Below are 57,671 nucleotides of genomic sequence, written 5' to 3'. Positions count from 1 at the left end.
TTACCAGAAAACATCCTATTGTTTGCCGATCCCAAGCGATTAACACAGTTATTTCAGAATTTACTGGAAAATAGCTTACGTTATACCGCTGATTACGGAAAAGTGGTTATTTGCGGACATATAGAGCAGCAAAAATGGGTACTAAACTGGCAGGATAGCGCTCCCGGCTTGACTACTGAGCAATGCCAACGTATTTTTGAACGGTTCTATCGCTGCGAATCTTCCCGCAACCGTGCCAGCGGTGGTTCGGGTTTGGGTCTGGCGATCTGTTATAATATCATTGAAGCACACAATGGTCTTATTCAAGCAGAAATATCACCTTTAGGCGGCCTTAAAATTCACGTAGAATTACCTTTGACCCAATTTTCTGAACATAAGACGCTGAATATAAGACACTGAATATAAGAATAATGAGTCCACAATATACCGTTCTGATCGTGGAAGATGAGCCCAAACTGGGACAGTTACTTGTCGATTATCTGCAAACTGCAAATTATCAAACACAATGGTTGGTACGTGGTGATGAAGTGATTACTCATGTCCAGCAACACCAACCCGATATTATCCTGCTCGATCTTATGCTGCCTGGGCTTGATGGTTTGTCAGTCTGTAGGGAAATCCGCAAATTTTCTGATATTCCCATTATTATGATGACAGCCAAAACAGAGGAGATTGACCGCCTGTTAGGGCTGGAAATTGGTGCAGATGATTATGTTTGTAAGCCTTATAGCCCACGAGAAATAGTTGCCAGAGTGAAAACGATTTTACGCCGCTGTTATCGACCACAAGATATCATTAGCGAGCAAGGGACTCTGACAATTGATGAAAATCATTTTCAAGCTCGCTATCTTGAACGGGTTTTGGATCTGACACCGGTTGAATTCCGGCTACTTAAGATAATATCCAGCCAGCCTGGGCGGGTCTTTTCCCGTGATCAGCTACTGAATAATCTCTACAACGATCATCGTATTGTTAATGATCGCACTATCGACAGCCATATCAAAAACTTACGTAGAAAATTAGAACAATTAGATGAGGATAAATCTTTTATTCGCTCGATTTATGGCTTGGGATACCGCTGGGAAGCCGAAATTTGCCGTCTGATGTGACCCTAATTTTTGTTAAAAAATTCACCTGAATAAATTTCAAGCTAAACTTAAGCTGATAATTACCCAATCAGGAGAATTTCTTATGGCTACTGGGCATTATGATCTTAAGAAAACAAAGAACGGGCAATTTTATTTCAATCTGGTAGCAGCAAACGGTGACATTATTCTCAGCAGTGAAATGTACACCACCAAAGCGGCTGCTAATAAAGGGATCTACTCGGTACAAGTCAACTCCCCGGACAAAACTCGTCATGAAGTAAGAAAGAATAAATCTGGCAAAAGTTATTTTGTCTTAAAGGCAAGAAATCATCAGGTTATTGGTATCAGTGAATATTATGGCAATGAAACCGCGATGAAGAAAGGCATCCAGTCTGTCATGAAGATCGGAGCAACAGATAAAGTTCGGGATTTGACCAAACGTAATTAATTAACTGCGCCGTATTAGCGGCGCATTTCTGGCTCTTTTTCCATTTTTATTTCCCTCTCTTTTCCACAATAAATTTGTGTCATCAGCGGAATAAGCGCTAAAATCCTTCTCCTTTAACCTTACCCTTAGTAATGATAAACAGATAGGGTAAGGTCTGATTTGAACTCAGACTGAGAACGTTAATAATATGTTTACTCCAGAACTACTTTCTCCCGCCGGCTCCTTGAAAAACATGCGCTATGCCTTTGCCTATGGCGCGGATGCCATTTATGCCGGTCAGCCCCGTTACAGCCTTCGTGTTCGTAACAACGAATTCAATCATGAAACACTGGCTCAAGGAATTAAAGAAGCGCATGCTTTGGGCAAACGTTTTTATGTCGTAGTTAATATCGCACCGCATAATGCAAAACTAAAAACCTTTATTCGCGACTTAAAACCTGTGATTGAGATGGGACCCGATGCATTGATTATGTCCGATCCCGGCTTAATTATGATGGTACGTGAAACCTTTCCTGAGATGGATATCCACCTTTCCGTACAAGCGAATGCCGTTAACTGGGCAACAGTTAAGTTCTGGAAACAAATGGGATTAACACGAGTCATTCTCTCCCGTGAGCTTTCACTGGAAGAAATTGCCGAAATCCGTCAACAGGTCCCTGAAATGGAGCTTGAAGTTTTTGTTCATGGCGCACTCTGTATGGCCTATTCTGGACGTTGCCTGTTATCAGGCTATATCAACAAACGTGACCCTAATCAGGGCACCTGCACCAACGCCTGTCGCTGGGAATATAATGTGCAGGAAGGAAAAGAAGATGACGTCGGAAATATTGTCCATACTCATGAACCTATTCCGGTCAAAAATATTCCGGTTAAAAATGTGGAGCCAACGCTGGGAGAAGGTGACCCGACAGACAAAGTATTTATGATCGAAGAAGCCAAGCGTCCCGGTGAGTATATGAGTGCATTTGAAGATGAACATGGCACCTATATTATGAATTCTAAGGACTTACGCGCAATTGAGCATGTAGAACGACTGACTAAAATGGGCGTTCATTCATTGAAAATAGAAGGCCGCACAAAATCTTTCTACTATTGTGCCCGCACTGCTCAGGTATATCGCCGTGCCATTGATGATGCAGTGGCTGGCAAACCTTTCGATCCTACATTGATGAGCACACTGGAAGGTTTGGCACATCGAGGTTATACAGAAGGCTTTTTGCGCCGTCATACTCACGATGCTTACCAGACTTATGAATATGGTTATTCAGTATCAGATACACAGCAATTTGTTGGAGAATTTACCGGCAACCGGGTCAATGGCCTGGCAGAGGTGGCAGTAAAAAACAAATTCCTCGTTGGTGACAGCCTTGAGGTGATGACCCCTGCGGGCAATATCAACTTTATGCTGACATCAATGACAAACAAAAAAGGCCAGTCCATCGAAGTCGCGCCAGGGGATGGTCACATCGTTTACCTGCCTGTTCCGGTAGAAATTGAACTGAATTTTGCTCTGTTGATCCGCAATCTCAAAGGAAGTAATACCAGAGCACCGCATGTAAAAATGGATCCTTTACAATAATCTGGCATGGCTTTTAAAGAAATAGTTCTATTTTTTTAGAAACAGATCACATCAATACTATTTTATTTCTCGTACTATCAGTTCTGAAAAATGAAGAACTAAAAAAGTTTCATTGTAAGACTAGGAACCACCTCCTTGGCTAGCTCAATCTCCCTTGGGCTAGCCTTTTTCTTTTACAGGAAATGGATTAGATTCAAACAATTAACCACAATATCAAACATCAGGTAATCATTGATTAAATTAATAATTATTAGATTTCTTTTGCCAAAAATTGACGTATATTTAATAACAAAATTAATTGTAAATAAAAAAATTATCTCAGATAAATATTATTCAAATTTATGAAGAAATTTTTAGAGAAATTTATTCTCCATTAGCCGATCAAAAAACGCTTTTAAATATTTATTCACAACAAATTGCACCAACATTATTTCATTGCACATATCTGCATAACGGATATGGAATAGTGAAATTTTAATAAACATAGCATTAACTATAAAAAATAACTTCGACTGAAGCGATCCACTACAGCTTCCCTCTCTGCTTATCTTGTACTCAGTACAAATATAAACAACAATCAGTAGCGCCTTTTGCAAACTGGAGTTAAACATGACTGATATAGTGAAGTTGTTAGGAAAAGACGCAGAAAGTTTATTGCAACATCAATGCAATACCATTTCACGTGAAAATCTTTACCTCCCAGGCACAGATTTTGTCGATCGTGTAATGATTGAAAATAATCGGCCAAACTCTGTATTGCGTTCAATGCAAACTTTGTTTAATCACGGGCGTCTGGCTGGAACTGGCTATCTTTCAATTTTGCCGGTTGATCAAGGTGTTGAACACTCGGCAAGTGCTTCTTTTGCAACCAACCCACTCTATTTTGATCCTAAAAATATTGTTGAATTAGCAATCGAAGCAGGATGTAACTGTGTTGCCTCAACTTATGGTGTTCTGGCATCCGTCTCTCGCCGTTATGCCCATAAGATTCCGTTTCTAGTGAAACTCAATCACAACGAGACATTGACCTATCCAGCTCAATATGACCAAACCTTGTATGCCAGCGTTGAGCAAGCATTTAATATAGGGGCAGTTGCAGTTGGTGCTACGATTTATTACGGCTCTCCCGAATCACGCCGCCAGATAGCGGAAATTTCTGCCGCTTTCGAACGAGCGCATGAATTAGGTATGGTAACTGTGTTGTGGGCTTATTTACGCAATTCAGCTTTCAAAAAAGATGGCGTTGATTACCATACAAGTGCCGATTTAACTGGTCAGGCAAACCATCTAGCAGCGACTATCGGCGCAGATATTGTTAAGCAAAAAATGGCAGAAACCAATGGCGGATATACCGCAATCAGTTTCGGACACACAGATAAACGTGTCTATACTGATCTAACAACAGATCACCCTATCGACTTGGTTCGCTATCAACTCGCCAACTGCTATATGGGACGTGCAGGTTTGATCAATTCTGGCGGAGCTTCCGGGGTGAATGATCTGAGTGATTCTGTCCGTACCGCAGTCATCAACAAACGTGCCGGAGGTATGGGACTGATCCTAGGACGCAAAGCATTTAAGAAATCAATGAAAGAAGGCGTTTCATTGATCCATTCTGTTCAGGATGTGTATCTTGACAAAAGCGTCACCATCGCCTGATAGAATTTGCTTAATTTACTGTATTAAAAATGGGGATTTCATATCCCCATTTTTAATCGCAATACCACGATATTGTTGTGATAATTCCTACTACTATTTATTACCACATTTTATTACCAATTATTACCACATTTCCTACCACCATTGATGAAAATGATGTACAGGCCCTATGCCTTTCCCGACATCCAGCGTACCTGCCTGCATTAAAGCATTCTGCAAATAGGCCTTTGCCACGGGTATTGTACTCTGCCAATCGGCATAACGCGGCCGCAGCGCTGCAAGAGCAGCCGACAAAGTGCAACCCGTTCCATGTGTATGGCGTGTCTTAACTCTGGGAGCCGTAAAACGCCACTCTCCTTCAGACGTAAACAGCCAATCCGGGCTTTCTTTATTGTCCAAATGCCCTCCTTTCAATAAAACAGCCTGGCATCCCATCGATAACAATTCGCGTCCTTGTTGCAACATTTCATCTTCTGTTTTAGCAAGAGAGCATTTCAATAACGTTGCAGCTTCGGGCAAATTTGGTGTAATCAAAGAAACAATGGGCAATAATAATTCCATCATAGCTTTTACCGCTTCCTGCGATAGTAAAGGATCACCGCTTTTAGCCAGCATAACGGTATCTAACACGATATAAGGAACCGGATAACGGTGGAAAGCTTCTGAAACAACATGAACATTGGCAGAATTAGACAACATACCGATCTTAACACTATCTATTCTGACATCTGAAAGTACAGATTCAAGTTGGGCAGAAATAAAATTAGGTTCAATATTATAAACTGTCTGCACTCCTGTTGTATTTTGCGCAACGAGAGCTGTTATTACAGTTGTTCCATATACGCCAAGTGCAGAAAATGTTTTTAGATCAGCTTGAATGCCGGCACCACCGCTAGGATCGGTTCCTGCAATGGTCAATGAATTAATTCTCATGATGGTAGTTCCTACCACCAGCCCAAGAAAAGCGGGTATCAAACCAGAGATACCAAGACTTCCCTACGCTGGCATTATCCAGATCAGGTAATACGGGTACTTCTCAGTTCATTTAAGAACGCCCCGAGCCAAAGTAAAAATCACTCTATTAGTATCCCAATAGAGTGATATTTGCAATATGTTATCGTTAATTAATGGAAAAGATTAACGATAGATATATTCAGCCAGCCACCAATATACCAGCTAAAATAAATTTGTTACTACTTCTTACTATAAAGTCGTGACATTTGCAGCGGCTGGACCTTTAGGACCATCCTGAATTTCAAACTCAACTTGTTGGCCTTCGGACAATGTTTTAAATCCATCTTTCATAATTGCAGAAAAATGTACAAATACATCTTTGCTGCCATCAGCTGGAGTAATAAAACCAAAACCTTTAGACTCGTTGAACCACTTCACAGTACCAGTGATTTTTGCCATTTCAAAAATTTCCTTTGAATCACTTTATTCGCCGATTGGCATAAAAAGAAACAAACCAGTATTCGTTGCTGCTATTCATTAACAGAAACAGTACTTCGTTTACCCAGATGTTTTATCACATACTCTTTATATAATCGCAAGCCATTTTTTTCAGGTGCACGAGCTAACGCACATATTTTAAATTCTTAATATCTATTCTGATTTAATATTGCTCGAAAGCATTTATATTACATAACTATATGAATTGAAGGAGAAATAAAACATTAACTTAATGAAATCATTTTTACTTATTTAATATATAATTCTGTTTTCTACACCTATTAAGAGGTACTCTAGAGAGTTATAATTTCCAAAATAAATTGAAGAAGCAATAAAACGATAGCTAATTTTATGTTAATGTTTGAAAGTAAAATATGATTACTCCAAATTTGGCTAGTTTACGTTTTGTTTAGCCTTTATTAAATATTGTTCAATTAAAATACTCATACTGCAACTTTTAAACTCTGCTATTCTCACAATATGTCAGATGATTACATAATGTTTATAACACCGGAGTGACTGGACTTTAAATAACAAATCGTTCAGATATCAATCTACAAGTAAATATCATCATAAGATAACATTCATTTTATATGCAATTTTTCAGGGATGTTTTTTTAAACAATTTTCTTTTTCTGAAATAACACTTTACCATAACGCTCTAATAAAATTGATTTCATTATAAAATTCAGCCGAGCATAATACCCGGCTGGAAAAGTGTACGTATTTTCAGCAAGACAATTTATGTCTTAACCTTATTTGATTTGGAAGATAAATAACCTACCCATAATATCCCGATCCAAAACGGCATCAGAATAACTGATATACGTATATCAGGCATCATCAGAATAATAACAAGAATAAAAGCCAAGAAAATCAAACAGAGAAAATTACCAAATGGATACCAAAACGCCTGGAATTTTGTCTTAACACCTTCTGCATTTTTTGCAGTGCGAAATTTCAAATGTGATATACAGATCATAATCCAGTTAATCACCAGCGTTGTAACTACCAATGCCATCAAAAGCTCAAATGCTTTACCAGGCATAATATAATTAATCAATACGCCTATTGATGTAGCCAACGCCGACAATCCAATTGACAAAACGGGAACACTCCGTTTGTTCACTTTCGTCAAAATACTTGGTGCATTACCTTGTTTCGCCAGTCCATACAACATCCGGCTATTACAATAAACGCCACTGTTATAAACAGACAACGCCGCAGTCAATACAACAATATTTAGGACATTTGCGACCCAAAAACTATTCAGGTTATGAAAAATCATAACAAATGGACTGCCTCCCTCCACAACATCCTTCCACGGATAGAGAGAAAGTAAAATAAACAACGAACCGATATAAAACAGCAGAATACGATAAACAACCTGATTGGTTGCCTTTGGTATATTAACTTCGGGATTTTCAGCCTCTGCCGCAGTGACCCCAACAGTTTCCAAGCCACCAAATGAAAACATGATAACAGCCATTGCCATAATCAGGCCGACAACGCCATTTGGCATAAAACCGCCTTGCTGCCATAAGTTAGTTACACTGGCCTGTGGCCCTCCCGTGCCAGAAATAAGCAGATAAGAACCAAAAAGGATCATTCCGATGATAGCTGCAACTTTGATAATAGAGAACCAGAACTCAGCTTCCCCATATAACCTGACATTAATCAAGTTTACAGCATTAATCAGCACAAAGAATATCGCCGCAGAAACCCATGTTGGAATTTCAGGCCACCAATATTGAATATACATACCAACAGCGGTGAGTTCCGCCATCCCGACAAGTATAAACATTGCCCAGTAATTCCAACCGGATAGAAAACCGGCAAAATTGCCCCAATATTTATATGCAAAGTGGCTAAACGAACCCGCTACTGGCTCTTCAACAACCATTTCACCCAATTGACGCATTATCAAAAATGCAATAAACCCGCTAATGGCATACCCAAGAAGAACCGAAGGCCCGGCCATTTTTATCGTTTGAGCTATGCCCAAAAATAACCCTGTTCCTACTGAGCCACCGAGAGCAATAAGCTGGATATGCCTGTTCTTTAAACCACGCTTAAGCGTAGGTTGTTCTGTTTGTCCTGTCATCTAGTCCTCTTTATGATGCTTGGAACCGGTTTAAACTATTTTATTTGTCGTTGTGGACCTGAACAGGCCGAAGAAATCTTATATTTCCTCTATCATTGTGTAATCTGTGTGTGATCTGTCGTAGCCAAACTACCCTGGTGTGGTCGCTACCAAGACAGATTCTGATTTTAATCCAATACTTAGTTTACTAATTCAAATCAAGTGAATATTAAAGCATCATTCACGAAGAATGAATACCGAAAATGAATGTTAACATACATACTTGCAAGAGAATTATTGGGATGTATATCAAAAAAGCAAATATTGGATAATAGTGCAGCTTCCCAATTCAAATTGTCTATTAAGGCATAAAACTAAAATCTTGAAAAAAAGTTGTGTATACTTCCTCTCACCTTTAACCAATTTATAATTGTAATGCCACAGGATAATCACTTAGCACTTGTATGTGCACTAAGTAAATGGATAGAAAATCACCTTGGGCGAGTCATCCATCTTGAAGAACTTGCCGCTTATTCTGGCTATTCGCTTTGGCACATGCAGAAAATATTCAAGGAAGTTACCGGGATCTCGCTTGGTAAATATATACGCCAACGTCGATTAGCGGGTGCTGTGCACCTTCTTAAGAACAGCTCCCTACCCATTTTTGATATCGCCCTGGATTTTGGCTTCGGCTCTCAATCTCACTTTACTTATATGTTCCGTAAAGAATATGGCATTACACCTTACGACTTTCGTCAAAGTACGGATATAGAACTCGAAGTTAAACTTCCTCTGCATCTGACTTACAATTGCCAATCATGAAACACGCTATTTTGCGGCCAGATATTGATATCTGGCCGCAATCTCACCAGCCCTAATTTCTCTCAGTCGTAAGACAATATAGTACTACTACATTCATTATCATTTCATTTGTACTTTTCGATGGTCATGCTCCCAATGGTTAGATATTGTGATAAACTCCTTACTTTTTATTCTGGGTGAGATATGGCTAAAGTTGATGTGGTTTGTCGTTACTGTCATAAAACAGACGAGGTTAAAGGGCATGGAAAAGGGCGTACTGGGCACCCCCGCTATCACTGTTATGCTTGCCGTAAAACCTTCCAACTGAACTATACCTACCAAGCCTGCCACCCCGGCATGAAAGAACGAATTATTGATATGTCCATGAATAACGCTGGTGTCAGGGACACGGCTCGGGTTCTGAAAGTCGGTATTAACACGGTCATTCGCACATTAAAAAACTCACGCCAAGACAAGTAACTACGCTGCCGCTTTCGGGCAGTGAAATTCATATTGTCTGTGAAATAGACGAGCAGTGGTCATTTGTCGGTAATAAAAGAAATCAGCGCTGGCTCTGGTATGCGTGGGAGCCGAATAGGAAACGGGTAGTGGCACATGTGTTTGGGGATCGCAGCAGGAAGACGTTGAAAAAGCTGCTGGCACTCCTATCTCCTTTTACTATCCGGTTTTACTGTACAGATGATTATGCCGTTTACGATTACCTGCCTAAGAAAAAACACCTCACGGGAAAGAAATTTACCCAACGTATCGAGAGAACGAATCTTACGCTTCGTATCCGGATAAAGAGGTTGAATAGAAAGACAATAGGTTATTCCAAATCCGAAGAAATGCACGACAAAGTGATAGGTACGTTCATTGAGCGTGAATACTACATCTCATCACCGATCTAACCATTGGGAACATGACCCTTTTCGATTAATGCCAACGCTATCGCTTCAGTTTCTGCATCGGGATTACCCCGAATATCTGACGGTCGAAAATGCATCTGAAACACCTGAATTATCTTCCGAGTATCTTCATCCAGAAAACCTGTCTGGGGAATGGAGTAGCCGTAAGCAGATAAGGCTTTTTGTATTCCAATAACAGGAACCAGAGTATCTGGCAATCTGCTGGCTAAATATCTATTTACTGTAGCAAGATCAGGCCAAGCACCAATACCTTGCTCATAGAGCTCCCGCCATGGAAAAACAGGACCCGGATCTTCTTTCCGAAGTGGTGCGATATCAGAATGACCAACCACATTCACTGCCTCAATTTTATATCTGCGAATGATATCTTTTGCCAACCTGATCAAGGCATCAATTTGTGATGGGTGATATATGCACCACTCTTTTTTAATAAAATATTGCTTAAAACCACAATTAACAATTTCTATGCCAATAGAATAACTGTTTAAATTTTTATACCCTCTCCACTCACTCCTACCTGCATGCCAGGCTTTTTCTTTCTCAGAGGATAATTGAAAGATAATCGGCTCATTATTCTTATAATTAGGCTGAGATGGGATCAGATATTGAACACTGACATTACCATTCGTCAAAACTTGTAGAGAGTTCCGATCATTCAGTGCCGTATAGTGCAACACAAGAAATTTGACCGATTCAAGGTCCTGACTGGTCGAATATGAATAAGAATGGTCAATGAGATAATTATCTCTTTCTTCTAATGAAGTTTGATGACCACAACCAACCAATAGTGTAAGGAATACACCTATTAAAATTTCTCTCATCATATTAAGACAATAATAACCGAAAAAAATTGAATGATGTGCTACATAGAGTAGATGAAATTACAATAAAAATAAAAGCCGGATATCAATTGAATACAGAATATCCGGCTAATACATTTATTTTCTTAGTTTTATAAATTACTACTTCTAACGATATCTACTATCTTCGTTATTGTAAGCAACACTGATTAATGAATATCTGCCTTAACCTCAACTCGCTTCTGGTTATTCTGAACTGAGTCGTTATCCCATATACCTTCTTCAACTTGCTTTTGAATTTCTGGATACATATTAATATCGAAGGTTGGCAACTGACCCGCTTTCCTTTGCTTGTTATAATCCTTCGCCAATTTCATCGCAATACCTGATAACAAAAGAATAGCAACCAGGTTCACAATAGCCATACAAGCCATGGATATATTCGCCATATTCCAAACTAATGGTACATCTGCCATTGTACCAAACATCACCATACCTAATGCAGCCAGACGTAAAATGAACAGACCTGCGGTGTGGTTACGCTCCAGGAATATCATGTTACTTTCAGCATAAGCGTAGTTAGCAATAATCGATGTAAAAGCAAAAAAGAAAATAGCAATGGCAACGAAAGTTGTTCCCCAATGCCCAACTGCGGATGATAATGCGCGTTGAGTCAATTCAATCCCACTGATAGCCGTGACATTTTCATTAAGGATACCTGAAGAAAGGATAATGATTGCAGTAGCACTACAAATGGCGATCGTATCCATAAATACCCCTAACATCTGCACATATCCCTGAGAAGCAGGATGTGGAGGATATGGAGATGCAGAAGCCGCTGCATTTGGTGCAGAACCCATTCCCGCTTCATTCGAGAACAATCCCCTTTGAACCCCTTGCAGCATAGCTTGGGAAACACCATATCCCAATGTTCCTGCTATCGCTTCCTGAAGACCAAAGGCACTCTTAATAATTAATGCAAATACATCAGGAATACGTTCAATATTGTGGCCAACAACCCATAATGCCAATAATAAATAAGCCCCCGCCATAAATGGCACAACGAATTCAGCAACTCGTGCAATTGAACGCAATCCGCCGAAAATAATCATGCCACTAATGATGACTAAAACAATACCGACATACAAGGGTTTAATATCGAAGGCAAAGGAAGCCGCTTCCGCAATTGAATTTGCCTGAACGGCATTGAATACAAGACCAAACGCGATAATAAGGAAAACAGAAAACAATATTCCCATCCATCGCTGCTTCAACCCTTTCTCCATATAATAGGCCGGGCCACCACGATAATTTCCTTGATCGTCTTTCGTCTTGTACAACTGGGCAAGCGTGCTTTCCACAAAAGAAGTTGCCATACCAATAAATGCAACAACCCACATCCAAAAAATAGCCCCCGGTCCACCAGCGGTTATCGCAATTGCAACCCCAGCAAGATTACCTGTTCCTACACGTGCCGCAAGGCTGGTACATAAAGCCTGAAAAGATGAGATACCTGAACTGTCTGATTTATTACTATGTTTCAGAACTGAAAACATATGACCAAAATGACGAAGCTGTATGAAACCAGAACGTAGTGTGAAGTAAAGGCCAACCCCCAAAAGCAAGTATATTAATACGTAGTCCCAAAGAATGCTGTTAATGCTGTTAATCAGATCCATCAAGATATTTTCCCCTTAGTCGTTAGCAAACATTAGCTGACCATAAATGTAGTATCCATAGAGAATTTATTGTGCTTAATATTCTTTATAATTAACAAGTAACACAATTCTGTGCATGAAACACAGAGATACTAGCCAGTAAAACGGAAAGAATGTAACACAATATCTATTTCAATGGGTAACTTTTAATGAATTTTTTACATTTACTTTAGCAATTATGAACATTTACATTAAGTTACATAAGGTTCCCGTAGCCCGATTTTAAGCCTCTTAATCACAATTCCCGATTGATAAACCACCCATCTTGGTACTCTCAAAGATATTTAATGCACACATATTAATCAACAATTTATATGCAAAATAACAACAATCAACAAACAAAGGAGAAAGCTTTTTAAAACATAATGTAATACAAAGCTCCCATAATAATATGCTTTCATTGATGCCTGTTACTCCCCTCAGCCGTACAATTCACTGTTTATTCTTAACTCACTCCATACTTCCATTCTACCCGCGTAGCTATAAGTCATTCATTAAAAACACTAAAATAATTACAAAATTTAATATTGAAATCTCTTGAATTTGCGAAAACATATAGCAATATTTTTCTTCAAATGAGATTATTAAATTTTAATGCTGTGATAATTGGAAAAAGCCACCATTACATATTAAGATTTTCAATTGTTATTTTTACATTGGAAACAAAAACAACAAATTAGTAAGATATTAATATTCCACTATCTGGCCATCAGATAATCTGCTAGTGAGGTTATGATTGATGTTAGAAAGAAAAAGAAAAAATCCAGCGGACAATATTCTGCCAAAACGGGTATATAGAGGGAAGTCGAAATATGAGTATCATCCAGCAACAGGCGGTTCTATCTCTATTTGCTGCTTAAATTCACCATTATCTGTTATCTGGAAAGAATACAACAAAATTGTAGAAAAAATTGAAAAAAACAGTACATAGAGCTTGATATATGTCAAAATTAATAAGACGGGAGTTTCTACTCCCGTTAACTTTGTCTATTTTCAAATTAAAAACAAAAAAAGTATCGTATTCAAGCTATCATTTATAAAATAACTGTCTATCTTCACTCGAATAAATTTTATTAATTACAGTAAAACCCACCTATATTATGAAATATTTCTCGCCAGCTTATTCCAATAATCATATCTTTTAAAACCCAACAAAATATAAGAAAAAATAATAATTAAGATTAAACTCCATTCCTCCTGGTTCTATTTCCTCAGCATAATCTTCTTGATTTATCCCTTCTTCATCAACACCATCGACTTTTGAAATCCATGCTACGATATAAATTTCTATTCTCAACTTCTGCTATCAGCACATTGAAGCAAAACACGAATCAATGAGGTATTGACTATGCTTATAGATAAGAAAATAAAGTTTTCCGTGCTCTCAACTTTGCTCACTCTATTTTTATCACATACAACCTTTGCGAAAGATGGGGCATTGATTAATTTACCTGATAAAAAAATTGCGGTTATCTCAGCCGGTGACTTGGAAAGTGCATCAATTGGTAGTTATTCTATTGCCGTTTTCAAGGATCAGGAGTTAACAGATTTTAGTACTGGTGCAATTTTTTCCCGTAATGGTTCGCTGTTCGAAGATAATGGTAAACCAAGAGTCATGTTTGCAGACATTGATGGTGATGGAGCCAAAGAGCTAATTGTCGCCAAACTCACCGCAGGTTCAGGAAACTATCTTGAAGTTGATGCACTCAAAGTTACTGATAAAAATGTCAAATTACTCACCCGCATCAATACTGATAGCAAAAATGATCTCATTAAATTACTCCGCATCCATTGTAAAAAAGAACGATGTGCAGAGCAGAAACACTGATCATGCTCGAATCAATACGCACTGTCACCATAAAGATGCAAGGCAAACGATGGATAATGTACTATTGTTAATGTTATCGCTACTATCACGGTATAGCTGATAAAGGGGAATTTATGAAACGTTTTTTATTACCACTTTTTTTGATTCCATGCTCATTCTTCTCTTATGCCGCACAGGCAAATGTAGATAAGATCGCAGAAACTTATTGTGATTTGTTTGGTAAGGCTTCTGTTGAGGCATTCAAAACTAATGACTCACCAGATGTAATAGCCCAAAAAAGCCTTAATTTGCTACACAAAAGAGGATTAAACCTTAAAGAAATTCATTCCAATAAAGATGAATTCGTTGCATCAATCAAACAAACAGTTATTGGAGTCAGAAAGAATAAGCAAACGTTCCCAACGAGCCGCCACTTTGACGAATCGCTCGTTAAATCAGTCGAAAGCTGCAAGATCCAAACAAAACATGCCTTATCTCAGCATTCCCGCTAATAAGCTTTGGAGCGACGAATTTTCGTCGCTCTCTGAGTATTTACTTTTGGAATAACAATCGCGAGAAAAATTGTATTGAGGTTAGTTGATATTTATAAGTACGGCCTGCGAATCATATTCCCAGTATTATGAAAATTGCTACTAGCTTGTATGAATTTATTAAACAGTGAATTCAATAATAATTACATTTGTGAAAGCAAATTCTTAGTCAGTCCCATTCACTGTTTTGAAGAACAACCCTATAACCATCTATATCTTCAAAAGTTTTTCCAACTACATCCCAATAATTATTGTACGATGGAACCTCTTTAAAACCTGCATCTATCATACGTTGACAACATTGTTCCCAAACACTCTTTTCACTGAAATAAAAAACCAGCAGATTATCTTTTGTTGGGGCGCGCCCAACTGTAGTTCCATGGTGATGAGTAAATTCTAAATGATAATTATGTTTTTCGTGCCCAATTATAGAACCGTCAAAATCATTATGCCCCTGAAATTCACCTAATAATTTAAAGCCTAAACCATTAACATACATATCAGTAATAACTTTAAGATTATCAGTGGGCCTGGCAACTCTTAATACCGCTGATTTTGGGATCATTACATTCTCCTTATGACTTGATTTAAAATATTTATATATTTTATTTTCAACCTGATGATTATTTTTACTTTGAAAGTATATATAATTAAACCGCTCACCAATAAATTAAAATATATTTCCTACTTTTTTCGTTAATGAATGTGCACACTCTAAAAACTTAAGTTAACTTGAGGTCAAGTCATATTTCCATACATTTCATAATTAATTTTATTACTCACTGAAAGCCACGCCTACAGGATGTAGTTTTCAATGAATAATAAAAAACGGGAACTATTAAGCCCCCGTTATCTATTTTATTAAGTAATCAATTACATATGGGAGATAATTGCATCACCGAATTCGCTACATTTCAGCAGTTTAGCACCTTCCATCAGGCGTTCGAAATCATAAGTTACTGTCTTGGCGGCAATCGCACCTTCCATTCCTTTAACAATTAAGTCAGCAGCTTCGAACCATCCCATATGACGCAGCATCATCTCAGCAGAGAGGATGACTGAGCCTGGGTTTACTTTATCCTGGCCTGCATATTTAGGTGCTGTGCCATGTGTTGCTTCGAACAGAGCACACTCATCACCAATATTTGCACCAGGAGCAATACCAATACCACCTACTTGTGCCGCCAGCGCATCAGAAATGTAGTCACCATTCAAGTTCATACAAGCGATAACGTCATACTCAGCAGGACGCAACAGGATCTGTTGCAAGAATGCGTCTGCAATTACGTCCTTGATAATAATATCTTTACCGGCTTTAGGGTTCTTGATCTTCACCCACGGGCCACCATCCAGCAGCTCACCACCAAATTCAGTACGTGCTAATTCATAACCCCAATCCTTAAAGGCGCCTTCGGTAAATTTCATGATGTTGCCTTTATGAACCAAAGTCACTGATTCACGGTCATTATCAATTGCATATTCAATCGCAGAACGCACCAAACGTTTAGTGCCTTCTTCTGAGCATGGTTTCACACCAATACCACACTGCTGAGGGAAGCGGATTTTAGAAACACCCATTTCGTTCTGCAAGAATTTGATGACCTTATCAGCTTCCGCAGATCCTGCTTTCCATTCAATACCGGCATAAATATCTTCCGCGTTCTCACGGAAAATAACCATGTCAGTTAATTCAGGCTGTTTAACAGGGCTTGGTGTACCTTGATAGTAACGAACCGGACGCAGACAGACGTACAAATCTAACTGTTGACGCAATGCAACATTTAGAGAACGAATGCCGCCGCCAACCGGGGTTGTCAGAGGACCTTTGATTGCAACACGATATTCACGGATTAGATCCAGAGTTTCATCCGGTAACCAAACATCTTTACCGTAAACATGGGTAGATTTTTCTCCTGTATAGATTTCCATCCAGGAAATTTTGCGCTCACCGCGATACGCTTTCTGAACCGCAGCATCAACAACTTTCAGCATGACCGGCGTTACATCAACACCAATACCATCCCCTTCGATATAAGGGATTACCGGGTTATTCGGAACATTTAATTTACCTTTGGTATCAAAAGTAATTTTTTCACCTTCCGCCGGAACAACTACTTTGCTTTCCATTAACCTCTCCTTTCAAGTAAGCGCAATGCCTTGTTAATTTTTTGTAAGGGACGTGTCAATATTACTTGAATATTCTGCAAACGCCAATGGGCGCAGATTTCAGGTATAATATCCCCTTCATTTTGAGCAATAACTTATCATGACAAATTTCTCTATTAAAAAACGCAAACTTAATCGATTCAGTCAAAGAAAAAATAGCGCTCCCTCAAAAAGAATTACTGGTCCCCGTCGAGTGTTGATATTTAATAAACCTTATGATGTTCTTCCCCAATTCACAGACGAGACGGGCAGAACAACATTAAAAAATTTTATTCCTTTTAATGACGTTTATGCAGCGGGTCGTCTGGATCGTGATAGTGAAGGGTTGTTGGTTTTAACTAATGATGGAAAATTACAGGCTAAATTAACGCAGCCCAGAAAAAAAACGGCCAAAGTTTATTATGTTCAAGTAGAAGGAATACCCGATGAAGCCGCACTTAACAAGCTGCGCAACGGTATTATTCTAAAAGATGGTCCAACACTTCCTGCTGGAGCGGAATTAGTAGAGGAACCCGTCTGGCTTTGGCAACGCACACCACCAATTCGGGAAAGAAAAAGCATCCCAGTGAGCTGGCTGAAAATTACGCTTTTTGAAGGTCGTAATCGCCAGGTACGTAGAATGACAGCCCATATTGGTTTTCCAACATTACGTCTTATCCGCTTCAGTATGGGTTCATTACAGTTGGGGGATCTGTCCCCTGGAGAATGGAGGGAAATTGATTTTGTTTAGTCCACATATCACTGTTGCCTGCATAGTACATGCAAAAGATCAATTCTTAGTTGTTGAAGAGCTTATCAATGGTAAACCTTTCTGGAATCAGCCTGCCGGTCATCTTGAAGCTGATGAAACATTACTGGAAGCTGCTGAACGCGAATTATGGGAAGAAACCGGTATTCGTGCTAAACCACAGGCATTACTGAAATTACATCAATGGGTCGCTCCTGATGGAACACCTTTTATTCGTTTTTTGTTTCTGATTGAATTGGAAAAGACCGTGAATACGGCTCCCCAGGACAGTGATATTCATTGCTGTCATTGGCTCAGCGCAGAAGAAATCATCAATAGTTCACAACTACGCTCACCGCTGGTAGCTGAAAGTGTACGGAGTTATTTAAAAAATAAGGCTTATCCATTAACAATATTGGATAGCTATGGGCCACCTTTTGCCAAATAGTTTCTTATTCAATGGAAAGTAAATCACAAGGGCGTAAAGACGTTTGGTGCACCTTGCCTGCCAACGTGCTACAGTATTACGTTTATGTTTTTCCGCAGTGAGATATATCCATGTCAGATAACAGCCAGAAAAAAGTCATCGTCGGGATGTCCGGTGGTGTTGATTCATCCGTTTCCGCTTACTTACTGCAAAAGCAGGGTTATCAGGTAGCTGGCCTGTTTATGAAAAACTGGGAAGAAGATGACGATGAAGAATATTGCTCAGCCGCCGCTGACCTTAACGATGCTCAGGCAGTGTGTGACAAACTGGGCATTGATCTACACACCATCAATTTTGCAGCCGAGTATTGGGATAATGTATTTGAACATTTTCTTGCTGAATACAAAGCAGGCAGAACTCCAAACCCAGATATACTCTGCAATAAAGAAATTAAGTTCAAGGCATTCTTAGAATTTGCCGCAGAAGACTTAGGTGCTGATTACATTGCAACTGGTCATTACGTCCGGCGTCGGGATGTGGATGGTATCAGCCAATTACTTCGTGGCCTTGATGGCAATAAAGATCAAAGCTATTTCTTATATACCCTGAGTCACCAGCAGGTTGCAAAAAGTTTATTTCCAGTCGGGGAACTTGAGAAACCTGAAGTTCGCCGCATTGCCGAAGAGATAGGACTGGTCACAGCAAAGAAAAAAGATTCCACAGGTATCTGTTTTATTGGTGAGCGTAAGTTCCGTGAGTTTCTAGGACGTTATCTGCCAGCCCAACCCGGCCAAATTGTTACCGTTGATGGACAAACTATCGGGCAACATACTGGCCTGATGTACCATACACTCGGTCAGCGCAAAGGGTTGGGTATCGGAGGAACGAAAAATGGCAATGAAGATCCCTGGTATGTTGTTGATAAAGATGTTGAAAATAATACGCTGATTGTTGCTCAGGGGCATGAGCATCCCCGTCTGATGTCTGTCGGCTTAATTGCACAACAACTTCATTGGGTTGATCGCCAGCCATTGAAAACAGAAATCCGCTGCGTGGTAAAAACACGCTATCGTCAGCAGGATATCCCTTGTACCGTCATTCCCTTGAGTGAAGATAAAATTGAGGTTCATTTTGATAGCCCCGTTGTCGCTGTCACCCCCGGTCAATCAGTTGTATTTTATCAGGGAGAAATTTGTCTCGGCGGTGGTGTGATAGAACAACGTATACAGGAGTAATCGTGGCCAAAAATTATTACGACATTACATTAGCTCTGGCAGGTATCTGCCAGTCAGCTCGCCTAGTACAACAACTGGCCCACGAAGGGCAATGTGATGCCAGTGCTTTTGAAATAACACTCAACAGTATCCTGAACATGAGTCCGACTTCCACATTGGATGTCTTTGGCAATGAAACTCGCAATCTGCGCGTTGGCCTTGATGCTGTTATGGGGATGCTCAATGGCACAAACAGCGGTGTTTCCGCTGAGCTTACCCGCTACGTTTTAAGCATAATGGCACTGGAACGTCGCCTAAGCAAAAATTCATCAGCAACCAATGAACTGACTAAGCGTATCTCTCAGCTAGAACGCCAACAGGCGTACTTTGAGCCTATGTCTGAAGGTATGCTCAATGCTCTCGCTGGCATTTATGTCGATGTTATCAGCCCATTGGGGCCACGAATTCAGGTTATGGGTTCTCCTGATGTCTTGCGCAATACGTTAGTTCAGGCAAAAGTCCGTGCTGCATTACTAGCAGGTATTCGTAGCGCCGTATTATGGCAACAAGTAGGCGGTAGTCGTCTGCAATTTATGTTTTCACGTCAGCGCCTGATCCGACAGGCAAAAGACATTCTTGCTCGTTGTTAAATAAATCGTTAAATAAGATCCGGGAGTTTCTACTAATGGAATTATCCTCACTGACCGCTGTTTCTCCTATTGATGGCCGTTACGGCGATAAAGTTAGCGCACTGCGCGCTATTTTTAGTGAGTTCGGCTTACTGAAATTCCGCGTGCAGGTTGAAGTACGTTGGCTACAAAAACTGGCTGCCACAACAGAAATCGCAGAAGTCCCTGCTTTTGATGCAAACGCAAACGCTTACCTTGATGAAATCGTTGTAAATTTTAATGAACAGGACGCATTACGTATCAAGGAAATTGAACGTACCACTAACCATGATGTCAAAGCCGTTGAATACTTTCTAAAAGAAAAAGTAGCTCACATTCCTGCTTTACATCAGGTTGCTGAATTTATTCACTTTGCCTGCACCTCAGAAGATATCAATAATCTGTCATATGCATTGATGCTTAAAACTGCCCGTGAGGAAGTACTGCTACCACAATGGCGTCAGTTGATCGATACGATTAAACACATGGCTCATGATTACCGTGACTTACCTTTGTTATCACGTACACACGGGCAACCTGCGACACCTTCCACTGTTGGTAAAGAATTTGCGAATGTGGCTTACCGCATGGAACGTCAGTTCCGTCAACTCAGTCAAATTGAAATTCTGGGTAAAATCAACGGCGCTGTCGGCAACTATAATGCCCATCTGTCAGCCTATCCTGAGGTTAATTGGCTCCAGTTTAGTGAATCATTCGTGACTTCTCTGGGTATTCAGTGGAATCCATATACTACTCAGATTGAACCACATGATTACATTGCCGAACTATTTGATTGTATCGCGCGTTTCAATACTATCCTGATTGATTTCGATCGCGATATCTGGGGTTATATTGCCCTTAACCATTTCAAGCAAAAAACCGTCGCTGGCGAAATTGGCTCCTCCACCATGCCACACAAAGTCAATCCAATTGATTTTGAAAATTCTGAAGGAAACCTGGGGTTGGCAAATGCAGTATTTGGCCATCTTGCCAGCAAGCTTCCGGTTTCACGTTGGCAACGTGATCTGACTGATTCCACAGTATTACGTAATCTGGGAGTTGGTCTGGGATATACATTAATCGCGTATCAATCTACCATGAAAGGTCTGAGTAAGTTGGAAGTCAACGAGCAACACCTGTTGGATGAATTGGATCAGAATTGGGAAGTTTTGGCAGAACCAATTCAGACTGTTATGCGTCGTTATGGTATTGAGAAACCTTATGAAAAATTAAAAGAATTAACACGTGGTAAACGTGTTGATGCAGAGGGAATGAAAAGTTTTATTGATAACCTTGAACTTCCTGAAGAAGAAAAAATACGTCTTAAATCTATGACCCCTGCAAATTATATCGGCTATGCTGAATTACTGGTCAATAAATTAAAATAAAGCGCTTTTATTTATATAATTGTGAACGGGGAAATTCCCGTTCACGTATTGCAAAATAGTCAAATCTTATATGAAATATAAATAAGTTGTAAAGTTATAAGCTATTATTGAATCAACTTATTGTTTTTGACAATTCATTCATTAACATACCAACAATAGACTGATTAGTTACTATAGTTGGTTTAATCTTAACAGTATATCTATAATCTATTTAAATCCACTGATTAATTTGACTATCTGGCTATTTAAGATTTATTTGATAAATTTTACTGGTTAGCATAAGGAATCATTATGCGAATATTAATAGTTGAAGATAATGCGTTACTTCGCCATCACTTAAAAGTACAGCTCCGGGATATTGGCCATCAGGTTGATGCTGCCGAAGATACAAAAGAGGCAGATTATTACCTGAAAGAAAACCATCCTGATGTCGCAATCATTGATCTGGGATTACCAGGAGAAGATGGTTTGAGTTTAATTAAACGCTGGCGTAGCGATCATATTAATATCCCCATTCTCATTCTCACTGCCCGTGAAAGCTGGCAAGAAAAAGTGACTGTGTTGAACGCCGGAGCAGATGATTACGTTACCAAGCCTTTCCAGCTAGAGGAAATTAATGCACGTATACAAGCCCTGATGCGTCGTAATAGCGGATTAGCATCTCAAGTTGCCGAATTACCACCGTTTTTAATCGATCTCTCACGTAAGGAGTTTTCTGTTAATGGTAAAAAGATAAAATTGACCGCCTTCGAATATACGATTATTGAAACCTTGATGCGTAATAATGGTAAAGTTGTCAGTAAGGAACTATTGATGAGGCAGTTGTATCCTGACGCTGAATTACGTGAAAGTCATACAATTGATGTATTAATGGGGCGTTTAAGAAAAAAAATACTGAACGAATGGCCGGATGAGGTTATTGTTACTGTCCGTGGCCAAGGCTATCGTTTTGATGTGAAATAGCGTAATGTTTAAATTACCGGGAAAGCATGTCTCTCTGAGAACACGATTTCTCATGGCGACGACAGTTATTATTCTCGCATTGACTTTGCCATATGGGATTGTCGCCATTGTCGGGTATTTAATGCGTTTAGATAATGATACTTATGCTATACTCAGTAACCAGAGTAATTTATTTTATTCCCTTGCCAGATGGAAAGAAAATAAGCTGGATATTCTTTTACCTGTAAACTTCCACACAGATAATCGCTCATTAACCCTGATTTATGACGATAAAAATAAAATTCTCTGGCGTCAGCATTACGCACCAGAACTTGAAAAAAGAATCCCCTCTAGCTGGCTAAAAAAGAATGGCTTATATGAACTAGAGGCTTATTATGCAGATATAAATTCTAAACTATATTCTGAGTCAGACAATAAACACACAACAAATAACCATGCTGACACCAATAAGAAGAACAATATCAGCAAAAAAAACAAGAGTGGCAATAACAATAAGGTTATTACCAATAGTGATAACATAGATGAGAAAGAGCTATTAACTTATTCCGTTGCTATCAATATTTATCCGGCCACTGATACTCTCCCTGCAATGACCATTGCTGTTATCAATACCCTTCCACAGAATATACTACCGTCAGAAAAAATCTGGGAATGGTTTGGATATGTATTGATTGCCAATCTGATTTTAGTTGCTCCATTGATCTGGCTTGCGGCTGACTGGAGCTTACGTCCGATTAAGTCGTTAATCTTTCAAATAAGCTCTCTGGAAAAAGGTGAACGTGAAGAATTAGACGAAAACCCCCCATCCGAATTAAAAGGTTTGATTAAGAACTTGAATGCATTATTGGACAATGAGCGTCAGCGTTATACGAAGTATCGAACAACCTTATCTGATTTGACACATAGCCTGAAAACTCCCCTGGCGGTGCTGCAATCCACACTCCGTTCCCTTCGCTCAAGTGAACAGATGTCCATTGAACAAGCTGAGCCAATCATGCTTGAACAAATTGACCGGATTTCCCAACAAATTGGTTATTACTTACATCGAGCCAATATATACAACGATCATAACCTCATTCTAAAAAAAGTTTTTTCAGTTCCAACCTTACTCGATAGTCTTATCAATGCATTAACAAAAGTTTATCAACACAAAGGTGTCAACATCACTTTAGATATTTCCCCTGAACTGACTTGGTTAGGTGAAAAAAATGATTTTTTAGAAGTCATTGGGAATATTTTGGAGAATGCCTGTAAATATTGTCTGGAGTTTGTCGAAGTAACTGCTCTGACAGGTGAAAATTTCATTACCATTATTATCGATGATGATGGGCCAGGTGTTCCTCCCGATAAACGCAGTATCGTTTTCGAACGTGGACTAAGAGCAGATACATTACGTCCGGGACAAGGATTGGGGTTATCAATCGCCTCAGAAATTGTGGAACAATATGATGGTAATATCAGCATTAGCAATAGCCATTTGGCAGGTGCCAGAGTGAGTGTAACCTTCCGAAACCAACGGATAGCGAGCAATGCTTCCTGACAACCCTCATTAACAACTCATGTTTAATGGGAGCAGGCTCGAAATATTTCATCCCAATCTGATAACTCGATTGACTATCCGTTATAATAACCAAAAATTTTCTTGTCACTCAGGATATCACCATGAATTATCAGCTGAATCTGGACTGGCAGACGTTTTTGCAGAATCATTGGCAAAAACGACCACTGCTGATCAAACAGGGTTTCCAGCAATTTATCGACCCACTTTCGCCCGATGAACTGGCTGGATTGGCAATGGAAAACGAAATCGATAGCCGTTTAGTCAGCCAGAAAAACAGTCGCTGGGAAGTTTCTCATGGGCCATTTGAAAGCTATGACCATCTGAGCGATAAAAATTGGTCACTACTCGTACAAGCCGTTAATCATTGGCATCACCCCTCCTCTGCACTGATGAAACCATTCCGTGTACTTTCAGACTGGCGGATGGATGATTTGATGGTTTCTTTCTCTGTTCCGGGCGGCGGTGTCGGCCCTCATCTTGATCAATATGATGTATTTATCATCCAAGGGCAAGGTCGCAGACGCTGGCGTGTTGGCGACAAGATCCCGATGAAACAACATTGTCCACATCCCGATTTATTACAAGTTGAACCTTTTGAAGCCATTATTGATGAAGAAATGCTGCCAGGAGATATCCTTTATATTCCACCTGGTTATCCACACGAAGGTTATTCCATTGAAGATTCACTAAATTATTCTGTAGGCTTCCGCGCCCCGAATGCCCGTGAATTATTTAGTGGTTTTGCCGACTATATTCTGGCAAATGAGTTAGGAAGCCACCGTTATAGTGATCCTGAACTGACATTCCGTGATAACCCCGCGCTCATTCAGGAAAAAGAACTGACCACCTTGCGTGCCATGATGCAGGATTTACTGGATCAACCTGAAACATTCCAAAACTGGTTTGGCGAGTTTATCTCTCAGTCACGTCATGAACTGGATATTGCTCCACCAGAACCCCCCTATGAAAGTGACGAAATCTATGAATTACTCAAACAAGGTGAAAGCCTGACTCGTCTGAGCGGATTACGTGCTTTGCGTGTCGGTGATAAATGTTTCGTTAATGGCGAACAGATGGATACACCTCATTTGCAAGCGGCTGATGCGCTTTGCCAATATGATCGTGTCAATGCTGATATTCTGGGCGATGCCATTGATGATGTATGCTTTATCAGCTTGCTTACCGCTTTAGTTAATAGTGGTTATTGGTACTTTGATGATTAACCGATCAATGACTAAATCAAATTTTAAGTTTTATTAAAGCCGTATCGGTGAAAAAGCAGAACCAGTGAGTGCCCCAGTCACATCGCTAACAATGTGGCTGGGGAGCATGGCTGAATATCGCTAAAGATGTGTAACTGAGAAAAGATCAATCTATCTGCTGGAGTAGTGATTGAATATATTGAGTGACTATTTGGCTGGCATTACCATAGAGTTTTTCATCAAACATACTTTCAACCTGACTAGGCTCTAAATTCAGCTCAACAGTATGTGCACCGGATAACTTCGCTTCATGCACAAAACCTGCCGCGGGATAAACGTGACCGGAAGTACCAATAGCAATAAAAATATCTGCCTTAGCCAAAGCAGAATAAATCTGCTCCATTCCTAGTGGCATTTCCCCAAACCACACAACATGGGGACGCAGTAACGAGGGAAATTGACAGCAATGACAGCGATCTTCCATAGACAGTTTCGATGTCCACTCAATAACCTGCCCAGATTGACAGCAACGGACTTTCAGGAGTTCACCATGCATATGAATAATACGCTGGCTTCCCGCTCGTTCATGCAAGTTATCAATATTTTGCGTCACTAACAGAAAGTTATCACCCAGTTCTTGCTCAAGTTTTGCCAAAGCGTAATGTGCAGCATTGGGCTGGATTTCCGGCTGTTGTAGCTGCTCTCGACGTGCATTATAAAATTCCTGAACTAATTCAGGATCACGTTTAAACCCTTCAGGTGTAGCAATATCTTCAACACGGTGCTCTTCCCATAAACCATCAGAAGAGCGAAAAGTTCTGATCCCTGACTCAGCGGAAATACCCGCTCCAGTCAGTACCACCACATGGGGATTTTTTATTTTATTTGCCAAGCGAATATCCCTGTAAAAAATTTGCCTATGAAATCGCTGACGCCGCAGTCGCCTAATCTTACAGAATTTACTGAGCCGATGAATAACACGCATATGACCATCTCCTTAAACTACTCCTTTTTGAAGACCAGTGACTTTTTAAGATCAGTTTCTTTAGGAACATTTCCTCAGTATCTGTGAATTTTACTGCTGTTCCATCCGGGACATGTTCAAGCCATCTTTTCTGCTCAGTTAACTCCGTAAGATAACGCGCTTAGGTAATAGTTGATACTCTGGAATATTATTGACCACTCAAAATCCGCGCTGGATCAAGTTTACTGGCCCGACGAGCAGGATACCAACTGGCTAACAAGCTCAAGATAAGAGCTGTTGACAACACATAGACAATATCCATGGCATGTAACTCTGACGGCAAAAAATCAATAAAATAGATATCCCCGGAAAGGAATTGATGCCCGAACAATCTCTCCATCCCTTTAATGATAGCCGTCAAATTAAGCGATGTGAAAATTCCGACAATGACGCCAATGATACTACCAACCATACCAGTCAGTAATCCATACCATAAAAAGATCGCCCTGATATGACCATCTTTGGCACCCAATGTACGCAGGATAGCGATATCACTGCTTTTATCTTTGACAGCCATAATCAGCGTTGAAACGATATTAAAACAAGCCACCCCAATAACCAGGATCATAGCCAGATACATGATGCCACGTATCATCTGAATATCGTTATACATGTAACCGTAATCTTTGATCCATGTACTGATATAAACATATCTTCCTGTTGCTTTACCTGCATCCAAAACTCGCTGTTCTGCGGCAAAAACATTGTCAGCTTTGATAGCAATGCCGGTAATACCATCACCATAATCCAGATATTGTTGCGCATCAGATAATGGAACCAAAGCTAAACGATGATCCAATAAGCCACTCAACTGAAAAATTCCGGCAACCTGTAAACGGAGCCGTTTAGGTTGTAATAATTTCAGACTCGGATCGCTATTAGGTATCATGACTGTTAACCAATCACCTTTCTTCACATTTAGTGAACTTGCTACTCCTTGCCCTAAAATCACCTGATGTTTTCCCGCCTGAAATGTTTGCCAAGATCCGTTGCTAACAAATTGAGGCAAAGCACTGACATCGGGCTCAGTGGAAGGTTCTACTCCACGTACTTGAACAGCATGGAGTTTATCACCTCGCTCCATCAACCCGGTAAATTCGATGTAAGGTGATGCTCCTACAATACCCGGTGTTCGTTTTACTTGTTCAAGTGCTTGTTCCCAATGCTGAAAAGGTTGTTCCACTGCAAAAATTTGCCCATGTGGTACAACAGAAAGTACCCGGTTTTTCAATTCACGTTCAAAACCATTCATAGCACTCAATCCGATAATCAACACCGCAACACCGAGCATAATTCCCATTGTCGAAATAATTGAGATGAGAGAAACCATCCCCGCATAACGACGACCCCGGCTGAAACGTAATGCAGTGAACAATGCAAGAGGCAGATTTGCCATTACATTTCCCCCATTAGGGTTAATTCATCCTGTAAATATCCGTCGCGCATTTCTACCTGACGAGCCAATCGGTCAGCCAATTTCAGATCATGAGTTACTACCAAAAATGCCGTACCTTGCCGTTGATTCAGTTCTTTCAAAAGCTCAAAGATACTGTCAGCATTACGTTGATCAAGGTTGCCTGTCGGTTCATCTGCCAGCACTAATGAGGGTTCATTGACTAATGCACGGGCAATGGCAACTCTTTGACGTTCTCCTCCTGATAATTCAGAAGGCCGGTGGTGTGCCCGATTGTCCAATCCCACTGCCGCCAACATGTCCAATGCCTTTTGTTGAGCCTGACGTTTTTTACCTCCGATAAGTAATGGCATAGCGACATTTTCTAGTGCATTGAAATCAGGTAGCAGATGATGAAACTGGTAAATAAAACCAATTTCACTGTTCCGTAATTGCGCTCGTCTGGAAGCAGACATCTTATTAAGAGATTTTCCCTTGAAAATAACTTCACCAGCGGTCGGTGAATCCAATCCACCAAGTAAGTGCAACAGAGTACTTTTGCCAGAACCAGAGCTCCCGACAATTGCCATCATTTCTCCCTGTTGCATAGAAAAAGTGACGTTTTTTAATACCTCGGTAGAAACCTGCCCTTCCTGATATTTTTTGCACAAATGATGACATAACAATAAAGGTTGGTTACTCATAACGTAAAGCCTCAGCAGGTTGGATGGCAGCCGCGCGCCAGGAAGGGTATAAAGTTGATAGCAACGAGATAAACATGGCAATAATGGCTATTATTACCACTTGAACAGGTTCAATGGCGACAGGTAACTGCACACCTTCAGTCATCAGGCCGATAACGGGCATTAAATTATTTAACTGACTGGAAAGCAGTATTCCCAATCCCGTTCCCAGTAAAGCACCCATGATACCCGCTCCTGCTCCCTGGATCATAAAAATAGTCATTATCTGACGACGGGTCAGCCCTTGTGTCTGCAAAATAGCAATCTCTCCTTGTTTTTCCATCACCAATAAAGAGAGGGAAGTAATAATATTGAAAGCAGCAACTGCAATGATCAGGCTAAGCAATAATCCCATCATATTTTTTTCCATTCGCACAGCCTGAAAAAACTCGCCTTTACGTTCACGCCAATCTTTCCAGATTAAATCTTTTGGCAGTGGTTGCTGACTCAGTTCATCTACTTTTAATGGCTCATTGAGGTACAAACGCCAGCCCGTAATATTATTAACGGGATAACGTAAAAGACGAGCTGCATCTTGCTGATTAACCAACATTTCTGTGTCATCAACTTCACTGTTAGCAAAGAATGTTCCAGCCACCGTAAATAAACGCTGACTGGGTATCCTCCCCATTGGAGTTAGTTGACTGGCACTCGGCACAATAACACGAATTTGATCTCCCCGTTTTACTCCCAATCTTGCCGCCAATTTTTCCCCTAAGATCACGGAATAACGACCAGGCTGTAATTGGCTAGGGTCAACATTGACCGTATATTTTGCCAATGGAGTATATTCACCTGGCATAATGCCCAACATCACTCCGACACCCACATTACGGGCACTTTGCAGCACAACATCCCCCTGAACAATCGGCTCGATACGGGTAACCCCTTTTAATCCTGAAAGTTGGCTATCAGGGTATTCAACAGGATTAATTGAACCTTTTTCTGAAGTAATGATTGCCTGAGGCATAAAACCCAAAATACTGGCTTCCAATGAACGCTCAAAACCGTTCATCACTGATAACACAGTAATTAATGCAGCCACTCCCAATGTGATGCCAATGGCTGATAACCAAGAAACAAAGCGGCCAAACTTATCGACCGCTCGTCCGCGCATATAGCGCAATCCGATAAATAATGAGACAGATTGAAACATGGAGTCCGCCATATCAAATAAATCTGTTTAAAAATAATAGATTAATAAATAAGATCATATTTCGCCTCTATTTTTTGAACATTTTACGTACAAGCCTAACATCCCTATAATTCATTTATTGCATATTATCACTGTTTGATTGAGGATTGCTTATCACCTCTCCAAGTTGGAGATAAAAATGGTCAAATTTTAACTTATAAATTAATTTCTTCATTTTGAGACATTATTGATGACCGGGCATACAAATTATTTATAAATATATGAACATTATCACTCTTAGGAATTCAAACCAAGGAATACTGGACAAGTATCTAAATCATTTACATTCATAAGGGGACAACCACTTCATAATAAATAGACCTCATTTCGGTTTCACTCCCTTATAAAAAACTTTAATCTATTTATAACCCTTAGAAATTTTCTGCCCTTCTTTATTTATATTGACTGCATTCGGAAATTAACTAATCGATGAATGATTTCAAAAATATATATTTATATTTTCAATAAAAGTTAAGCATTAAACCTAAAACTTTTACCAAACATTCTCTTAAAAAATCAACATACAAAACGACTATGTTTTTAGATTGCCAGCTTCATTAAATATATCTTTAAAGTAAAAGCAATCACTTCTTCTGATAACAAATTTTTACCGTACATATAGGTATTATTTATGAATCTTATTTAAAATCCTTATAGATTTCATTGAATAATATTCATTTTTTTACAGTAATTGATTTTTTTCTTTCTACAGTCGATATACCCGACCGTTCATCAATCAAAACACCAAATCTGTCACGCTCCTGTTGCCAAAGCAAAGTGTTCAGGGATAATAAAGGGGAGTTGTACCTTCATGGAGCCATTCATACTTCGGTTCTGTGTTTTTTACTTTCTCTCAACCTTGCCTCTCAACCTGCCAGCGTATTTATTGTAAAGGCTACTGGGTTAAAAATGTGTTGGGAATGGACTGAATCTTAGAGAACACATTAAACGCTTATGTCAGCAAAATATCGTTATCAACTTCCTGAACGTCGCGGTGATATCCGCCAATTAGGCCACCTAATCGGCGCTGCTTGTGCCATAGAATGCGCCGAAATCATTGAACGTCACTCAGGGCTTGTTCTGCTTGTAACAAAAGATATGCAGAATGCCTTACGGTTACGTGATGAAATTCCACAATTCACCCATGCCCCAATAAACTTACTGTCAGATTGGGAAACATTGCCTTACGATAGTTTTTCACCCCACCAGGAAATCATTTCAAACCGTTTATCTACGCTGTATCAATTACCTTTCATGATGAAAGGTGTTCTTATCTTACCTGTGAATACATTAATGCAGCGGGTTTGCCCGCATGAATACCTCAGAGGGCATGCTTTGATCATGCATAAAGGGCAACGACTTTCCCGTGACAAATTACGTGCTGATCTGGAACAAGCCGGTTATCGCAGTGTGGATCAAGTGCTTGAGCATGGTGAATTTGCCACACGTGGCGCCCTGTTTGATCTCTTCCCTATGGGGAGTGAACACCCTTACCGTATCGATTTTTTTGATGATGAAATCGATAGCCTGCGCACTTTTGATGTGGACAGCCAACGTACACTCATGGAAGTAGATAAAATCAGTTTACTGCCTGCCCATGAATTCCCTACAGATAAAGAAGCTATCGAATTATTTCGCAGCCAATGGCGTGAGCAGTTTGAAGTTCGCCGTGATGCTGAACATATTTATCAACAAGTCAGTAAAAAAACACTACCGGCAGGTATTGAATACTGGCAGCCATTATTCTTTGAGCAACCTTTATCCACACTCTTTGATTACTTGCCAGAAAACACCCTGCTTATTACACAAGATCTAATGGCAACAGCCGAACGTTTTTGGCAGGACACAGGACAACGTTTTGAGAGCCGTAAAGTTGACCCAATGCGGCCATTATTGCCACCTGAACGAATTTGGCTTCCTGTCGATAAGCTATTCGCTGAATTGAAAAACTGGCCCCGCCTCCAAATCAGAAACGAAGAACTGCCACAAAAGGCCGGGAGTATCAATCTCGCTTACCAGCCTTTACCCGATATATCCGTTGCTGCGCATCAAAAAGCCCCTTTGGATAAAGTGCGCCGTTTTATAGAGCAATTTAACGGTAAGATCATTTTTTCAGTGGAAAGTGAAGGACGCCGGGAGTCTGTAAACGAATTACTATCGCGGATCAAAATTCACCCAATAAAAATACAACAGTTGGCGGATGCCAAGGAGCCGGGCTGTTTTTTAATGATCGGTGCAGCAGAACAAGGCTTCGTTGATGAGGAGAAAAAACTAGCCCTGATCTGTGAAAGCGATATGCTTGGTGAACGAGTGAGTCGCCGCCGTCAAGATCACCGTCGCACAATCAATACTGATACTTTGATCCGTAACCTTGCAGAATTGCGTCATGGTCAACCCGTTGTACACCTTGAACATGGTGTTGGACGCTACCAAGGGCTAACGACACTGGAAGCAGGCGGAATTAAGGCTGAATACCTCATCCTGACCTACTCCGGGGAGGACAAATTGTATGTCCCCGTCTCCTCCCTACACTTAATCAGTCGTTACGCTGGAGGAGCAGAGGAAAATGCGCCTCTGCACAAACTTGGTGGTGATGCCTGGAATAAAGCACGCCAGAAAGCAGCAGAAAAAGTCCGTGATGTCGCGGCTGAGTTACTGGATGTATATGCACGGCGTGCCATTAAGCCTGGTTTTGCGTTTAAGCACGATCGGGAGCAGTATCAACTGTTCTGCCAGAGTTTCCCGTTCGATACAACACCGGATCAAGAACAAGCCATCAATGCCGTATTAAGTGATATGTGTCAGCCCATCGCCATGGACAGGCTGGTATGTGGTGATGTTGGTTTCGGTAAGACAGAAGTGGCAATGCGTGCTGCTTTTACCGCTATCAATAATAATAAACAGGTCGCTGTTTTAGTTCCGACTACTCTACTGGCTCAACAGCATTATGACAATTTCCGCGATCGTTTTGCGAATTGGCCTGTACATATTGAAGTTATGTCCCGATTCCGCAGTGCTAAAGAACAGCAACAAGTTATAGATATGGCAGCAGAGGGGAAAGTCGATATTATCATCGGCACTCATAAACTGTTACAGAATGATCTCCGTTGGAAAGATCTGGGATTGTTGGTTGTTGATGAAGAACACCGTTTTGGTGTTCGTCACAAAGAGCGTATTAAAGCTATCCGCGCAAATGTTGATGTTCTGACTATGACAGCAACCCCTATTCCGCGAACACTCAATATGGCAATGAGTGGTATGCGAGATTTATCAATTATTGCCACACCACCAGCGCGTCGACTGGCAGTGAAAACCTTTGTGCGTGAATATGATAGCTTAGTGGTTCGAGAATCTATCCTGCGTGAAATTTTACGTGGTGGTCAGGTTTATTATCTTTATAACGATGTTGAGAATATTGAGAAAGCAAAAAATCGATTGGAAGAATTAGTTCCTGAAGCCAGAATCGTTGTCGGCCATGGGCAAATGCGCGAACGTGATCTGGAACGGGTCATGGCAGATTTTCATCATCAGCGTTTTAATGTGCTGATATGTACTACGATTATTGAAACAGGTATTGATATTCCTACAGCCAATACCATTATTATTGAACGCGCAGACCATTTTGGTCTGGCTCAATTGCATCAATTGCGGGGACGTGTTGGCCGCTCCCACCACCAGGCTTATGCTTATTTACTGACTCCTCATCCAAAGGCGATGACCACAGACGCCCAGAAACGGCTGGAAGCAATTGCCTCCCTTGAAGATCTGGGGGCAGGATTTGCACTGGCAACTCATGATCTGGAAATCAGGGGAGCTGGTGAACTTCTGGGCGAAGATCAAAGTGGTCAAATGGCGAGTATCGGTTTCACTCTCTATATGGAATTACTGGAAAGTGCGGTTGATGCACTCAAAGATGGGCGAGAGCCATCACTTGAGGATCTCACCACTAACCAGACCGAAGTAGAATACGTATGCCAGTACTTTTACCCGATGATTATATTCCTGATGTGAATATGCGCCTTTCTTTCTATAAACGTATTGCGAGTGCTCAAAATGATGATGAGCTGGCAGAATTGAAGGTTGAATTAATTGACCGATTCGGTACATTACCTGCTCCGGGCCGACAGTTATTGCAATCTGCTTCTATCCGCCTGACAGCCCAAAAGTTGGGAATTAGACGCATAGAAGCCCATGAGAAAGGTGGCTTTATTGAATTTAGCCAAAACAACAAAGTGGATCTCAATTACCTCATCAAATTATTGCAAACTCAGCCCAACATTTACCGACTAGACGGGTCATCTAGATTAAAATTCATGACTGATTTAACCGAAAGGACAACACGTTTATCGTTCGTCCAAATATTATTGGAAGCATTCGAACAAAATCAGATATAACAGCGACTATACCCAATAAATTTCGAGTGGTGTCGCGGCGGCCAGGAAACCAATCCCCAGGAGCATAGGCAACTATGTGACTGGGGCGCAGTTCTTTTTTGAAACGGCCTGTTTCTACAAATATGGCGTGAGAATTAATCTCCCCTTTTCATCCAGAGGAATGGTTTGTTTTGGTTTATGTGTCACTCTCACCTTACCAGGTTTATCACCGATCATATAAATAACGTCATACCCAATAATACGTTTTTCCTTGACATAAACCATGACACAATTTTTTAACTGAGAATAGTTCAATGCATGATATTCTCTTTTTATATTTAACATTTCAATAAGAGTGAACATACTATTCTTATATACAGAAAGATGGTTATTCTCAATATTTCCCAATCCGATTAGAAAGGGTAACATACCCCCATTACAATAATATTGATGGGCATAAGCCATTGTTTTGATAGGCTCTGAAGAGAGCACTTGTGCAATTTTAGGCTGCGGTTTTTTAAAATAAAATATTGCAGCGATACCAACGGCAATCATAACAATCAGAGAGTAAATCCCACACTGCCTTGTCTTTAGTTTACTCACATAGCACCTTGTTATATTAATAATTTGATATACTCCCAAATTTAAACATGCTCATTAACTATTTGTAGAAACCAAAAATGCGTTCAATTCATTATTAAGAAAAATCCTATGAAGCTACTAAAATAAATGCTATTCATCTTTCAGTCTTTTGATTTGTATTAAGATTTAAAATCTATTGAAGAATTTTTTCATTCAATTTATATCCCCTATTCTTTATACATCATTAGATTGAATGTTTTTACTAAATTTTTCAATTTTTACACATTGACATACATTGTTATGCCATAGTTACCTAATTAAAACTAGCCTTATTACAAGGATTAAACAGGTTTAAAAAATAATAGAGAAATAATTATGAAAGGTATATAACAAAAAATATAATAAATAATCAAGACAAAATAAAAAGTGTTTAATGGTTCATCTGAAATATTTTGGATATCTTAAATCCAGATGAACCACTTTAACTCAATTAGTGCAATTTCAAACGTGGGCGAATAACACGATTAATTCCACCAACCAACATCATTAAACCTGTTTTAATATATCCATGTAATGCGACCTGATGCATGCGGTATAAAGAGACATAAACAATACGTGCAATACGCCCTTCTACCATCATGGAGCCACGCATCAAGTTACCCATCAAACTACCAACTGTACTGAATTTAGATAAAGATACCAGTGAACCGTGATCTTTATACACATATTCCTTCAGTGGTTTCTCATTCAATAGAGCCAAAATGTTGTTATAACAACGGCTTGCCATTTGGTGAGCAGACTGAGCGCGTGGAGGAACAAAACCCCCCTCTTTTTTCGGGCATGATGCACAATCGCCGATAGCAAAAATATTGTCATCCAATGTTGACTGCAAAGTAGGTTTTACTACCAACTGATTTATACGGTTTGTTTCCAGTCCCCCAATCTCTTTCATAAAATCAGGCGCCTTAATTCCCGCTGCCCAAACCATTAAAGAAGCCTTGATCTGTTCACCATCTTTGGTATTCAATCCATGTTCATCTGCACTGGTTACCATAGTTTTGGTTAAGACTTTAACACCAAGTTTGGTTAATTCCTGATGCGCAGCACTGGAAATACGTGGCGGCAATGCCGGCAGAATTCGTTCACCAGCCTCAACCAAAGTAACATTCAACGCGTCTGAATTCAGGCTTTCGAAACCATAACTGTTCAACTGCTTAACGGCGTTATACAGCTCTGCTGAAAGCTCAACACCTGTTGCACCACCGCCAACAATCGCAATGTTAACTTTCTCTTCCGCACATTGATTTGCAGAATATTTCAGAAACAGGTTTAACATCTCATTGTGGAAACGATGTGCTTGTTGTGGGTTATCAAGGAAAATACAGTTTTCTCTTACACCTGCCGTACCGAAATCATTCGATTGGCTACCCAATGCCATGACAAGAATGTCGTAAGCCAACTCACGCTCTGGTACTAGTAAATCATCACTTTCATTGCGGATCTCAGCCAGTGTGACTTTCTTTCCTTCACGATCGATATTTGTAAGTGAACCTAACTGGAAATTAAAGTAATGGTTACTGGCATGGGCCAAATAACTTAATGCATCAACGCCATCATCAAGAGAGCCTGTTGCGACTTCATGCAATAATGGCTTCCATAAGTGGCTGTTGTTGCGATCCACTAAAGTAATTTCGGCTTTTTGCTTACGCCCTAATTTATGTCCCAAACGTGTTGCCAGCTCTAAACCACCAGCACCCCCACCAATAATGACAATTCTTGTCTTTGGCGTTGTCATGACTACCCCACTGAAAATACAACTAATGTTATGTAAAGTGCTAAAACAATTTTTGGATAACGTTCTTAAATAACATCAGGCATAATAAATTTCGCACTGAAAATATCTCCAGAATATCATGGCTAGTCAGTAGGTCATACCAAAAATAGCCCCTATCAAATTCTTTTGATTAATTAGACGTCAATCACAAAATTTACGTACTTAGTTTAATTAATCAGACTTAAATCTGGTTTATGAAAATTTGCAATTTACAATGTTAACATTATGTGATTTATGAAATTTTCTGACAAAATGGTATTCTGGAACCAACTTTAGGGAGAAATAAATATAAAGCAGCAAAAGAGATAGGATCACCAGGCAGTAACCCTACTTAGATTTGATAGCAACCAATCAGACAAATTCAGTAATCAGCCGCAGCTTAGCCACTGTTCACATAAATTATGTAATTGCTTATTTGCCTGCTGCCAACGTTCTGATTTTTTCAGCTCTTCCAGACTGAATTGACCTCCCTGATGATATAACCGTGTTACTTTATTCGAGTTAATCATTGGTAAGTTATCCAAGACATCCGTTGCCCCTTGACGGTTATTGCACACCAAAATCATGTCACATCCCGCTTCCACTGAGGCTTTTGCACGTTCAGCATACCCGCCCATAACTGCCGCACCTTCCATTGACAGATCATCAGAAAAAATAATGCCATTAAATCCTAGTTGCTGGCGCAACACGTTGTTTAACCAGTAAGGAGAAGCACTTGCCGGACGATGATCAACCTGAGAGTAGATCACATGAGCTGGCATAATTGCATCAAGCAAATTTCGTTGAATGAAATCTCGGAAGATCAACATATCGTGACAGCTAATCGCATCCATTGAACGATCATCCAATGGCGTTTCTTTATGAGAATCTGCTGCTACTGCTCCGTGTCCGGGAAAATGTTTACCCGTTGATTTCATTCCTGCCGAATGCATCCCTCTGATAAAGCGTTCAGCCATTATCATCGCCGGTTCAGGCTCTTCATGAAACGAACGTTCACCAATCGCCGTGCACTTATGTCCCAAGTCCAGTACAGGAGCAAAACTGATATCAATATCCATTGAAATCATTTCTGATGCCATCAGCCAACCAGACTCTTCTGCCAAATATCCCCCTATCAGTTCATCATTCAAGCAGGCAAAAGACTGGGCGGCAGGTAAGCGAGTAAAACCTTCATGAAAACGCTGTACACGTCCCCCTTCCTGATCAACAGCGATAACTAAACGATGGCGGGAGGCTTCACGGATCTGACGAACTAAATCGCGTAACTGCTGAGTATCGTGAAAATTGCGGGTAAATAAGATCAAACCACCCACTAATGGATGCTGCAGAATTTCACGTTCTTCACTATCCAGCTCATAACCAATAACATCTAACATTACTGGACCCATAACTTTCCTCACTTCTATTTGCATTGGTTATTTGTATCGGTTATCTGTTGGATATTATCTTATTAACCACCATCCTGCGGACTAAAACGCCAGATTAAAGCTCAGGCGCCAGGGATGAGCCAATGCTGAAAATTGTGGCGCTTTTGTCCGCTGCCAGCGTACTTCATACCACATCAGCATCATATATCTCACCCATGGCTCCCACTGCTTAATTTTTTGCTCCAATAAGACGATATCAATGTAGCCTGATGCGTAGGTACAATAATAATGCAAAAAAGTCTTCTGCTGTATCTCAGCCCATTGATTACCTTTAAATAAAGTTGCCAATGAGAAACCTATATCGACATCCGTTGCATATTCCCAATCAATCAATTTTAGGCCTTCTGAAGTCATTAGCAGGTTATCGGGATGAATATCCATGTGAGCGGGTGCTATTTTCAAGGGAGTAGGCATTTTTGCTGTCATAAATAATTTATGTAACCGTAACCAATCTGGTGAAAGCCTTCGATTATCAATCTGTTGCCACTGGGATGCGATTTGTTGTTTAAGCTGGAGAGAATAACCCAATGGTGAATGGTGATGGAGGTTAGCAACTATTTGCGCCAACGACTGTTGAATTGACGGTAAACCAAATGCTTCAGCCGTAACTTTTGTTCCGCTCAGCCATTCTAATAACAGCCAATCACCATGCATGGCGATGACTTTAGGGGCAATACCAGCAAAAGAGAGCTTGCGTAAGATGCGATTTTCCCGTTGACGATTCACCCCCAGAGTTCCACCATGCCACGTTTGCTTGCGTCCCACCATCTGATGCATGCCATCCGTAATATAGTAGCTTCCCTGGGTCAATCCTGTTAATGGCCTGATTTCCCAATTTTTAGCAGGAATGTCAGGCCATTTCTGACGCAATACCTCAAATAAGGCTTTATTATTAGTCAATATCATCACTACCAGACCAAAGTATCTCGCCTGTTTTGACCAGCATAAGCTGCATCTCTATCTTACGCTGTTCATTGTTACCAGACACGACAGAATAGAGCACATAATCAGCATTCAGATAACGCGCCAAACCGATAGATTTACTGCGTGATGCCAGGCTATCTTCTGATGACAACCCTAATGCCTGCCGAGCGCCAATCACCTGTTTTTTCGGTACTATCTGAAAAACCTGTTTTTTACTGACCACATCTGTAATCGCATCAGTAGCCTGAAGTGTTCTCAGTGAGCCATTTGTGTTGTTTTTAACTGTATCAACAAGCAATACTTTTCCTGCCTCTACGCCCTGAGCATTGACCAATTGTTCAACTAATGGCTGAATGATGCTATTCCAGCTAATCGATTGAATCTTTGGAGGTTGAGGGACTTTCTCCAGAGGTTTTGCCGGAGGTTCCGTTTTTTGCTCTGGTTCAGCAGGAGTAACAGGAGCAGGCGGCTGTGGTGGTATTAATGAACAACTCGCCAACAATATTGCTGATAATATAACTAAGAGAACTCTTTTCATTAATCTACTCCGGTTACAACACTATTAAGCACAACTATCATACGAATATGTTATACACAGTTCTATTAACATAAATCTATTAACGAAAACTTATTAGCTAAAATAGTGACGAATAATATTATCCTGCCAAGAGTGGACCTAATGGATGTCCACCTACCAAATGCATATGGATATGAAACACTTCCTGTCCAGAATGACGGTTACAGTTCATGATAAGGCGATAGCCATCTTCTGCAATTCCTTCTTGTTTGGCGATTTTCGCTGCAACGGTGAACAAACGCCCCAATGCTGGTTCATGCTCTGGAGTCACTTCATTAACTGTTGGAATAAGGACATTAGGGACAATCAGAATATGAGTTGGGGCTTGAGGTGAAATATCCCGGAATGCCGTCACCAAATCATCCTGATATACGATATCAGATGGAATTTCACGACGAATAATTTTGCTGAAAATAGTTTCTTCTGCCATTTCACTTCTCCTTTCTTATCATTTAATTTTCTTAAATATTAATATGGAACAAGTCACAAAAGTTTCTTGTCGTTACTTCTGCCAACATCTCAATGCTGACGCCTTTCAGTACTGCCATATACTCAGCAACATCACGTACATAAGCAGGCTGGTTCTGCTTGCCACGATAAGGAACCGGAGCCAGATAAGGTGAATCAGTTTCTACCAAAATACGGTCGAGAGGGACAAACTTTGCAGCTTCACGAATTTGTTCTGCATTACGAAATGTAACAATACCTGAGAAAGAAATATAAAAACCGAGATCCAGTAAATCCCTAGCTGTATCTTTATCTTCTGTAAAACAGTGCAGCACTCCACCACAATCCCGTACGTTTTCTTCTCGCAAAACCGCCAGAGTATCATCTCTTGCCTCACGAGTATGAACAATCACAGGCTTATTTAATTCACGCCCGATACGGATATGCTGGCGAAATGAAGTTCTCTGTAATTCAGCATTTTCTTTTTGATAATAATAATCCAGTCCTGTTTCCCCCAGTGCGATTACATCATTATCCGCAGCTAATCGTGCAAGCTCATCAAAATCGTAACCTTCATCCAGATTCAATGGATGAATACCGCAGGAATACGCGATATTTTCACGTTTACCAATCATATTTTTCATTTGCTGGAAACCAGGCAACGTAGTCGCTACCGCCAGCATATATTTCACATCCCTTTCTGCAGCTTTAGCCACTACATCATCTACACTTTTGTGCAGTGTTTCATAATCTAAACAGTCGAGATGACAATGTGAATCCACTAAAAACATAATATGCCCGTATCTAAATGTGTTAGCGAGTGGAGCAAAGCTGACTTTCCCAATTGAGTAATTGTTCAGTCAGTAACAATTCCCGATTGATGCCCGCTACGGATATTAATTGATGACGACAACGCGTCCAATCATCAACCATATTTAATAATTTTTCCACACTTTGACCAGAAGCCAAATGGTGGATTAATACCTGCTGATCTTGATTGATACAGTAATTTTGTGCCTCTTGCCGCCATTTCACCGCATCAGACAGCAAGCTGATCAGCCAATATAACGATTGCTGTGCATCATCACGATTCAGTAATGGTAAAAGTGATAAAGTATCATCGTCATATAAAGCCTGTGTTATGGCCTGACAAAATGCAGTTCTCTGTTGCCATTTTTCAGTTTGGAGTAACTGTTTTGCAGCCAATGGAGCTCCCTGTGACAACTTTAATGCTGTTTGAATATCCTGCGATGATATTGCCGGAAGTTGATTTTGCAGCCAGTACAGCCCTGTTTGATTTTCAGGAGCAGGCAGAAAATAATAAAAACAGCGGCTTCGCAATGTTGCCAGCAAACTCGCCGGATGTTGGCACTTCAATAAGAAATAGGTATTTCGGGGCGGTTCTTCTAACGTTTTCAACAAAGCGTTAGAGGCTGCATCAGTTAGCGCTTCGGTTGATAGTAACCACACAATTTTAGCGCCGCCCTGTTGAGAATACTCGTAAAGTTTCTCACTAAGCTGGCGTACTGCATCTACGCCAATGACGTTTTTCCCCTTTTCGGGAGCAAGAACATGCCAGTCAGAATGGGTTTCTGCCAGCATCAAATGACAACCGTGACACTTACCACAACTTTTTGCGCCTTGTTTATCCTGACACATCAGCCAGCGGCTTAATCCATAAAGTAATGCTTCCGCTCCAGTTCCTTCATGAGCATGAAGCAAAAGGGCATGATGCCCACGACCTTGTTGATGAGACTCAATCAACTGGCGATACGCATGGTTAAGCCACGGATACCAATTCATTCCTGCATTTCCCATTGTTTCAGCCAATGAAACAAAATCTGACGAATATCGTCCTGTACTTTTTCTAATGGCTGTGTTGCATCTACTTTTTTGATGGTCTTATCTTGTTCTATCAGTTCAAGATACCTTGTGCGGGTACGATAGAAAAAATCCAGCGATTCTTTTTCAATACGATCCAATTCACCACGCTCGCGGGCACGCTGTAAACCAACCTCTGGCGGTAAATCAAGATAAATGGTCAAATCAGGGTAAAAATCACCAAGCGCTGCTCTACGCAATGAAGACAATAAGCTCTGGTCAATACCACGGCCACCACCCTGATATGCCTGGGAAGACAAATCATGGCGATCTCCGACAACCCAACTACCTTTCGCCAGAGCAGGCTTGATCACATTTTCCACTAACTGAACTCTGGCAGCGTAAAGCATTAATACTTCTGCTTTATCCGTCAATACTTCTCCTTCAATTTCTTCTTTGATCAATTGACGTAATTTTTCCGCTAAAGGAGTTCCACCCGGTTCACGGATAAAAACAAGATCAGAAATACCATGCTGTTTCAATGTATCAGCCACAGTTTGGATTGCCGTAGTTTTTCCTGCGCCTTCAAGCCCTTCAATAACAATAAATTTGCTGTTCATTTATCCTGCTTTAATCTCTGGCGATAAAGATTTACCGCTTTATTATGTGCTACCAAATTCGTAGTAAATGTATGCCCCCCGTTACCATCTGCAACGAAATATAGATAATCAGTCACAGCCGGATGTGCTGCTGCCTTGATCGATGCTAAACCTGGCATGGCAATGGGCGTCGGGGGCAGTCCCTCAATCAGATAAGTATTGTATGGTGTAAACGTGGTCAGGCTGCTACGAAAAATGGTTCCGGTATACTTATCTCCCAATCCATATGTGACTGTCGGATCTGTCTGTAATCGCATTTTTAACCGCAGACGATTAACAAATACTGACGCGACCTTAGCACGTTCAGAATCTACCGCAGTCTCTTTTTCGATAATAGATGCCATAATTAACATCTCATAAGCACTCTTATACGGTAAATTCTCTGCACGATTTTTCCATTCTTGCTCTACTAACATGCCCATTTTTTGGTGAGCACGCCTGAGTAATTCTATATCACGTGTACCTGCGGTATAGAGGTAAGTATCAGGATAAAACCACCCTTCCAGTGATTCACCTGTTTTCATATCCAATAGTTTTGTCAGTTCTTGTGACGACTTTCCTTCTGCCTCATGCTTCAAGTATGGCGCATTCTGCAATATCTTTGACCAGTCAGAAAGACGACTACCTTCAACAAAGCGAATAGAAAATTGCACCTCTTTGCCACTGGAGAACAATTGCAGTATTTCTTTTAACGTCATGTTTTTTTGTAGACGATAAGTCCCTGCCTTAAATTTGGCCAATTCTGGTTCTAAACGGAATAACCACTGCAATAACTGATTATCTTCGATGAGCTTATGCTGAATTAATAATGTCTCCAGCCCGGCACGACCTATTCCGGCAGGTACTGTAAATATAAGATCTTGAGTCAGATTAACCTTTTGAGCAGAAAAATTTTCTATTTTCTTTGCAAAAAGTAAAAGTGCTATTGCTGCAACAGCAATAATCAATCCAGGTAAAATAAGAATGCTTTTTTTAAGTTTCATTCGATTACCACTTTTATCTGTCTTTCAATGAGAGAGGCGGAATAACCGCTGTTTCATACCTGCGAATTACAACTACAGCCTTAAGCATTCAGGTAATAAATATTTATATAATTCTCTGGATTGATATTTCCACGCAGGTTGATTTTTATGGGCCAGGATCTGATTGACAGCCATCACTGGCATCAGTGAATTACAAATAATCACCTCATCGGCATGTGCCAATGCTTCAGGATAACGCATGACACATGACAAGTTATAATCACTTTCTTCCAATATCTGGATAATCTTCTGTCGCATTACTCCTTTAACACCACATTGGTTTAAATCCGGGGTATAAACGTTTTTACCTCTTCGCCAAAAAATATTAGCGGTACAACATTCAACCAATAAACCATCGCTATCAAGTACCAACGCTTCATCAATTTTTGCTTGTTCAATAAACCGTTTTATCAAAACTTGCTCCAATCGGTTCAGGTGCTTGATGCCTGCTAAATGAGGATTAATCCCCATAGCAATAGGGCTAAGGCCCAACGAAACACCTTTTTCACGCAGAGTACGATATTGTTCTGGATATGGACTTAACGAAAGGATTTGATTTGGCTCACCAATGCTATCAAAGCTGTACCCACGGCCACCATTCCCTCTGGAGAGGATCACTTTCAAAACACCTGATTCACACTCCGCAGCAACTTGTTTAATATGGTTTTCCAATTGCATCCAATCCAGTACAGGCATAAACAGTTTTTCAACGCCTTTTTGCAACCGTTTCATATGCAAAGGCAACAAAGCTGCCTGACCTTGCTCAACTCTTATTGTAGTAAAGCAGCCATCACCAAATTGTACCGAACGATCATTAATAGGAAGTTGATCGTGCAATTTGCCGTTAATCCAATACATCATCTTATTTTCTGATTCTTAAATAAAAAGGCGTGAAAACCTCAGTTTATAAGGGGCGTTATAATAGTATATGAGTCGTGGCAGTGCAAAAATGTGCATCTGAAAAGCATAGAGAAATAAAACATAAAAAAAACCCCAACATAAGAGTTGAGGCTTTTTCTCAGAAATTGAACGTGTTACATCTTACGGAAAATCAGTGAACCGTTAGTTCCACCGAAACCGAAAGAGTTACACAACGCGTATTCCATTCCTTCAATGTTGCGTGCCTGACCAGGAACAAAATCCAAGCGGCAATTTTCATCCTGATCAACCAAGTTAATGGTTGGAGGAACAATCTGATCACGCAGGGAAAGAATGGTGAAAATAGATTCTACCGCTCCAGCCGCTCCCAGTAAGTGGCCTGTCATCGATTTAGTTGAACTCACTAATACTTTAGTACCTTCACCAAAAACAGACTCCACTGCCAGAGCTTCAGCAAGATCACCTGCTGGTGTTGAAGTACCATGAGCATTAATATAGCCTACCTGATCCGGAGAAATGCCGGCATCTCTCAAAGCATTTACCATAGCAAGTGCTGCACCTGCCCCATCTTCCGGTGGCGATGTCATGTGATACGCATCACTACTCATACCGAAGCCAACGACTTCAGCATAAATTTTCGCGCCTCGTTTTTTGGCGTGTTCATATTCTTCAAGAACAATAACACCAGCACCATCACCCAAAACAAATCCATCACGATCTTTATCCCAAGGACGGCTCGCACCTTGAGGATCGTCATTACGGGTCGATAATGCACGGGCAGCGCCAAACCCTGCAACACCAAATTCTGTACTTGCTTTCTCAGCACCACCCGCCAACATGATATCAGCATCATTATATGCAATAATACGCGCCGCATGGCCGATGTTGTGCACGCCAGAAGTACAGGCAGTTGCAATAGAAATACTAGGACCACGAAGACCATATAGAATGCTCAAATGGCCTGCTACCATATTGATAATGGTTGACGGTACAAAGAATGGGCTGACCTTACGAGGCCCGGCCGAAAGCAAAGTACTGTGGTTTTCTTCAATCAGGCCCAAACCACCAATACCAGAACCAATAGCAGCACCAAAGCGGCTAGCATTGGCTTCTGTTACTTCGATTCCTGCATCTTCAATGGCTTGAATGCCAGCAGCAATACCATACTGAATGAACAAATCCATCTTTCGTGCATCTTTGCGCGAAATATTGAAATCTTCATGATTAAAATTCTTCACCACACCAGCAAACTTAGTTGCATGGTTAGCGGTGTCAAAATGTTCGATAAGGCCGATACCACTCTGTCCAGTACAAACAGCGTTCCAAGAAGACTCTACTGTATTGCCGACAGGAGATACCATGCCTAGTCCGGTCACGACTACTCGACGCTTAGACACGGTTATCCTCCAGGGAGGGAAAAAATGTAAGACAAAAAACATAGGCGGTCGAATGACCGCCTAGGTATATGTGCTTATTTACCTGCGTTTTCAACGTAGTCAATAGCAGCCTGAACTGTAGTGATTTTTTCAGCTTCTTCGTCTGGGATCTCAATATCGAACTCTTCTTCCAGAGCCATTACCAGTTCAACTGTGTCAAGAGAATCAGCGCCCAAGTCATCAACAAATGAAGCTGTGTTTACAACTTCTTCCTCTTTAACACCCAGTTGTTCAACGATGATTTTCTTAACGCGTTCGTCGATAGTGCTCATACTATTAAATTTCCTATCAAAACTCGCTTTTGCGATGGTTTTCGTAGTTTATAAAATACAGGAAAAGATGCAACCAAATCCCGGCTGGTCGAACCACCAACTGTCTTTTTTGTATAAAAAACACATCGAAAACAGTAGGTTCGCTCATTTTTAAATCATGTACATGCCACCATTGACATGTAATGTTTCACCCGTAATGTAAGCGGCCTCATCAGAAGCAAGAAACGCTACAGCACTGGCAATTTCCTTTGCATCACCGAGACGATTAGCAGGAACTTGAGATAAAATGCCTGCTCGTTGATCGTCTGTCAACGCTCTGGTCATATCCGTTTCGATAAAACCAGGTGCAATAACATTGACGGTAATGCCACGAGAAGCGACCTCACGGGCTAGTGATTTGCTAAAACCAATGACCCCTGCTTTCGCTGCCGCGTAATTCGCCTGCCCTGCATTTCCCATTGTTCCAACAACAGATCCAATGGAAATAATACGCCCATAACGTTTTTTCATCATAGAACGCATTACTGCTTTTGACAGACGAAAAATCGAAGAAAGATTAGTGTTAACAATATCTTGCCACTCATCATCTTTCATACGCATCAACAAGTTATCACGTGTGATGCCCGCATTATTCACTAGAATGTCTATTTCACCAAATTCAGCACGAATATTCGATAGCGCTTGTTCAATGGATGTTGAATCTGTGACATTCAGTACAAAACCTTTGCCTTTATCACCAAGATAGGCACTGATTGCCTCGGCTCCCTTTTCACTGGTCGCAGTACCAATCACACGTGCGCCACGTTCAGCCAATAATTCTGCAATCGCTCGACCTATGCCACGGCTGGCACCAGTAACTAGTGCAATTTTTCCATCAAAGCCCATGTTTTCCTCAGTCATTTATTCAGAGCAATTGTAAGTGATGATACATCATTTACTGCTACAGCACTTAAAGTATCAACAATTCGTTTTGTTAAACCAGTTAACACCTTACCTGGCCCTATTTCTAAAATTTTATCAATACCTTGCGTTGCAAAGTATTCAACAGATTCTGACCAGCGTACAGGATTATACAACTGACGAACCAGCGCATCCCGAATCGCATCAGCAGATTCTTCTATCTTCACATCCACATTATTGACAACAGGGAACTGCGGTTGGTTAAACACAACAGATTGCAATGCAGTTGCTAACTGGTCTGCCGCAGATTTCATCAGCGCACAATGTGAAGGAACACTGACGGCCAAAGGCAGAGCTCGTTTAGCCCCAGCCGCTTTGCATGCAGCGCCTGCACGCTCTACTGCTTCTTTCTCGCCAGCAATTACAACTTGTCCAGGTGAGTTAAAGTTAACAGGTGAAACAATTTGTCCCTGTGCTGATTCTTCGCATGCTTTTGCAATGGACTCATTATCCAGGCCAATAATGGCATACATAGCACCTTGCCCTTCAGGTACTGCCTCTTGCATCAGTTTTCCGCGGAATTCAACCAACTTGATAGCTTGTTGAAATTCGATTACACCAGCACAAACCAGCGCAGAATATTCACCAAGGCTATGACCAGCCAGCATGGAAGGAGCTTGACCTCTCTGCTCCTGCCATATCCGCCAAATGGCAACGGAAGCCGCCAGCAACGCAGGTTGTGTTTTCCACGTTTTATTCAGTTCTTCTGCTGGCCCTTGCTGAATTAATTCCCATAAATCGTATCCGAGAACCTCAGAAGCCTCTGCGAAGGTTTGTTCTACAAGCGGAAATTCTGTAGCTAAATCAGCTAACATGCCAAGGGATTGGGAACCTTGGCCAGGGAATACCATTGCAAAATCAGACATGTTTATCTTCCTGTTAAGTTAAAAACGTACTAGCGCTGAGCCCCAGGTAAAGCCACCGCCAAATGCTTCAAGTAAAACAAGTTGGCCACGTTGAATTCTTCCATCACGTACCGCTTCATCAAACGCAGTCGGAACAGATGCCGCAGAGGTATTGCCATGACGATCGAGTGTCACAACAACTTTATCCATAGCCATATTCAATTTTTTAGCTGTCGCAGAAATAATACGTAAATTCGCCTGATGAGGAACCAGCCAGTCAAGCTGCGAATGATCTAAATCGTTAGCTTTTAAAGTTTCATCAACGATATTTGCTAATTCTCGCACGGCAACTTTAAATACTTCATTGCCAACCATTGTGACGTATGCTGGTGAATCCAATTTTTGGCGATCTTGATGAGGGACTGAGAGTAATTCACCATAATGACCATCTGCATGCAGATGAGTTGACAAAACACCCGGCTCTTCTGAAGCACCGACAACCATGGCACCTGCCGCGTCACCAAAGAGGATAACTGTACTGCGATCTTCAGGATCCACAATTTTGGAGACAATATCAGATCCAATAACCAGTGCATGTTTAGCCGCACCAGTTTTAATAAATTGATCAACAACACTCAATGCATATGCAAACCCGGCACAAGCAGCCGCAATATCAAAAGCAGGAATACTATTAATACCTAACAACTTCTGGATCTGACAAGCACTACTAGGAAAAGCATGGCTTCCCGTTGTTGTTGCAACAACAATCAAATCGATTTGTGTTTTATCGATACCCGCCATTTCAATGGCTTTTTCAGCCGCCCTGAATCCCATAGTAGCAACTGTTTCACCTTCAGCAGCTATACGGCGTTCACGGATACCTGTGCGAGTCACGATCCACTCATCAGTTGTATCCACCATTTTTTCTAAATCTGCGTTAGTACGCACCTGAGAAGGCAAATAACTGCCCGTGCCTAAGATCTTTGTATACATTTGTGCTTATTCACTCTTGGGTAATACTGCATCTAGTCGGGCTGCGATCCTTTCCGGAACCTGCTTCTCTACCGCCTTAACAGCTTGCTCGATAGCAGCTTTGAATGCGTATTCATTCGCGGCACCATGACTTTTTATGACAATACCACGCAATCCTAATAGTGTTGCGCCGTTATACTGATCAGGGTTTAGATGACCAAAGCGTTTTGCTAATTGTTTGAGCAAAAACTTCCTGAATATTTTCACCAACCATGACGATTTTTTCTTCTGCCCATCTGGTGATTTAACCAAAGACAGAATCACTCTGATTGCGCCTTCCATTGTCTTCAGCGTAACATTACCTGCGAAGCCGTCACATACGAGGACATCTGTTTTCCCCGTTAATAACTCATTACCTTCCACATATCCTATGTAATTAATTAAATTACTATTCCGTAATATCATGGCGGCTTCGCGGATATTATCTAGCCCTTTGGATTCTTCTTCCCCGATATTTAGTAATGCCACACGTGGATTATTTGCACCTGCAACATCTTCTGCCATCACAGCGCCCATAATGGCAAATTGCACTAACATACGACTATTACAATTAATATTAGCGCCCAAATCTAATACAACTGTTTTTTGCTGTTTCAGATTAGGTATAACTGTCACTAAGGCAGGCCGTTCAATCCCCTCTATCGACTTCAACATCAATTTAGCCAGCCCCATTAACACTCCGGTATTCCCTGCACTGACACATGCTTGCGCTTCACCTGATTTCACTAAATTTAGTGCAATACGCATTGAAGTGCCGTGACTGGAACGAATTGCCTGAGAAGGCTTTACATCGTTGGCAACAACATGTTCCGCAGGAATAATTTGCAAGCGGCCGAGCAGCTCAGCATTTTTATTTGCAAGCAAAGGAGAAATGGTTTCGGGATCACCGACCAATAGTAGTTTTAATCGCGGATTAGATGCCAGTGCCTGCAATGCAGCAGGCACCGTGATACGAGGACCAAAGTCCCCGCCCATAGCATCTAACGCTAGGGTTAGATTAGCCAAGATATCAACTTGCTAATAATTAGCTGAAATTACTTGTTGATTACCTTGCGGCCACGGTAGTAACCATCAGCAGTCACATGGTGACGCAGGTGAGTTTCACCAGAAGTTTTGTCTACAGAAACTTGTGCTGTAGTCAGTGCGTCATGAGAACGACGCATACCACGTTTAGAACGAGTTGGTTTATTCTGTTGTACGGCCATTGACCTTACTCCTTAAGTACTTTTCTTTAAACTGGCTAATACGGCAAATGGGTTTGGTTTTTCTACTTCAGGAGGCAGAACACCAAACACCATGTCCGCGTCGGACACTTCACAGTGTTCAGAATCATGTACCGGAACTACTGGTAGAGAGAGAATTATTTCATCTTCAATCATAGCCAGTAAATCTATTTCACCAAATTCATTAATGTCAATTGGCTCATACTCTTCCGGTAATGCCTCAGCCTGCTCATCATTGACGACCGGGCTAAAACAATACGTTGTGTGAACATGATGACTGAAATTACTGCCACAGCGCTGACAGGCAAGCGTAACATCCACATCTGAATGCCCTTTTACAACCGCCAGACGCTGATTATCAATCTGAAACGATAATGAGCTATCTACATCACTATCCACACTGACCACAGACTCTACGAGACGAGACACTTGTTCAGCAGAATAACTACCTTTGTAGTCTAATCTTTTCTGGGCTGCACGAAGTACATCAATGGTCAGGGGTAATTTTACCTTCTGCATAAGGCGCGCATATTATCTTTGTAATGAGACATAGTCAAAGAAAAAGGCCACACATCTGCACCTTTCCGCCAAATATTCGCTTAATAAGCGGCGTATAGTTTAAAATGCCTGCAAATATTTCTCTACGTATTTTATGGAAAAATGATGCTTCCGATTGTTTTATCGTCAACTTCGATATATCGCCGCTTATTGTTAGAAAAAATAGGTTTACCTTTTACCTGTGCAGCACCACATGTTAATGAAAATTCACAGGAGAATGAAACTCCAGAGCAATTAGTCATGCGACTTTCACGAGCAAAGGCTATCGCATTACAAGAACATTATTCCCGTCACCTTATTATAGGTTCCGATCAGGTATGTGTTTTAGACGGTAAGATTACAGGAAAACCTCATAATTTTGAGAACGCTCTCTCACAACTAAAAAAAGCCAGTGGGCAACGCATTACTTTTTATACTGGTATTACATTATTCAATAGCAAAACAGGAAATACCGATACGCGTTGTGAACTATTCCATGTCCACTTCAGGACACTGACTGAGGCTGAAATCATCAACTATCTAAAAAAAGAACAACCTTTCAATTGTGCCGGTAGTTTTAAAAGTGAAGGTTTGGGAATTACGTTATTTGAAAAACTTGACGGTAAAGATCCCAATACATTAATTGGTCTGCCATTAATTACCCTGACAGAGATGCTTATCCGTCAGGGGATAAACCCTCTGACGGCACAATATCCCCCAGTGGGCGCAGTTTTGTCTCGATAACTACCGCCTGCGCCGCAGACAAGGCCGCATGTATCCCAGTGAAATCATGACAATTTTAATCCTCTTTCAGCGGTCGCATTACCGTGATTTTAAAAACTTTTATTTGGAGCATATCTGGCAATACCATCACCGCGACTTCCCCTCCTTGCTCAGTTATACCCGTTTTATCAGCGTTGCCCCGTCCGTTTTGGTCCCCTTATCCAGTTATCTGACTCAATTAAAAGGAAAACCGACAGGCATTGCTTTTATCGACTCCACGAGTTTGCGCGTTTGTCATAACATCCGTATTCCTCGTCATAAGGTCTTTCAGGGCATAGCGCAACGCGGAAAAACCTCAATGGGATGGTTCTATGGGTTCAAATTACACCTGATTATTAACCATCTGGGCGAAATTTTAGCGCTTAAAGTGACCCCGGGTAATGTGGATGATAGGGAGCCTGTACGCGAATTATCAAAAGATCTCACGGGTTCTCTTTACGGCGACAAAGGATATCTGAGTCAGGAATTGGCGGATGATTTAGCTAAAACGGATATCACCTTTATCACGACATCACTGAAAATTTTCTACTCAGAAGAAGATATTTCAGTAATAGCTTAAGCGGAATTGGGGTTAACTAACTTATGACGTTCTAATTACATTTGACGCAATTTTTTTAAACATTGGCGTAACCCGGTATCCATTGGTGCTTCAAAACGCAAAGTTTCTCCTGTTGATGGATGGGTAAATTTTAATGAACTGGCATGCAGAAATAGTCGGTTACTCCCTGTTTTTGCAAGCTGTTCATCAAATGTCCTGTCACCGTAGCGATCATCAAATGCAATTGGATGCCCCGCATATAAGGTGTGCACACGGATTTGGTGAGTGCGTCCTGTTACAGGGCTGGCTCGCACCAGTGTGGCAAACGCATACCGTTCTTCAACCTTGAAACGCGTCTCCGATGGCTTACCTTCACTGCTAACCTTAACGACTCTTTCACCGCTTTGCAGAATATTTTTTAATAAAGGAGCCTGCACGACTTTACAATGGGATTGCCATTGGCCGCGCACCAATGCCAAATAATCTTTCTGCATTTGTTTTAAACGTAATTGTTCATGTAGTGAACGTAAAGCTGAACGTTTCTTCGCGATCAGCAAAACCCCGGATGTATCACGATCGAGGCGATGTACCAGTTCAAGAAAACGCGCTTCAGGCCGTAATGCACGCAATCCTTCAATCACACCAAAGCTCAGTCCGCTCCCACCATGTACGGCTGTTCCTGATGGTTTATTGATAACTAAAATATAATCATCTTCATAAAGAATACATTTAGCCAAAGCCGCTACTTTATCCAGCTTCGCAGAAACAGGAACATCCTGTTTTTCTGCTACTCTGACAGGCGGAATTCTGACAATATCATTGGCTGTCAATTTATATTCAGGCTTAACTCTTCCTTTGTTAACTCTAACTTCACCTTTGCGCAAGATCCGATAGACCATACTCTTAGGTACACCTTTTAAGCGAGCCAGCAAAAAATTATCAATTCTCTGGCCTGCTTCATCGTCATCAATAGTGACAAACTGTACAATTTGATTATTTGTTTTCATAGGCGCAATTTTAATTATCCAGTAAACAGAGTGCCAATCATTTTTAAATCATGTATAAATAATATCCATATTTTTATTCTTTATTATTAAATTGTCTTAGAATAAAGACTAAAGATTAACAACTTATCACCATTTCATGATAAAAAACTCTTAAAGCGAGAAAGTCACCTTGCTATCACCCCAATAGCAATGGAATAATGCTTTCCGGCCACAGTTTACTAAACTATGAATGGCAGATTGAAATTGTTTGTTATCTGTTTGTTTGAACAAAAACGCAGCAATGGCGTAAGACGTAATGTTTAATCAAACAATTTATGGGCTGTGGGTTGCAACTTACTGGACTGGGTAGAACCTGTACTAATTTATTACAGTATCCCCCCCAATAAAGAGCGCTGCGTTTCTTCCAATGAAAGAAATGAAATTCAGGCTCGCCGACAATTAGGCACCTCTATACAAACGATAGCCGTGAGGCTGACGGTTTTGTAAAAGACACGAGGTCATCGGTTACCAGTAGTGCTTCTCTTTTTACTCGCAGCTCTATACTAATGTAAAAAATAATGAGTAAGTTAGAATGAAAAGAATGTTAATCAACGCAACCCAACAGGAAGAGTTGCGTGTCGCCCTTGTTGATGGGCAACGTCTTTATGATCTGGATATTGAAAGTCCTGGACACGAGCAAAAAAAGGCAAATATCTACAAAGGTAAAATTACACGGATTGAACCTAGCCTTGAGGCCGCTTTTGTTGATTATGGTGCAGAACGACACGGCTTCCTTCCTATAAAAGAAATTGCTCGTGAATATTTTCCAAGTAATTACCATGCCCACGGTCGCCCCAACATTAAGGACATACTTAAAGAAGGCCAGGAAGTTATCGTTCAGGTCGATAAAGAAGAGCGAGGCAATAAAGGTGCAGCCTTAACAACCTTTATCAGCCTGGCTGGCAGCTATCTGGTTCTGATGCCAAATAATCCAAGAGCAGGTGGTATTTCCCGTCGTATTGAAGGTGATGACCGCATCGAATTAAAAGAAGCACTCTCCTCTCTTGAAGTACCTGAAGGTATGGGGCTTATCGTCCGTACTGCCGGTGTCGGCAAATCCGCAGAATCCTTACAAGGGGATCTAAACTTCCGCCTGAAACACTGGGAAGCGATTAAGAAAGCTGCAAACAGTCATCCAGCGCCTTTTTTGATTCATCAGGAAAGTAACGTTATCGTACGAGCTTTCCGGGATTATCTGCGTCCGGATATTGGGGAAATCCTGATCGATAACCCTAAAATCCTCGACTTAGCACGTCAACATATCACAGCTCTCGGCCGCCCTGACTTTGCCAGCAAAATCAAACTGTATAGTGGTGAAGTCCCTCTGTTCAGTCATTACCAAATAGAGTCCCAGATCGAATCCGCTTTCCAACGTGAAGTGAGACTGCCTTCCGGAGGTTCAGTCGTCATTGATACCACTGAAGCGTTGACCGCAATCGATATCAACTCATCCCGTGCAACCCGTGGGGGAGATATTGAAGAAACCGCTTTTAATACGAATCTGGAAGCCGCAGATGAGATTGCCCGTCAATTACGCCTGCGAGACCTCGGTGGTCTTATCGTTATCGATTTTATTGATATGACACCAGTTCGTCATCAGCGCGAGGTTGAAAATCGCTTGCGTGATGCAGTCCGCCAAGATCGTGCCCGTATTCAGATCGGCCGAATCTCCCGTTTTGGTCTGCTGGAGATGTCACGTCAGCGCTTAAGCCCGTCACTGGGTGAATCCAGCCATCATGTCTGTCCACGCTGTAGCGGTACGGGAACCATTCGCGATAATGAATCACTTTCCCTGTCTATTCTTCGTCTGATAGAAGAAGAAGCTCTGAAAGAAAACACTCATCAGGTTCATGCCATTGTTCCTGTTCAAATCGCTTCCTACCTGTTGAATGAGAAACGTAAAGCTGTCAGTGCGATTGAACATCGTCAGGGTGGTGTCGGAGTGGTTATCGTTCCAAACGATCAAATGCAGACCCCGCACTTCTCTGTTTTACGTGTTCGTAAAGGTGAAGAAATTTCTGCCCTGAGTTATCAGCTTTTACAAGTTCATGAAACGGAAATGATAAATGTTCAGGAAGATGCACAGCATGAACGTAAGCGCCCTGAACAACCTGCTATTTCGACTTTTGATCTGCCTACAGAACCTCCTGCACCTGTAGTGGCAAAACCAAAAGAGAAAAAAACACCAGCAAATAATCAGCAAAAAGCAGACAAACCCGGTTTGTTCAGCCGCCTTTTAAAAGCCCTGAAAAAAGCATTCAGTGGTGAGGAAGAGAAACAATCACAGGAAAAGAGCAAAAAATCTTCCGGTAACGATAATCGCCGTTCATCGGAGCGCCGTAATTCACGCCGTCAAAACCAACGTCGTGAGCGTAATGAGAATGAAACTCGTAATAATCGTGAGCGTGATGAACAACGTAAAGGACGTAATGCACAGCCTAAAAATAATGTGCAGGATGATACTGTAGTAGATAACGAGGCCCGTGAAACTCAGCAGCAACAGCGCCGTGAACAGCGTGCAGAGCGTCAACGCCGCCGTCAGGAAGAAAAACGCCAGCAGCAATTGGAAATCAAAGCGCAACAAGTAAGCAAAACTGAAGTTCCAGAGGAAGAAATCGAGGAACGTCAACCGGTTATGCCGAGACGCCAACGTCGTCAGCTTGAACAGAAAATCCGTATTACAGATAGCGTGAAAGAAGAAACTGTTATTGCTGCCTTGCCAGCAGTCACATCTGAATCTGCCCCAGTAATTGTAGAAGAAGAGAAAAAAGTTTCTGTACCGGCTGTTATCAATACAGAAATGGAAGTAACGGCTCAGCCTTCTGCTTCAGACGAATCCATTGCGCAAAATGCAAATGTGCAAGCCTCATCTGTACAAAGCTCTCTGCAAGGTAATGAGCAACAAGATAACGTCATGCCACGTCGTTCTCGCCGTTCACCACGTCATTTACGCGTCAGCGGACAACGTCGTCGTCGTTATCGTGACGAACGTAATCTGACCCAATCACCTGTACCTCTTGCAATGGCAGTAGTTTCACCTGAATTAGCATCAGGTAAAGTTTGGGTTCGTTATCCTGTCACACCTGTAACAATTTCTGAAACAGAGATTTCAACTGAAATTTCTGCTGTTGAAGGAATAGCATCAGAGCAATCCGTTGATATCATGCAAATTCCTGCGGTTGCAAAAATTGCTGAACCAGTCTTAATCTCTGATGTTACTGAAGCAATAGAGGCAGAAAAAACCACGATCAATTACAAAGATGTTAAAGCTGAATCAGTGATCCATTCTCCTGTGGTATCAGCTACAGAACCTGCCTCTGAACTGACTGAAGCGCCAATACAGGAAACTGTAGGAGCTATCAACAATGATATTGTATATCAGGTTGAAACTGTTGTGCATGACACGGTATTACATGAATCTGAGGAAGAAGCACATCAAGCAGCAGAACCGATCATTGTGACCTCTATCGCTGAACAGGAACACTATGAAGAACAGCCAACTGTCGCAACGGAAATATGCTCTCAGGCAACGGAAATTAAAGCGAAAGAGACAAAAACTGCTGAACCACAGATCATCATGGCAAAAAATCATCACGCTTATTCCCCAATGACTAAAGCTCCAGCACCGGATATGGCGGCGCAACCTGTCATTATTACTGAATGGCAACGCCCTGCTTATCCATTTAAAGGAAAAGGAGGTGCAGGTGGGCATTCTGCAACGAGCATCGCAACATCAGCAATGTCAAAACCACAGTCATCCGAATAATCGAATAGCGTAATCGCCTATAAAAAGTATCCCCCGGCATAGCCCTATCTCTTCTACACAAATCCCTCGATTGAATCGAGGGACTTTTTTGAACCTTTTTCTACCTGGCTGATCTCAATAAGAAATACTACGTTGAGGTCACGTATGATGTTTTCAACAGATGCTGAGCCATGGGCAAAAGACACTTTTCAATATGCTGATTTAGGGGATAGCCGCCGCACTAAGCGGCTGATCAAACTGACTTCTTCTCTTGCCAATCATTTAGGACAGTCTCTCGTGCAATCTTTAAAATCACCTGCGGATATCGAAGCTGCTTATCGCTTCGCTCGCAATCAAGCCATTAATCCTCAAGCTATCGCAGAAGCTGGCTTTGTCGCCACCGCTGAGCAGGTTAAGCACTATGATTGCCTCCTCGCGCTTGAAGATACGACCTCGCTGGAATTTATCCACCCTACGGTTCGAGATGAGATGGGGCACACCACATCCAATAAGTATTCCAGAGGGATGCATGCGCATTCCGTTCTGCTTTTTGCACCTGATAAGCAACAGGTCGTTGGACTCATTGAGCAGGCACGTTGGACCCGAGACCTTCAGGCTTACGGGCAAAATCAATATCATGCGAGCAGAGCTTATAAAGACAAAGAAAGCTATAAATGGGAACGGGCTTCACGCGCAATGGAAGCCCGCCTCGGTGCTGACATGCGAAAAGTTATCTCGGTCTGTGACCGGGAAGCAGACATTATCGAGTACCTGACCTATAAGGTCTCAAATCATCAGCGCTTTGTCGTTCGCTCTATGCAAAGCCGTTGCATAGAAGAAAGCAGCGACAAGCTTTATCATTACAGTGGCGCCTTGGTGTATGCGGATACGAGAACGGTTCAAGTGAGGCAAAAAGGCGGGCGAAAAGCGCGTGATGCACACTGCGAAGTGCGTTATGCGGCGGTGACCGTAAAAATCCCGGCGAATAAAACCGGTGACGGCGTCCCACTGTACTATGTCGGTTGTCAAGAAACGGGAAATCATGATGGCTTGAGCTGGCACATTCTGACCTCAGAACCCGTGAAAACAAAAGAAGATGCCCAGCGTATTCTCGATTACTACG

The 57,671-nt window shown here is 41.2% G+C and carries 53 protein-coding genes, 2 pseudogenes and 1 riboswitch (1 of these 56 running past the window's edge); of the genes and pseudogenes, 23 read left to right on the top strand and 32 right to left on the bottom strand.

Features of this window, described 5'->3' with window-relative positions; genetic code table 11:
* From baeS to fbaB, 5 genes are all read left to right on the top strand, one after another.
* A protein-coding gene (baeS, locus tag AAC852_RS18070; protein ID WP_340622178.1) for an envelope stress sensor histidine kinase BaeS crosses the window boundary here: on the top strand, positions 1–399 show its 3' portion. 1,002 nt of this gene lie to the left of the window's left edge; the window shows 399 of its 1,401 coding nt (coding positions 1,003–1,401); its start codon lies off the left edge, out of view; its stop codon occupies positions 397–399.
* Between the two features lie 11 nt (positions 400–410).
* Positions 411–1,109, top strand: coding sequence for an envelope stress response regulator BaeR (gene baeR / locus AAC852_RS18065; protein WP_340622177.1), 699 nt, complete (start codon positions 411–413; stop codon positions 1,107–1,109).
* Between the two features lie 82 nt (positions 1,110–1,191).
* On the top strand, positions 1,192–1,536 hold the full coding sequence (locus AAC852_RS18060) for a YegP family protein (protein WP_340622176.1): 345 nt from the start codon (positions 1,192–1,194) through the stop codon (positions 1,534–1,536).
* A gap of 187 nt (positions 1,537–1,723) precedes the next feature.
* The gene (gene trhP / locus AAC852_RS18055; protein WP_340622175.1) at positions 1,724–3,115 is read left to right on the top strand and encodes a prephenate-dependent tRNA uridine(34) hydroxylase TrhP; all 1,392 of its coding nucleotides are present in this window, start codon (positions 1,724–1,726) and stop codon (positions 3,113–3,115) included.
* A gap of 609 nt (positions 3,116–3,724) precedes the next feature.
* Positions 3,725–4,774 (top strand): class I fructose-bisphosphate aldolase, encoded by a 1,050-nt coding sequence (gene fbaB / locus AAC852_RS18050; RefSeq protein ID WP_340622174.1) that lies wholly within the window; start codon positions 3,725–3,727, stop codon positions 4,772–4,774.
* A gap of 135 nt (positions 4,775–4,909) precedes the next feature.
* Here fbaB and thiD read toward each other — a convergent pair whose 3' ends face one another.
* The 3 genes from thiD to AAC852_RS18035 all read right to left on the bottom strand — a co-directional run bounded on the left by thiD (position 4,910) and on the right by AAC852_RS18035 (position 8,330).
* On the bottom strand, positions 4,910–5,710 hold the full coding sequence (thiD, locus tag AAC852_RS18045) for a bifunctional hydroxymethylpyrimidine kinase/phosphomethylpyrimidine kinase (protein WP_340622202.1): 801 nt from the start codon (positions 5,708–5,710) through the stop codon (positions 4,910–4,912).
* 40 nt (positions 5,711–5,750) lie between these two features.
* Positions 5,751–5,843, bottom strand: a riboswitch (TPP riboswitch).
* 134 nt (positions 5,844–5,977) lie between these two features.
* Positions 5,978–6,187, bottom strand: coding sequence for a transcription antiterminator/RNA stability regulator CspE (gene cspE / locus AAC852_RS18040; RefSeq protein WP_038269841.1), 210 nt, complete (start codon positions 6,185–6,187; stop codon positions 5,978–5,980).
* Positions 6,188–6,968: 781 nt separating this feature from the next.
* The gene (locus AAC852_RS18035) at positions 6,969–8,330 is read right to left on the bottom strand and encodes an amino acid permease (protein ID WP_340622173.1); all 1,362 of its coding nucleotides are present in this window, start codon (positions 8,328–8,330) and stop codon (positions 6,969–6,971) included.
* A 414-nt stretch (positions 8,331–8,744) separates the two neighbouring features.
* Between AAC852_RS18035 and AAC852_RS18030 the strand changes: the two genes are divergently transcribed.
* Together AAC852_RS18030 and AAC852_RS18025 are read left to right on the top strand one after the other, a co-directional pair.
* The gene (locus AAC852_RS18030; protein ID WP_323863333.1) at positions 8,745–9,131 is read left to right on the top strand and encodes a helix-turn-helix domain-containing protein; all 387 of its coding nucleotides are present in this window, start codon (positions 8,745–8,747) and stop codon (positions 9,129–9,131) included.
* A 183-nt stretch (positions 9,132–9,314) separates the two neighbouring features.
* Positions 9,315–10,021, top strand: a protein-coding gene (locus tag AAC852_RS18025) for an IS1 family transposase (protein WP_340620646.1) whose coding sequence is annotated in 2 segments (ribosomal slippage) — positions 9,315–9,564 and positions 9,564–10,021 — 708 coding nt in all. Because the reading frame shifts where the segments join, the coding sequence is not laid out codon by codon here.
* On the opposite strand, the gene AAC852_RS18020 is transcribed toward AAC852_RS18025, so the two are convergent.
* Both AAC852_RS18020 and AAC852_RS18015 read right to left on the bottom strand, forming a co-directional pair.
* On the bottom strand, positions 10,018–10,860 hold the full coding sequence (locus AAC852_RS18020) for an N-acetylmuramoyl-L-alanine amidase (RefSeq protein ID WP_340622201.1): 843 nt from the start codon (positions 10,858–10,860) through the stop codon (positions 10,018–10,020). The two genes, AAC852_RS18025 and AAC852_RS18020, sit on opposite strands and share 4 nt — an antisense overlap.
* A gap of 188 nt (positions 10,861–11,048) precedes the next feature.
* Positions 11,049–12,521: an alanine/glycine:cation symporter family protein gene (locus AAC852_RS18015; protein WP_340622172.1), complete on the bottom strand. Its 1,473-nt coding sequence runs from the start codon at positions 12,519–12,521 to the stop codon at positions 11,049–11,051.
* Between the two features lie 775 nt (positions 12,522–13,296).
* Here AAC852_RS18015 and AAC852_RS18010 point away from each other — a divergent pair.
* Positions 13,297–13,488, top strand: coding sequence for a hypothetical protein (locus AAC852_RS18010; RefSeq protein ID WP_156115326.1), 192 nt, complete (start codon positions 13,297–13,299; stop codon positions 13,486–13,488).
* Between the two features lie 210 nt (positions 13,489–13,698).
* Here AAC852_RS18010 and AAC852_RS18005 read toward each other — a convergent pair whose 3' ends face one another.
* Positions 13,699–13,854, bottom strand: coding sequence for a hypothetical protein (locus AAC852_RS18005; RefSeq protein WP_340622171.1), 156 nt, complete (start codon positions 13,852–13,854; stop codon positions 13,699–13,701).
* Between the two features lie 51 nt (positions 13,855–13,905).
* On the opposite strand from AAC852_RS18005, the gene AAC852_RS18000 reads away from it, so the two are divergent.
* Positions 13,906–14,385, top strand: a complete 480-nt coding sequence (locus AAC852_RS18000) for a PliI family lysozyme inhibitor of I-type lysozyme (RefSeq protein ID WP_340622170.1) — start codon at positions 13,906–13,908, stop codon at positions 14,383–14,385.
* 113 nt (positions 14,386–14,498) lie between these two features.
* The gene (locus AAC852_RS17995) at positions 14,499–14,876 is read left to right on the top strand and encodes a hypothetical protein (protein ID WP_340622169.1); all 378 of its coding nucleotides are present in this window, start codon (positions 14,499–14,501) and stop codon (positions 14,874–14,876) included.
* Positions 14,877–15,084: 208 nt separating this feature from the next.
* Here AAC852_RS17995 and AAC852_RS17990 read toward each other — a convergent pair whose 3' ends face one another.
* On the bottom strand, positions 15,085–15,480 hold the full coding sequence (locus AAC852_RS17990) for a VOC family protein (RefSeq protein ID WP_340622168.1): 396 nt from the start codon (positions 15,478–15,480) through the stop codon (positions 15,085–15,087).
* 308 nt (positions 15,481–15,788) lie between these two features.
* Positions 15,789–17,042, bottom strand: coding sequence for an NADP-dependent isocitrate dehydrogenase (gene icd / locus AAC852_RS17985; protein WP_340622167.1), 1,254 nt, complete (start codon positions 17,040–17,042; stop codon positions 15,789–15,791).
* Between the two features lie 139 nt (positions 17,043–17,181).
* Here icd and rluE point away from each other — a divergent pair, with 139 nt between their 5' ends.
* The 8 genes from rluE to AAC852_RS17945 all read left to right on the top strand — a co-directional run bounded on the left by rluE (position 17,182) and on the right by AAC852_RS17945 (position 25,252).
* On the top strand, positions 17,182–17,811 hold the full coding sequence (gene rluE / locus AAC852_RS17980; protein WP_340622166.1) for a 23S rRNA pseudouridine(2457) synthase RluE: 630 nt from the start codon (positions 17,182–17,184) through the stop codon (positions 17,809–17,811).
* Positions 17,804–18,256: an NUDIX hydrolase gene (locus tag AAC852_RS17975; RefSeq protein WP_340622165.1), complete on the top strand. Its 453-nt coding sequence runs from the start codon at positions 17,804–17,806 to the stop codon at positions 18,254–18,256. Before rluE ends, AAC852_RS17975 begins: the two co-directional genes overlap by 8 nt.
* Before the next feature lie 110 nt (positions 18,257–18,366).
* Positions 18,367–19,470: a tRNA 2-thiouridine(34) synthase MnmA gene (gene mnmA, locus AAC852_RS17970; protein ID WP_340622164.1), complete on the top strand. Its 1,104-nt coding sequence runs from the start codon at positions 18,367–18,369 to the stop codon at positions 19,468–19,470.
* A gap of 2 nt (positions 19,471–19,472) precedes the next feature.
* Positions 19,473–20,099, top strand: a complete 627-nt coding sequence (gene hflD / locus AAC852_RS17965) for a high frequency lysogenization protein HflD (RefSeq protein WP_340622163.1) — start codon at positions 19,473–19,475, stop codon at positions 20,097–20,099.
* A gap of 35 nt (positions 20,100–20,134) precedes the next feature.
* Complete coding sequence (purB, locus tag AAC852_RS17960; protein ID WP_340622162.1) at positions 20,135–21,505, top strand: adenylosuccinate lyase; 1,371 nt, start codon at positions 20,135–20,137, stop codon at positions 21,503–21,505.
* A 291-nt stretch (positions 21,506–21,796) separates the two neighbouring features.
* Positions 21,797–22,468, top strand: a complete 672-nt coding sequence (phoP, locus tag AAC852_RS17955) for a two-component system response regulator PhoP (protein ID WP_047679600.1) — start codon at positions 21,797–21,799, stop codon at positions 22,466–22,468.
* A gap of 4 nt (positions 22,469–22,472) precedes the next feature.
* The gene (phoQ, locus tag AAC852_RS17950; protein WP_340622161.1) at positions 22,473–24,008 is read left to right on the top strand and encodes a two-component system sensor histidine kinase PhoQ; all 1,536 of its coding nucleotides are present in this window, start codon (positions 22,473–22,475) and stop codon (positions 24,006–24,008) included.
* A 122-nt stretch (positions 24,009–24,130) separates the two neighbouring features.
* Positions 24,131–25,252, top strand: a complete 1,122-nt coding sequence (locus AAC852_RS17945; RefSeq protein ID WP_340622160.1) for a ribosomal protein uL16 3-hydroxylase — start codon at positions 24,131–24,133, stop codon at positions 25,250–25,252.
* Between the two features lie 145 nt (positions 25,253–25,397).
* On the opposite strand, the gene cobB is transcribed toward AAC852_RS17945, so the two are convergent.
* The 4 genes from cobB to lolC form a co-directional block, all read right to left on the bottom strand.
* Positions 25,398–26,216, bottom strand: a complete 819-nt coding sequence (gene cobB, locus AAC852_RS17940) for a Sir2 family NAD+-dependent deacetylase (protein WP_340622159.1) — start codon at positions 26,214–26,216, stop codon at positions 25,398–25,400.
* Between the two features lie 187 nt (positions 26,217–26,403).
* Complete coding sequence (gene lolE / locus AAC852_RS17935) at positions 26,404–27,651, bottom strand: lipoprotein-releasing ABC transporter permease subunit LolE (RefSeq protein WP_340622158.1); 1,248 nt, start codon at positions 27,649–27,651, stop codon at positions 26,404–26,406.
* Positions 27,651–28,352, bottom strand: a complete 702-nt coding sequence (gene lolD, locus AAC852_RS17930; RefSeq protein WP_340622157.1) for a lipoprotein-releasing ABC transporter ATP-binding protein LolD — start codon at positions 28,350–28,352, stop codon at positions 27,651–27,653. Before lolD ends, lolE begins: the two co-directional genes overlap by 1 nt.
* Entirely contained in the window at positions 28,345–29,547 is a 1,203-nt protein-coding gene (lolC, locus tag AAC852_RS17925; RefSeq protein ID WP_340622156.1) for a lipoprotein-releasing ABC transporter permease subunit LolC, read from the bottom strand. The genes lolD and lolC overlap by 8 nt, the downstream gene beginning before the upstream one ends.
* A 993-nt stretch (positions 29,548–30,540) precedes the next feature.
* Here lolC and mfd point away from each other — a divergent pair.
* Positions 30,541–33,980: pseudogene (mfd, locus tag AAC852_RS17920) on the top strand (transcription-repair coupling factor).
* 114 nt (positions 33,981–34,094) lie between these two features.
* Here mfd and umoD read toward each other — a convergent pair.
* The 19 genes from umoD to yceD form a co-directional block, all read right to left on the bottom strand.
* Positions 34,095–34,562 (bottom strand): UmoD family flagellar biogenesis regulator, encoded by a 468-nt coding sequence (umoD, locus tag AAC852_RS17915; protein WP_340622155.1) that lies wholly within the window; start codon positions 34,560–34,562, stop codon positions 34,095–34,097.
* A 469-nt stretch (positions 34,563–35,031) separates the two neighbouring features.
* Positions 35,032–36,336 carry an NAD(P)/FAD-dependent oxidoreductase gene (locus tag AAC852_RS17910; RefSeq protein ID WP_340622154.1) on the bottom strand — a complete coding sequence of 435 codons (1,305 nt, stop codon included), beginning with the start codon at positions 36,334–36,336 and terminating at the stop codon, positions 35,032–35,034.
* A gap of 407 nt (positions 36,337–36,743) precedes the next feature.
* Positions 36,744–37,763, bottom strand: a complete 1,020-nt coding sequence (gene nagZ / locus AAC852_RS17905) for a beta-N-acetylhexosaminidase (RefSeq protein ID WP_340622153.1) — start codon at positions 37,761–37,763, stop codon at positions 36,744–36,746.
* Between the two features lie 81 nt (positions 37,764–37,844).
* Positions 37,845–38,708, bottom strand: coding sequence for a phosphotransferase (locus tag AAC852_RS17900; RefSeq protein ID WP_340622152.1), 864 nt, complete (start codon positions 38,706–38,708; stop codon positions 37,845–37,847).
* Complete coding sequence (gene lpoB, locus AAC852_RS17895; RefSeq protein WP_340622151.1) at positions 38,695–39,264, bottom strand: penicillin-binding protein activator LpoB; 570 nt, start codon at positions 39,262–39,264, stop codon at positions 38,695–38,697. Before lpoB ends, AAC852_RS17900 begins: the two co-directional genes overlap by 14 nt.
* A gap of 118 nt (positions 39,265–39,382) precedes the next feature.
* A complete protein-coding gene (gene hinT / locus AAC852_RS17890; protein WP_340622150.1) occupies positions 39,383–39,733 on the bottom strand; it encodes a purine nucleoside phosphoramidase in 351 nt (116 codons plus the stop codon).
* A gap of 31 nt (positions 39,734–39,764) precedes the next feature.
* Positions 39,765–40,541, bottom strand: a complete 777-nt coding sequence (locus AAC852_RS17885; RefSeq protein ID WP_340622149.1) for a metal-dependent hydrolase — start codon at positions 40,539–40,541, stop codon at positions 39,765–39,767.
* A 22-nt stretch (positions 40,542–40,563) separates the two neighbouring features.
* Positions 40,564–41,553 carry a DNA polymerase III subunit delta' gene (gene holB / locus AAC852_RS17880; RefSeq protein WP_340622148.1) on the bottom strand — a complete coding sequence of 330 codons (990 nt, stop codon included), beginning with the start codon at positions 41,551–41,553 and terminating at the stop codon, positions 40,564–40,566.
* Positions 41,550–42,191, bottom strand: coding sequence for a dTMP kinase (gene tmk, locus AAC852_RS17875; protein ID WP_340622147.1), 642 nt, complete (start codon positions 42,189–42,191; stop codon positions 41,550–41,552). The genes holB and tmk overlap by 4 nt, the downstream gene beginning before the upstream one ends.
* Positions 42,188–43,213 carry an endolytic transglycosylase MltG gene (gene mltG / locus AAC852_RS17870; RefSeq protein ID WP_340622146.1) on the bottom strand — a complete coding sequence of 342 codons (1,026 nt, stop codon included), beginning with the start codon at positions 43,211–43,213 and terminating at the stop codon, positions 42,188–42,190. The genes tmk and mltG overlap by 4 nt, the downstream gene beginning before the upstream one ends.
* Positions 43,214–43,285: 72 nt before the next feature.
* Positions 43,286–44,110: an aminodeoxychorismate lyase gene (gene pabC, locus AAC852_RS17865; protein ID WP_340622200.1), complete on the bottom strand. Its 825-nt coding sequence runs from the start codon at positions 44,108–44,110 to the stop codon at positions 43,286–43,288.
* A gap of 176 nt (positions 44,111–44,286) precedes the next feature.
* Entirely contained in the window at positions 44,287–45,528 is a 1,242-nt protein-coding gene (gene fabF, locus AAC852_RS17860; protein WP_340622145.1) for a beta-ketoacyl-ACP synthase II, read from the bottom strand.
* Positions 45,529–45,602: 74 nt separating this feature from the next.
* Positions 45,603–45,839 (bottom strand): acyl carrier protein, encoded by a 237-nt coding sequence (gene acpP, locus AAC852_RS17855; RefSeq protein ID WP_012989255.1) that lies wholly within the window; start codon positions 45,837–45,839, stop codon positions 45,603–45,605.
* A 150-nt stretch (positions 45,840–45,989) separates the two neighbouring features.
* Positions 45,990–46,724 carry a 3-oxoacyl-ACP reductase FabG gene (fabG, locus tag AAC852_RS17850; RefSeq protein ID WP_047679642.1) on the bottom strand — a complete coding sequence of 245 codons (735 nt, stop codon included), beginning with the start codon at positions 46,722–46,724 and terminating at the stop codon, positions 45,990–45,992.
* Between the two features lie 11 nt (positions 46,725–46,735).
* The gene (gene fabD, locus AAC852_RS17845; RefSeq protein WP_340622144.1) at positions 46,736–47,665 is read right to left on the bottom strand and encodes an ACP S-malonyltransferase; all 930 of its coding nucleotides are present in this window, start codon (positions 47,663–47,665) and stop codon (positions 46,736–46,738) included.
* Positions 47,666–47,683: 18 nt separating this feature from the next.
* Positions 47,684–48,637, bottom strand: coding sequence for a beta-ketoacyl-ACP synthase III (locus tag AAC852_RS17840; protein ID WP_340622143.1), 954 nt, complete (start codon positions 48,635–48,637; stop codon positions 47,684–47,686).
* Between the two features lie 6 nt (positions 48,638–48,643).
* On the bottom strand, positions 48,644–49,681 hold the full coding sequence (gene plsX / locus AAC852_RS17835) for a phosphate acyltransferase PlsX (protein WP_340622142.1): 1,038 nt from the start codon (positions 49,679–49,681) through the stop codon (positions 48,644–48,646).
* A gap of 29 nt (positions 49,682–49,710) precedes the next feature.
* Complete coding sequence (rpmF, locus tag AAC852_RS17830) at positions 49,711–49,881, bottom strand: 50S ribosomal protein L32 (RefSeq protein WP_038260337.1); 171 nt, start codon at positions 49,879–49,881, stop codon at positions 49,711–49,713.
* Positions 49,882–49,893: 12 nt separating this feature from the next.
* On the bottom strand, positions 49,894–50,418 hold the full coding sequence (gene yceD, locus AAC852_RS17825; RefSeq protein ID WP_340622141.1) for a 23S rRNA accumulation protein YceD: 525 nt from the start codon (positions 50,416–50,418) through the stop codon (positions 49,894–49,896).
* 144 nt (positions 50,419–50,562) lie between these two features.
* Between yceD and AAC852_RS17820 the strand changes: the two genes are divergently transcribed.
* Both AAC852_RS17820 and AAC852_RS17815 read left to right on the top strand, forming a co-directional pair.
* On the top strand, positions 50,563–51,180 hold the full coding sequence (locus AAC852_RS17820) for a Maf family protein (protein ID WP_340622140.1): 618 nt from the start codon (positions 50,563–50,565) through the stop codon (positions 51,178–51,180).
* A pseudogene (locus tag AAC852_RS17815) lies at positions 51,149–51,727 on the top strand (IS982 family transposase); the annotation flags it as partial. The gene AAC852_RS17820 and the pseudogene AAC852_RS17815, both read left to right, overlap by 32 nt.
* Before the next feature lie 86 nt (positions 51,728–51,813).
* Here AAC852_RS17815 and rluC read toward each other — a convergent pair.
* Entirely contained in the window at positions 51,814–52,764 is a 951-nt protein-coding gene (gene rluC, locus AAC852_RS17810; RefSeq protein WP_340622139.1) for a 23S rRNA pseudouridine(955/2504/2580) synthase RluC, read from the bottom strand.
* A 571-nt stretch (positions 52,765–53,335) separates the two neighbouring features.
* On the opposite strand from rluC, the gene rne reads away from it, so the two are divergent.
* Positions 53,336–56,569 carry a ribonuclease E gene (gene rne / locus AAC852_RS17805; protein ID WP_340622138.1) on the top strand — a complete coding sequence of 1,078 codons (3,234 nt, stop codon included), beginning with the start codon at positions 53,336–53,338 and terminating at the stop codon, positions 56,567–56,569.
* Positions 56,570–56,716: 147 nt separating this feature from the next.
* A partial coding sequence (locus AAC852_RS17800) for an IS4 family transposase (protein WP_340622137.1) occupies positions 56,717–57,671 on the top strand: 955 nt, incomplete at its 3' end.

It is taken from the genome of Xenorhabdus siamensis, from assembly GCF_037996745.1.
Classification (GTDB): Bacteria; Pseudomonadota; Gammaproteobacteria; order Enterobacterales; family Enterobacteriaceae; genus Xenorhabdus; species Xenorhabdus indica.
This window is presented reverse-complemented; position numbering and strand designations above follow the sequence as displayed.

Coding starts and splice junctions, on each gene's coding strand:
- baeR (WP_340622177.1), top strand. CDS start 411: ATGAGTCCACAATATACCGTTCTGATCGTGGAAGATGAGCCCAAACTG.
- AAC852_RS18060 (WP_340622176.1), top strand. CDS start 1,192: ATGGCTACTGGGCATTATGATCTTAAGAAAACAAAGAACGGGCAATTT.
- trhP (WP_340622175.1), top strand. CDS start 1,724: ATGTTTACTCCAGAACTACTTTCTCCCGCCGGCTCCTTGAAAAACATG.
- fbaB (WP_340622174.1), top strand. CDS start 3,725: ATGACTGATATAGTGAAGTTGTTAGGAAAAGACGCAGAAAGTTTATTG.
- cspE (WP_038269841.1), bottom strand. CDS start 6,187: ATGGCAAAAATCACTGGTACTGTGAAGTGGTTCAACGAGTCTAAAGGT.
- AAC852_RS18035 (WP_340622173.1), bottom strand. CDS start 8,330: ATGACAGGACAAACAGAACAACCTACGCTTAAGCGTGGTTTAAAGAAC.
- AAC852_RS18030 (WP_323863333.1), top strand. CDS start 8,745: ATGCCACAGGATAATCACTTAGCACTTGTATGTGCACTAAGTAAATGG.
- AAC852_RS18020 (WP_340622201.1), bottom strand. CDS start 10,860: ATGAGAGAAATTTTAATAGGTGTATTCCTTACACTATTGGTTGGTTGT.
- AAC852_RS18010 (WP_156115326.1), top strand. CDS start 13,297: ATGTTAGAAAGAAAAAGAAAAAATCCAGCGGACAATATTCTGCCAAAA.
- AAC852_RS18000 (WP_340622170.1), top strand. CDS start 13,906: ATGCTTATAGATAAGAAAATAAAGTTTTCCGTGCTCTCAACTTTGCTC.
- AAC852_RS17995 (WP_340622169.1), top strand. CDS start 14,499: ATGAAACGTTTTTTATTACCACTTTTTTTGATTCCATGCTCATTCTTC.
- AAC852_RS17990 (WP_340622168.1), bottom strand. CDS start 15,480: ATGATCCCAAAATCAGCGGTATTAAGAGTTGCCAGGCCCACTGATAAT.
- icd (WP_340622167.1), bottom strand. CDS start 17,042: ATGGAAAGCAAAGTAGTTGTTCCGGCGGAAGGTGAAAAAATTACTTTT.
- rluE (WP_340622166.1), top strand. CDS start 17,182: ATGACAAATTTCTCTATTAAAAAACGCAAACTTAATCGATTCAGTCAA.
- mnmA (WP_340622164.1), top strand. CDS start 18,367: ATGTCAGATAACAGCCAGAAAAAAGTCATCGTCGGGATGTCCGGTGGT.
- purB (WP_340622162.1), top strand. CDS start 20,135: ATGGAATTATCCTCACTGACCGCTGTTTCTCCTATTGATGGCCGTTAC.
- phoP (WP_047679600.1), top strand. CDS start 21,797: ATGCGAATATTAATAGTTGAAGATAATGCGTTACTTCGCCATCACTTA.
- phoQ (WP_340622161.1), top strand. CDS start 22,473: ATGTTTAAATTACCGGGAAAGCATGTCTCTCTGAGAACACGATTTCTC.
- AAC852_RS17945 (WP_340622160.1), top strand. CDS start 24,131: ATGAATTATCAGCTGAATCTGGACTGGCAGACGTTTTTGCAGAATCAT.
- cobB (WP_340622159.1), bottom strand. CDS start 26,216: ATGCGTGTTATTCATCGGCTCAGTAAATTCTGTAAGATTAGGCGACTG.
- lolE (WP_340622158.1), bottom strand. CDS start 27,651: ATGGCAAATCTGCCTCTTGCATTGTTCACTGCATTACGTTTCAGCCGG.
- lolD (WP_340622157.1), bottom strand. CDS start 28,352: ATGAGTAACCAACCTTTATTGTTATGTCATCATTTGTGCAAAAAATAT.
- lolC (WP_340622156.1), bottom strand. CDS start 29,547: ATGTTTCAATCTGTCTCATTATTTATCGGATTGCGCTATATGCGCGGA.
- AAC852_RS17910 (WP_340622154.1), bottom strand. CDS start 36,336: ATGACAACGCCAAAGACAAGAATTGTCATTATTGGTGGGGGTGCTGGT.
- nagZ (WP_340622153.1), bottom strand. CDS start 37,763: ATGGGTCCAGTAATGTTAGATGTTATTGGTTATGAGCTGGATAGTGAA.
- AAC852_RS17900 (WP_340622152.1), bottom strand. CDS start 38,708: ATGATATTGACTAATAATAAAGCCTTATTTGAGGTATTGCGTCAGAAA.
- lpoB (WP_340622151.1), bottom strand. CDS start 39,264: ATGAAAAGAGTTCTCTTAGTTATATTATCAGCAATATTGTTGGCGAGT.
- hinT (WP_340622150.1), bottom strand. CDS start 39,733: ATGGCAGAAGAAACTATTTTCAGCAAAATTATTCGTCGTGAAATTCCA.
- AAC852_RS17885 (WP_340622149.1), bottom strand. CDS start 40,541: ATGTTTTTAGTGGATTCACATTGTCATCTCGACTGTTTAGATTATGAA.
- holB (WP_340622148.1), bottom strand. CDS start 41,553: ATGAATTGGTATCCGTGGCTTAACCATGCGTATCGCCAGTTGATTGAG.
- tmk (WP_340622147.1), bottom strand. CDS start 42,191: ATGAACAGCAAATTTATTGTTATTGAAGGGCTTGAAGGCGCAGGAAAA.
- mltG (WP_340622146.1), bottom strand. CDS start 43,213: ATGAAACTTAAAAAAAGCATTCTTATTTTACCTGGATTGATTATTGCT.
- pabC (WP_340622200.1), bottom strand. CDS start 44,110: ATGTATTGGATTAACGGCAAATTGCACGATCAACTTCCTATTAATGAT.
- acpP (WP_012989255.1), bottom strand. CDS start 45,839: ATGAGCACTATCGACGAACGCGTTAAGAAAATCATCGTTGAACAACTG.
- fabG (WP_047679642.1), bottom strand. CDS start 46,724: ATGGGCTTTGATGGAAAAATTGCACTAGTTACTGGTGCCAGCCGTGGC.
- fabD (WP_340622144.1), bottom strand. CDS start 47,665: ATGTCTGATTTTGCAATGGTATTCCCTGGCCAAGGTTCCCAATCCCTT.
- AAC852_RS17840 (WP_340622143.1), bottom strand. CDS start 48,637: ATGTATACAAAGATCTTAGGCACGGGCAGTTATTTGCCTTCTCAGGTG.
- rpmF (WP_038260337.1), bottom strand. CDS start 49,881: ATGGCCGTACAACAGAATAAACCAACTCGTTCTAAACGTGGTATGCGT.
- yceD (WP_340622141.1), bottom strand. CDS start 50,418: ATGCAGAAGGTAAAATTACCCCTGACCATTGATGTACTTCGTGCAGCC.
- AAC852_RS17820 (WP_340622140.1), top strand. CDS start 50,563: ATGCTTCCGATTGTTTTATCGTCAACTTCGATATATCGCCGCTTATTG.
- rluC (WP_340622139.1), bottom strand. CDS start 52,764: ATGAAAACAAATAATCAAATTGTACAGTTTGTCACTATTGATGACGAT.
- rne (WP_340622138.1), top strand. CDS start 53,336: ATGAAAAGAATGTTAATCAACGCAACCCAACAGGAAGAGTTGCGTGTC.